The sequence below is a fragment of the Hyphomicrobiales bacterium genome (assembly GCA_039989895.1).
Classification (GTDB): domain Bacteria; phylum Pseudomonadota; class Alphaproteobacteria; order Rhizobiales; family JACESI01; genus JACESI01.
The window spans coordinates 115,343-160,000 of the sequence record JBDXGY010000001.1 but is presented as its reverse complement, the minus strand read 5'-3'; the positions used below and the strand labels follow the sequence as shown (position 1 = coordinate 160,000).

Genomic DNA, 44,658 nt, shown 5'->3' with positions numbered 1-44,658 from the left:
TCATAGAGCATATCTATCTTTCCATAATACGCATCATTAAACGAGTGTAAAATCGCTGTGAAATTGGCCTTAAGTGGATGGCTGCTAGAGCTAAGCATTTGCATTGAATAGTTCTTTCGCTACAATCCGAAGCGTATTGAGTGTGCTCATAATCTATGAGCGAGAAAATAAATTTTCCGGAAGCTTAAACAGATAAGAATAAGTATTTGTTGAGTCACAAGAGCACATCAATTGGGGGGAGGACCATAATGGATGTTGTTGTTCTCACCACAGAGATGGCTGTGGTGCTGGGCTTATTGGGTTTTACGGTTTTTCTATTTGTTTCCGAAATTCTTCGTGTCGATCTTTCTGCAATTTTAGTGATGATTATTCTGGGGCTTATGAGCTTGCTTCCAGGGCTGAGTGGCTTGGCTGATGTTAATCATCTGTTCGATGGATTTGCTTCTAATGCGGTCATTTCGATTATTGCCGTGATGATTATCGGTGCAGGATTAGATAAGACTGGTCTTATGAGTAAAGTGGCTGCCGTTATTCTCAAATATGGCGGTAGCACTGAGAAGCGTATTATACCGATCATCTCAGGGACGGTTGGGCTTATATCGTCGTTTATGCAAAATGTTGGTGCAGCGGCTCTGTTTCTGCCTGTGGTCAGCCGCATTTCTGTTCGTTCAGAAATTCCCCTCAGTCGTTTGCTTATGCCTATGGGCTTTTGTGCGATTCTAGGGGGAACAGTAACAATGGTTGGTTCTTCACCTCTCATTTTGCTGAATGATTTAATTTTAAGTGCAAATGAGAGATTGCCTGAAGCGGATCAAATGGAGACTTTTGGCTTGTTCTCTGTCACGCCAATTGGATTGTGTTTGGTCGTGACAGGAATATTGTATTTCGTCTTTTTTGGCCATTGGGTGCTGCCCAAAAAGAATGGCTCAAAAGATAGTACAAGCGGTCAATCCCTCAAAGCTTACCTAAAGAGAATCTATGGATTGCAAGCCGATATTTTTGAGATAGTGGTGCCAGGGAACCATCCTATTGAAGGTCAGACACTCGATGAACTTATGCAACGTCATCACATCTATATTATTGGAACGTTTTTTGGCGGTCGGAGATGGTTTGCTCCTCTTATACGCACAAAAATTCAAACCCCCTGTCGCCTTGTTGTGCTTGGGCGGGAGGAGCCTATTCGAGCCATGGCGAAGGCTGAAGGCTTTAGGGTTATGCGAAACCTTGAAGTATTTGCAGAAGATTATGCGCTAACAAAATCTGGCGTTGCAGAAATGGTCATTCCTCCAGGCTCATCGGTTATTGGAAAAAATGCCCATGACCTTGTCTTTCGCAAGCGGTATGGAGCTAGCCTGTTGGCAATCCATAGGACAGGTGAGACCATGAGTTATGTGGAGACTGCTGACCATATTCCAACGCCAGTAAGTGAGATTCCTTTTGCCGCTGGTGACACGTTGGTTATTCACAGTACTTGGGGTGCTTTGACCCATCTTACCAATGATCGCGATTTTGTTGTTGTAACATCAGATTTCCCGCGTGAAGAATTACGACCAAAGAAAGTCGGCTGGGCTTTGTTGTTCTTTTGTGTAGCAGTTGGGTTGATACTGTTTTCCAATGTTGTGCTTTCATTATGCCTGCTCGTTGGCGCTGCTGGTATGATTATCACGAAGGTTATTGATCTTGATGAAGCCTATGCTGCAGTGAGCTGGAGTACAGTGTTTTTGCTGGCTAGTCTTATACCGCTCGGGCAAGCGGTGCAGTCGACGGGCGCAGCTTCGTGGATAGCACAGCAAATTCTAACGGTTTTAGATGGATGGCCTATATGGGCATTGCAGGCGGGTGTGGCTATACTTGCGACGATTTTTACATTGGTTATGTCTAATGTGGGGGCAACTGTTTTATTGGTCCCTTTAGCTGTTTCCATTGCACTGGAAGCAGGGGGCGATCCAGCCATTTTTGCAATGACGGTTGCTATCTCTACGTCGAACTCATTTCTTATACCTACCCATCAAGTCAATGCGCTTATCATGGGGCCGGCAGGTTATAAGGTGATTGATTTTGTGCGCACAGGCGGCGTCATGACATTGCTATTTCTTGTGGTGTCGCTTGTCATGATGAATGTGGTTTTTTGAGATAGAAGGTATGTGTTTTTAAATAGGGTCTTTGTCCTATTACTCGTGGCTGTGTGAAAGAACAGGGTCACCTAGATTTATAACCCCTTCTTCCAAGACTTCAGCACATATGCCGCCATGGCCGCGCATCGCATTGTAACCACCAAAGCCAAGCTCTGTTTCCATCCGTGAGCAAGGTGCACATAGACCTGTGCCGCGCAGTGTGGTGTTGCCAATTTTGAATATTTGGTTGCGCAGACCCAGCAGTGAAATACCACTTACAACGATATTCCTACGAAGCCGAGCAGGATTAATAGTGGGTTGTTGACCGCTGCAAAGAGCCGCGATTGCGGGCAGATGTTCGGCTTGAATTAAAGTGATGGTGCGCTTGCCCGGTTTTGTCCTGTGATCACCTTCAAGACCTGTAGAGCGGACGGTTGCTTGATCAAGGGAAATTAATGGCTGTTTTCGCGCAGGACGCACACCGATCCATCTGACTTCTCCAGCATGAGAAAATCTTTGGATCAGGGTTGCGATCGTTTCCAAAATAAAAAACCTTGTTCTTTTATTGTGCCAGAACGACGCCTTCGCGACGAGGGTCTGCGCCGCCTTCAAGTTGTCCGTCTTTGATGCTGATACCGTGCAAACCCGAGTTTAGCGAAATTGCCACCGTATCATACCCAAGAGCTTCCAGTTCCTCTTGATATTCAATAGCCTTGGTATTTGCCTCAAATGCAAAGGTGCCAAAGCGATTGGTAATATGAGGTAAATTGATAGTTTCTTGAATGTTCAGGCCCCAGTCAATCATGCCTATAATCGATTTGGTAACATAAGGGATGGTGCGACTGCCACCAGGGCTGCCAATGGCGACTTGTGGGACTCCATCTTTGAAAACGATGGTAGGGGACATAGAGGAGCGCGGACGTTTTCCAGGGGCTACCGAGTTAGCAATAAGGCGGCCGTCTTTATGTGTTGCAAAAGAAAAATCTGTGAGCTGATTATTGAGTAGAAAGCCCCCAACCATAAGCTTGGACCCAAAAGCATTTTCAACGGATGAAGTCATCGAGACGATATTGCCATGTGTGTCGCGAATGACGAAATGAGTGGTTGAGGGTATTTCTAATGATTGGTCATCAGCATAATTGTAAGCATGATCAAAACTAGGCGTGCCCGCTATAGCTACTTTCAGTTTTTTACCGGCGGCAAGCATGCTAGAGCGAGTTTTTAGATATTCCTTTTTCAAAAGCCCTTTCACGGGAACAGGAACAAAATCTTGATCAGCCACATAGCGGCCTCGATCTGCGAAAGCAAGGCGGGTTGCATCGCCGATAAGTTGCCAATTTTCGATGCTCTCGGGCCCGCCCGTAGTAAGATCGAAGGGCTCTAATGTGCCTAAAATCTGACCTACGGCGATTGCGCCAGATGACGGAGGACCCATGCCACAAACGCTATAATCGCGATAAGGTGAGCAAACAGGTTCTCGTTCTTTTATGCGGTAATTAGCAAGATCACTCAGTGATAGGGTGCCAGGGCGCTCTTTTGTGTTTTGAACAGCATCCACGATTTGCTTTGCAATTGTGCCCTTATAAAAGACATCAGCTCCCTGTGTTTGGAAAGCGCGCAGGGTTTCTGCATAGGCTGGGTTTTTCAATAATGTCCCACGGCTTTTTAGTTCACCATTGTCATGAAAAAAATAAGTGCGTGTAGTGTCATACCATGCCAAGGGTTGCTTGCTTTGCGCCATTAGACCTGCAAGGCGGGGAGAGATTTCGAAGCCGGATTCTGACAAGGCGATGGCATGCTCTAAAAGTTCGGGCCATGGTTTTGAGCCATATTTTTTGTGGGTTTCATATAAGAGCTGAGGCACACCTGGTACGCCGACAGATAGGCCACTTAAAATTGAATTATAAAAGCTGTAAGGCTTGCCGCTTGGGTTTTGAAACAGGCGTGGGTTGACGTCTGCAGGCGCTGTTTCGCGAGCATCAAAAGTCGTTAGCCGTTTTTCTTTGTTATCCCAATAGACCAAAAAACTACCGCCCCCTAGTCCAGACGATTGTGGTTCGGTAAGGCTCAATGTGGTTTGTACGGCGATCATGGCATCGATAGCGTTACCGCCAGAGCGTAAAATTTTGGCGCCTGCTTCGCTTGAATGAGGGTTGGCCGTTGAAATAATCCATGAAGTACCAGTGACAAGATTTTTATTGTTTTCTGGTAGTTGCATATGTTCTTCAGGCTGAATGGCATCGGACGCCTCTTGAGCAAAAAGTGGTGTGTAATATATCGCTAAAAGAATGGTCGCAAAAATACCAAGGCAACGTCTTATTTTTACATGCATTGAATGAAACTGAGCCTATTTATTATTATTGATAATTTTATCTAACATACACTTATCATGATTTCATGCTTGCCAAATCACAGTTTTCAATCCCACACTGACATTTAAGATATTGCGAAGGTGGATTATAATGAGCGATGACCATAAAATAGACCATCATCACGACCATCATCATGGTGAGGGATCAGAACTTTCAAAAACCGCGTTACGGGTGAAAGCGATTGAATCGCTCCTCGTGGAAAAAGGATATGTCGATCCAGCCGCTCTCGATGTCATTATTGATACCTATGAAAATAAAGTAGGCCCACGCAATGGCGCGCTGGTTGTGGCGAAGGCGTGGCATGAGTCTGATTATCTTGAATGGCTAAGGCGTGAGCCAACAAAGGCCATTGCATCGCTTGGGTTCGAAGGCCGGCAAAGTGAGCATATGAAGGTGCTTGAGAACACAGATCAGGTGCACAATATGGTCGTTTGCACGCTGTGCTCTTGTTATCCGTGGAATGTGCTTGGCTTGCCGCCTGTATGGTATAAGTCAGCACCTTACCGTTCGCGCGCTGTGATTGATCCTCGTGGTGTGCTGGCTGATTTTGGTGTGACATTGGGCGATGAAGTGGATGTCAGGGTTTGGGATTCCACTGCCGAACTGCGCTATCTGGTTATTCCCAAGCGCCCGAATGGGACTGAAGGATGGGATATTGAGGCATTGGCAGACCTTGTCACGCGCGATTCAATGATAGGGACGGGGCTTGCGCTTCAACCTGATGAGGTGCGGCCATGAATTCTGCACATGATCTTGGTGGCATGCAGGGATTTGGACCGGTTGTGCCTGAACCTGTGAAGCCTGTTTTCCATGAAGAATGGGAAGGCAAAGTGCTGGCGTTGGTGCTTTCTATGGCGGTCGCTGTGAAATGGAACCTAGATAAATCACGTCATGCCCGCGAGAGCCTGCCACCACCACAATATTTGACATCAAGTTATTATCAAATCTGGTGGGCTGCCCTTGAAAAGCTGATGGTGCGAGAAAAGCTGGCGACGGCAGAAGAGCTTGAGACGGGGAAAATGGTGACACCGCCTTTACCGATTGCGGGTGCTTTGAAAGCCGAAGATGTGCCGCGGGTTTTACGCAATGGCGGTCCTTGTGACCGACCCATAGATGAGCCAGCGGCTTTTAATGTTGGCGATCAGGTGAGCGTGCGTAATTTTCATCCTATGGGCCATACCCGAGCGCCGCGTTATCTACGTGGTCATCAGGGTGAAATTATTGCCGCGCACGGTGGTTTTGTTTTTCCTGATAGCAATGCAGAAGATGCGGGTGAAAATCCAAAATGGCTTTATACAGTACGCTTTTCGGCCCAAGAATTATGGGGTGATGAGGCGCGGGCCGGTGATCGTATTATGGCTGACTTGTGGGAACCTTATCTTGAAAAAAAATGATGCGCAGATAAAGGCTGACAATGAAATTTTGCAGGCCTTGCCTGAATTGCCGCGCGATGAGGCCGGGCCTGTCTTTGCCGAGCCGTGGCAGGCGCAAATTTTTGCTGTGACATGTGTGCTTCATGAAAAAGGATTATTTACCGCTCATGAGTGGGGGCAAGCATTGGGCGGCGTTATTAAGGAGCTTGATGATGAGGAGGAATATTATCAATGTTGGCTCACGACCTTAGAGCGGATAACGAGCGCGAAAGGGCTCGTGGATGCGGGTAACTTGAGAGATCGTTATAATGCTTGGGACCGTGCTGCGCGCGCAACACCCCATGGCGAACCAATTGAACTTGGATGCGAGGAATAAAACAGATGAGTGGCAATTCATTTTTTCAAGGATTGTTATCCAGCGTGTTTGAACGTGGGGTTGGTCTAACCCGCTCGACGGATAAACGTTCAATGAAAGAACTGATACATGCTCTTGTTTCAGGGCGCGGTGAAGTATCAGGTACAAAAATAGCTCATGCTCTTTTCAATAAATATGAAGCGATGAGTTATGAGGAACGGGAAGAGTTTTTTGTTTATCTCAATGAGCATCTGGATGTGAATACCGAAGCTATTATTGAGGCCGCGAACCGATTTAGTGAGGATGGTAGTGCAGATAATCTGCGTGTTTTGCAAAAGGTGTCAGAACCCGGACGATTAGAGCTGTTGCGCCGTTTGAACGGTGTTCCAGGCGGTACGGGCCGACTTGTACGAATGCGCGAGGATTTTTTGAAGATTGCAAAGACGATGACGAGACTCACCCGAACGGATGTGGACTTTCAGCACCTTTTTGCTTCATGGTTCAATCGTGGATTTTTGGTGCTGCGCCCAATCGACTGGACAACGCCTGCCCATATTTTGGAAAAAGTGATTACCTATGAGTCGGTGCATGAAATTCAAAGTTGGGAAGATTTACGCCGACGGCTTTTGCCTGAGGATAGGCGATGTTTTGCCTTTTTTCATCCTGCAATGCCCGATGAGCCATTGATCTTCGTTGTTGTGGCACTGACAAAATCTATTCCCTCTTCGATACAAGATGTGCTGGCAGAAAACCGAGAAGAATTGCGTGAAGATGAAGCTGATACTGCTGTGTTTTACTCGATTTCAAACTGTCAGGCGGGATTGCAGGGGGTCTCTTTTGGTAATTTTTTGATCAAACAGGTGGTAGGTGATCTGGCCCATGATTTGCCAAATCTGAAAACCTTTGTGACATTATCGCCAGTTCCCAGCTTCATGAACTGGTTGGAGAAGACCGCTCTCAGTGAGCCAGATCGACCGGCAGAAGAGGCTTTAGGCGCCATCAAGTCGCTTACGGAACCCGAAGATCTATCGAGGATTGAAAGTCTTAAAACAAATATCGTTGAACTGGCTGCGCGGTATTTTCTACTCGAAAAGCGCGAAGATGGTCAGCCTATTGATCCTGTCGCTCGTTTTCATTTGGGTAATGGCGCAAGCCTGCGCCAGATTAACTGGATGGGCGATGTTTCGGAAAAAGGCTTAAAACAATCTGCCGGTCTCATGGTGAATTATCTCTATGATTTGAGTGATGTGGAAAACAACCATGAAGCCTATGCTCAAGACCGTGTGGTGAAGGCAGAGAAGAGCATTCAGGTGCAGGCCGAAAAAGCGTCAAAGAATATTTCTATTGAGCAAGTTTAGTTTTTCACCTCAGCGCTGATGCCTGCTCGTATAGTGGCAGCGAGATCAAGAGCAAGACATTCGTGACCAAGCGGGCTCATGTGAAAACGGTCTTTCGCCATGAGGCTAGTCATAAGGTTTTGATCAAGACTTAAGGCGTGTTTCATGCGCTGGTATCTTTTGACCACAGGCAGATCCTGTGCTTTTCCAATGCGTGCGATGAGATCGACGGTATCAGCATAGTTTTGATTGCTTAATATGCGAGGAAAGAATTGCGGGTCGATTAGGATCAGAGGCAGTTTGTGTTCTTGGGCGATGGCGATGCCTTTTCGTATGGTTGCGGTCAGCTCTTCTAGTGGCACTTTGCCCAGCGCATCATTCGTGCCCACCTGCCACACTATAAGATCGGGTGATGTGGCTTTGATGGCTGGGGATATGCGTTTTAAGGCCGCTTTTGCTCTCTCGCCACCTACGCCTTTAGCAATGACATCAACCTTGGGGTCGCTCCTTTTTCCATTTAGATAAAAAGCAGTACGGGCAGGATAAGCCTTTGATATATCGCCAGCTCCCACGCCGGAGGTCGATGATGAACCTATCATCAAGATTGTTATTTTTTGTTTTTTCACAGGCAAGGTGAAAGATGGTTGTGGGTCAACAATGCCACATTCCAATTTTTTTAAAGCGGAACTATCCGATGCAGCGGCAGAAAAAGTAAAAAGCATCATCGATATACAAGCGACAAAGCTTTGAATCCAAAAATTCATTGATTATCTTATCCAGCCAATTTGTAACACACACCATAATAAGCTTATTTTATCTCGTGTCACGATCAGGCTTTTGTGAAGACTACACTTAAATTATTTGCTGGCATGTTGATGATGTGAGGGCCTGTGAAACCTGCCTCTTGGGCATGGGTGGCGATGTCGTCGAGATGGCGGATGCCGCTTGAAGGGTTGCCAGCGCGCAAACTTTCGTCAAAAGCGAGATTGCTTGGGGCAGTTTCAATATCACTTCGAAAAAAGGGACCATAAAAAAACAAGGGCGCCCCACTTGTCAAAATGTGTGATGCTAACTTGATCAGGGCAAGCGTGGCAGTCCACGGTGCAATATGGATGACATTCATGGAAATCAGTGCATCCGCTTTCGAAACGGGCCATTGCTCTTCAAGCAGATCAAGTTTGAGGGGCGTTTCTATGTTTGTTAGCTTAGCTTGCTTGATCCATTTTTCGATTTGAGAAAGTTGTTCTTCTGATCGTTCTGTTGGTTGAAAGTTGAGATAGGGTAGATGGTTTGCCAGATAAATCACATGGGCGCCTGACCCTGAGCCAACCTCCAGCACTGTGCCAGATTTTGGTAAAATATGAGCAAGTGTCTCACTGATGAGTGCGCGATTTCGCAAGGCTGCGGGCGGCACAGGGTGTAAATCATAAACGGGCATATCAATGCGTGATGGGGGTGTCATATGTATCAGGCTCACCTAGGATGATAATTGGTTGCAATCAGTCTTTTTGCCAAAAACGAACAATGCAGGATTGCTTTTAAAAACTCAAATCTTCTAATGTGCTTAGAAGCTTGATCAATCGAGGCTAGGGTGGCTGAACTTTTATGAGCAAGATCGAATTTCACAATATACCAGCTGCCCCAAAAGGAGTAGCTCCTTTCTCCCATGCGACTGAGGCGGGTGGATTTATCTTTGTAACCGGCCAAATGCCAACTTGGCCAGGTGAACCAGCCCGACCTTTGCCTGAGGGCATTGAGGCGCAAACGCGTCGGGTGATGGATAATCTGATTATTGTACTTGAAGGGATGGGCCTTACATTGGCGAGTGTTGCTCAGGTGCGAGTTTATATTACTGAATTCAAGCGTGATTATGCCGCGATGAATGAGGTTTATCAATCGTATTTTCCAGCCGATCGCTTGCCCGCGCGTACCTGTGTCGGGGTTACCGGTCTGGCTGTCGATGCCTTGGTAGAAATTGATATGATAGCGGTGCGGCCATGATGTTTACAAAACCGTTTACTCAACAAGAAGCAATCCCTGAAGCGGGCATTGCGCGTGCGGTTGAAATTTTGCGAGAAGGGCGGTTACATCGTTATAATACAGCCGCTGGAGAGACATCTGAAACGTCCCTTTTGGAAGAGGAATATGCAGCTTATCAGGGCGCTAAATATTGTCTGGCTCTGGCCTCAGGCGGACAGTCGATGCAGATTGCTTTGCGGGCGGTGGGGCTGAAACCGGGTGATAAAATTCTGGCCAATGCCTATACACTCGCACCCGTGCCGGGCGCCATTCATGTGGCGGGAGGCGTGCCAGTATTTGTTGAAATTAATGATGACTGGCACATCGACATAGACGATTTGTGGGCAAAGGCTGCGAGCTCTGGCGCGAAGTTTTTAATGCTTTCCCACATGCGCGGCCATATTGCGGATATGGCTTCGATTGTTGCTATTTGCGAAGAATTTAACATTGCGATGATCGAAGACTGCGCCCACACAATGGGCGCGCGATGGCAGGGTGTGCGCTCTGGCAATTTCGGTAAGGTCGCCTGTTTTTCAAATCAGACTTATAAGCATATGAATTCGGGAGAGGGCGGGTTTTTAACGACCGATGATGCAGAAGTGGCGGCCCGCGCCACAATTTTGTCAGGCTCCTATATGCTTTACGAGCGGCACGGGGCGACACCTGATGCGAGTGTTTTTGATAACATGCGTCTTGATACGCCGAATTGCTCTGCGAGGCTTGATAATTTGCGTGCGGCTATTTTGCGGGCGCAATTGCCAAATCTTGATGCGAATATTACCCGCTGGAACGCGCGCTATCATACGCTAGAGGCGGGATTGAGCGACATAGATGGCCTTCGTGTGGTTGCCCGTAAGGAGCATGAAGAATTTGTTGGTTCGTCTTTTCAGTTTCAAGCGCTTGGCATTCAGCCGTTGCTCATTCCTGAATTTATCACTGGTTGCGCAAAGCGTGGGGTGGAGTTGAAATGGTTTGGTGCCGATGAGCCAGCAGCCTTTACCAGCCGCTACGACAGCTGGCAGTATTTCGATGATCTGCCGGAACTGACAAAAACCAAGAAGACGCTCTCACGCACATGCGATATGCGGGTGCCCCTTACTTTCGATGAGGCGGATTGCGTTTTAATAGCGAAGATCATTGCGGATGAGGCGGCAAAGTTTATTGCGACCTGACATCTTCAAGGTCAGTTTTTTGAAAACCGTAAAAGCACCGCGCCAAGAAGCGTCAGCATTGTTGCTATAACCTTCACAAGATCGAGCCGCTCTTTCAAAAAGAAGACGCCGAACAACAACGCAAATATAATGCTTGTTTCTCTAAGGGCAGTTACTAGGGCGATGGGTGCTTGTGTGAAGGCCCAAATCACGATGCTAAACGCGATATAAGAAGCCGTGCCACCGATGATGAATGTGTTTCGGCCCTCGCTCAGAACTTTGGGTAAAAGAGAGGGGCGTTTGATGGCGAAGAAAATGGCGAAAATAACCGCATTGCCAAAGCCGAGCCAGCCATAAAAACCAAGCGCTGTTTCCGCCAGCCGTGCACCCAAACCGTCGATTAATGAATAACCAGCAATGAAACAACCCGTGATAAAAGCGAGCAGGGCGGCGCGTGTGTTGCGAATGCCGTCTTTTTGGCGCACGAGGGCGAGGCTCAAAATTCCGGCAGCGATAATGCAAATGGCCAAAAGTTCCAAAGAGGTGAGGTGAACGCCCAGAAAAACAACAGAAACCCCCGCGACCAGCAAAGGCGCGCTGCCCCGTGCAATGGGATAGACTTGTGTCAGATCGCCGATTTTATAAGAAGCGAGAAGAAACAACTGGTAGCCGAAGTGGAAAAACAGGCCTGCAAAGATATAAGGCCATGAGGCGGGGGCAGGCAGCGGCATGATGATCATAAAGACCAGCGCTATGGGCGCGTGACCAAGGATAACAGCTGCAAGATTCAGCTCTTTATCTACGCCACTCTTCACAAGAGCATTCCACGATGCATGAAGAACTGCGGCAAAAATGACTGCAATGAAAACGGTAATTGTCATCCCGCTAATTTGCCACAGCTTCTCGTGGCAAGCTATCTCTATGATAGCAGATCAGGGATAATTATGTGATTTAGCGTCTGCGGGAAAACCGGTCAGTCAAATCTGCTGAATGGTGACGTCCTGCAACATCTGTTGAGGTCGGTCTTTTATTGGCAAAAATATCGTCTGCTGAAGAGCGGGCGGCGGCTACGCGGCTGATATGACTAAACATCTTAATGCTCCTTTGATTTTGTGCACTGCGATAAATCTTACATAGTGTATCGCCCTTCTGATCAGTAGTGCCGTTATTGCATAGCGGCCATGCAATAACGGAATAGTCGCTTAATGAGATGTTAATGACGTGGATTAGGTTGGGATTGCGCTCATATAACGTGATGGGGCTGGACGCTAAGGCTTCGCTTTGTTTATAAGCGATGGACGAGTTCCTAACCGATGATATTCAAAGAGGCGACATGGCAGGCCATAGTAAATTTAAAAACATCATGTACCGCAAGGGCGCGCAGGATGCGAAACGCTCGAAGATGTTTTCTAAACTTTCCAAGGAAATCACCGTTGCTGCTAAAATGGGCGGCACGGATGTGGATGGAAATTCGCGGCTGCGGCTGGCTGTACAAAACGCCAAGGGCCAATCCATGCCTAAAGACGTTATCGAGCGGGCGATTAAAAAAGCCGACGGCAGTGATGCGGAGAACTATGAAGAGATTCGCTATGAGGGCTTTGGTCCCGGCGGTGTTGCCGTTGTCGTTGAATGTCTGACTGATAATAAAAATCGCTCCGCTTCCACGGTGCGTTCAACTTTTACAAAACACGGCGGCGCACTGGGTGAAACCGGATCTGTGGGCTTCATGTTCGATCATGTGGGCGAAATTGCCTATAAGAATGATGCGGGAGACGCGGACGCGGTGATGGACGCGGCCATTGAAGCGGGCGCGGAAGACTGCGAGAGCGACGAAGACGGTCATATCATCTTATGTGTGTTTGAAGATTTGAGTGAAGTGTCAAAAGCACTCGCGGAAACCCTTGGTGAGGCAGAAAGCGTGAAGCCGATCTGGAAGCCACAAAACAATGTGCCTGTGGATGCTGAGAAAGCAGGAACGCTGTTGAAGCTTATCTCAACGCTAGAAGACGACGAAGACGTGCAGAATGTCTATGCGAACTTTGAGATTGATGATGAGGTGATGGCAAGTCTTGAAGGTTGAGGGATTGATTGGTGGGTGATTTACTCGTCGAATAACCTGAAAGATGTTTCTGGCGTTAGAAAAATCATCCTCGGCTCGGAAGGCAAGGATTCAATCGAGATATTGATAGAATTATCGTTTCTCTTATCAGTCGGATAGCGGCCTTCAATCTGTTCCAAATATCCTAATAATGAGCGTTTATCATGCCAATGCATTGGTAAAATAATGCGCACACCTAAGCGTTTTATCAGCCGCTCCATATTATCTAAACTTAATGTTTGAATGCCGTTGACAGGCATCATCATGACATCAAGCCGGCCTATTTCCGCAAGTTGTTCCTCTGTGGGGTATTCATGTAATTGTCCTAAATGCCCAATGCATAATCCATCAGTTTCAAATATAAAAATAGAGTTTTCGTCAGGCCGATAGCCGGTTCCTTGTGAAGTGAAATCAGTGGTAATATTTCGAACAATAGTGTCGTTAATTCTAACGTAGTGCCGGACAGCTTCACCATCAATGCGCCATCCTCGCAAAACGTGTTCTATTTCTTCATCGGGCTCAAACGTAAAATGACCATCATGAACTGTATTCATCGTGGCAATATCAGGCAATTGTTTGGATCCATGAAAGCCTGTATAATCTGTGGCAATATTCAAGCCTGAGGAATTTTCAATTCTGAAAGATGAATGGGCTAAATAGGTAATCTCTACACCCTGTCTTGCTTGGGCAAAGTGTAGTGCGCCTTCGTAGTTTGCTGGTAGAATTCCGTTGTTAAACTTTGCGACTGGACGGCAAAAGCTACCTTGTGAAATTTGTGAATAGCTCGATGAAGCCCATGACATGCCTATGGTTGCAAATAACGCTAGTATCGCAGAAAGCCGCATTTTGCCTCTATTCTTTTCGTTGTGCTATCAGCTTGCAATAGCAGATATTGAATGATTGTTTTCAGCATATAATAAAAATAAGAGCCATCCAAGGATCGTAGGTATCTGTGACTTAAGCGGGAAGGCTTATAATTAAGCGGGAATAAATTGGTTCATTTTATTGTTCGCAACTGTAGCTAAAGTCTGCTTCTCCTATTTCCCCCAACACAATTTACTGTCGGCGCTTAAAGTGGCCAGACAAGCAGAAGTGTTGGCACTGCTACGATAATCACGATAATTTCGAGGGCTAATCCCATGCGCCAGTAATCACCAAAATGGTAGTTGCCGGGTCCCATAATAATGGTGTTATTTTTATGGCCGATAGGTGTGAGAAAGGCACATGATGCGGCAACGGCAACGCCCATGAGAAATGGGTCGGGATTGACGCCAATTGATTGAGCAACACTGACGGCTATAGGGGCGGCTATCAATGCTGTTGCAACGTTGTTTAAGAAATCTGACAATGTCATTGTCACAACCATTAAAACAGTCAAAATCATCCAATGTGGCATACCAGCTGTCTGGGTGACGATGAGATCGGCGATCAGTTTCGTGCCGCCGGAATTCTCAAGCGCGGCACTCAGTGGGATGAGGGAGGCAAGGAGAACAATGACCTTCCATTCAATCAGCTCATAAAAATCATTACCTCCAATCAAGCCCATAGCCACATAGGCGACAACGCACACACCTAATGATATTGCGAGAGATATGACGCCAAATGCAGCCAAGGCTATAGCGAGAGCGAAAGCTGTAATAGCCAATTGAGCTTTTCGTCGTTGGATAACCTCAGTGCGTCGAGACGCGAGTGGCAACACGCCTAACCATTGGCAAACGCTATCTATTCGGTCATCGGGTCCAAGGAGGAGCAAAAGATCACCGGGTTTAATTGGCAAATTCCGTACACGATCTCGAAAGCGAATGCCTTGCCTCGAAACGCCAAGAAGGGTTACCCCGTGACGATACAAAAGTTGCAATCCCATGGATGTTCGGCCATCAATGCGGGCATTATCGGGGACAATGGCTTCTATAAGGCTCAAAGATTGACCGCGTAATCCACCATGTTTTTCCGATCCGGCAAAATCCAGTTCTGCAGCACCCATAAAATTTTCAATGGATTTTGGATCGCCTTCGAGCACAAGGAAATCACCCTTACGCGTTATTTGCCTGCGCGAAAATCCGCCAAGCCGTTTTCCATTGCGCACGAGACCAAGAATTGTAATGTCATTGTCATTGGCTAACGGATAAAGCTCACGCACTTGTATATTAGTAGATTTTGACCCTTCTTTGACCCGGGCTTCGGCGACATAAAGACCCGCATCGTCCTCAAGCAAGGATGTGTCCTCTCGCGTGGGAAGTAACCGCCAGCCAATTAAGGCGACATAAGCGATCCCGACAATGGAAATAACAAGCCCAACGGGAGTGAAGTCAAACATATGAAATGGCTCACCCAGTGCATCTTGCCGGTATTGAGCGATCACGATGTTGGGCGGCGTACCAATGAGAGTTATCATCCCCCCTAGGATCGTACCGAAGGAAAGGGGCATCAATGACAGCGATACAGCTCGTTTGGCTTTCTTCGCGGCATCTATATCCAGCGTCATTAACAGTGCCAGTGCAGCAACATTATTGATAATCGCTGAAAGTATTGCTCCTACAAATGCCATGATGGAAATGTGTAAGGAAAGCTTTCTGTCTGGCTGCACCACAAAGCGCGCAATAAGTTCAACGGCGCCTGAATTAGTGAGCCCACGCGATACAATTAATACCAGCGCGATGATGACGACTGCAGGATGGCCGAAGCCTTCGAAAGCTTCTTTTGGAGAAACAAATCCGGCAAGCACTGCGATAAGCAATGCAGTAAATGCGACCAGATCATAGCGAAAGCGTCCCCAAACGAGAAAGCCGAAAAGAATACCAAATAGTGAGAATAATAGTATTTGGTCGATGGTCATGGGAATTGCCTCTTGCTATCAACATGGAATATTGGGCTAAAGAGCGTCAAGCTTTTGAAGGTTAATCCAATTGCGACGACAGTGAAAGGCTGCTTCCCCCCACAAAAACGAATTAATCCACCTTTCACACTCTCCTCATTTTCCTCAACATGATTTACTGTTTGTGCCATGACAGAGATGATTCGCATTATTGGAATTGATCCAGGCCTCCGGAACACGGGCTGGGGGGTGGTTGATATTAAGGGGAATGGCCTTTCTTTTGTGGCATCGGGCACTATTAAAGCTGCAACTGATGCCACCCTTTCAAATAGGCTGCTTGAAATTTTCAATGGGCTCAGCGCCGTCATTGGCGAGTGGACGCCTGATGAGGCGGCGGTGGAAGAAACATTTGTCAATAAAGATGCCCGAGCGACCCTCAAACTTGGACAGGCGAGGGGCATTGCTATGGTCGTGCCGGCCAAGGCTGGTTTGAGCGTTGCCGAATATGCCCCCAATCAGGTGAAAAAATCCGTCATTGGCGTTGGTCATGGCGATAAGAAACAAATCAAACTGATGGTGAAAGTGCTGATGCCCAAAGCAGTCTTTGATAGCGATGATGCCGCTGATGCGCTGGCGATTGCGATTTGTCATGCCCATAATCGCCAAACACTTGCCCAACAAATGCGAATGGCGGTCGTTCAATGATTGGTAAACTCAAAGGCGTGGTTGACAGTTATGGTGAGGATTATTTGATCCTTGATGTGCAAGGTGTGGGCTATCAGGTGTATTGCTCTTCTAAAACCATGGGCACCCTGCCACGCCCTGGCGAGGCCGCAACACTTTCTATCGAGACCCATGTGCGTGAGACGGAAATCAGGCTTTTCGGCTTTTCATCTGATTTAGAGCGCGAATGGTTTAACCTGTTGCAAAGCGTGCAAGGGGTGGGTGCGAAGGTGGCGCTGGCGATTTTGGGCACATTGGGCCCTGGTGATTTAGCCTCTGCAATCGCGCTTCAAGATAAGGCGATGGTCGCGCGCAGTCCCGGCGTTGGGCCAAAAGTGGCGCAGCGCATTGTGCTTGAATTGAAAACTAAAGCACCGGCTTTGTCGGGGGATACGTCCGGCACAATCGGCCTTCAACAAGAACTGGGCGAGGGCGTTGCTTCATCTAATGTTGCCGATGCGGTTTCCGCTTTGACCAATTTGGGCTATGGCGCGCCGCAAGCCTCCGCCGCCATTGCCGCTGCGGTGAAAAATGCAGGCGAAGAGGCCGATACGCAGACGTTGATTAGAGTAGGCTTGAAGGAACTGGCTCGGTGAGATCACTCGGCCAACATTTTAAAACATTCATTGCCATGCTTGCGGTGTTTTGCGTCATCGCGCCGCTTATCGCGGGCGCATATTATCTAGTGTTTTATCCGCTTTATGTTTTGTCGGGGCGCGCTGAGGTGACAATCGATCAATTGCTTTATTTCCCGACCATTAGCGTTTTGTTCTTTGTGCTTCTCCCGGGTCTTTTGTTGACGCCTTTTGTGTTGGGCGTGATACCGGCGTTCATTACCTGTGTATTGAGCTTTTTGGTTTATATCATGCGCGGCTATGTCAATTGGTGGCTGGTTTGTCTGTTTGCTTTTGTGGCTTGTGCCGCGCCGCTTAGCTTTGACGGTCTGCAGTCCAGCACCAACCTGATTACGAAACCGATTTTTGTATTGTCCGGTTTTATGTCTGCCCTGACAATATGTTGGTGGCGTAGAGCTTTCGGATTTAATAAGATCATTAGATGAGTGATTCTGAGCGCATCATAACCCCTGAACTTCGTGAGGACGACGACACCTCAATTCGCCCTTTGGCGATTGATGAGTTTACCGGTCAAAAAGAAGCGCGTGAAAACCTAAAAGTTTTTATTGGCGCCGCGAAATCACGTGGTGAAGCCTTGGATCATGTGTTGTTTGTCGGTCCGCCCGGTCTTGGAAAGACGACACTGGCGCAGATTGTGGCGCGGGAGCTTGGTGTTAATTTTCGCTCTACCTCTGGCCCTGTGATTGCCAAATCTGGTGATCTGGCAGCTTTGCTCACAAACTTGGAAGAAAATGACGTCCTCTTCATTGATGAGATCCATAGGCTTAATCCTGCGGTTGAAGAAATTTTGTATCCCGCGATGGAAGATTTTCAGCTTGATCTGATTATCGGGGAGGGACCGGCAGCGCGTTCCGTCAAAATTGATCTGGCTAAATTTACGCTTGTCGCCGCCACCACACGCCTTGGCCTTCTCACCACCCCATTGCGTGATCGGTTTGGCATTCCAATCCGGCTTAATTTTTATACCGTGGAAGAATTGGAAAGCATCGTTGTTCGTGGGGCGCGCATTATGGGCATCGGCATGACAGCAGATGGCGCGAGGGAAGTTGCGCGGCGCTCACGTGGGACACCGCGTATCGCAGGGCGCTTGTTGCGTCGGGTGCGTGACTTTGCGATCTTTGATGGGGAAACAGAAATCACACGCGAGATTGCTGATAAGGCGCTGCGCCGTCTTGATGTGGATGATCGCGGGCTTGATGCGCTGGATAAGCGCTATCTTAATCAAATCGCGATGAACTTTGGCGGTGGCCCTGTTGGGATTGAGACCATTGCTGCCGCTCTTTCAGAACCACGCGATGCGGTGGAAGAGATTGTGGAGCCTTATCTTATTCAACAAGGCTTTGTGCAACGAACCCCGCGCGGGCGGTTACTCACCCCGCTCGCGTTTACACATATGGGCCTTGCTGTGCCAGAAGGTGGAGCCGTGCATCAAATGGGATTGTTCCAAGAGGACGATGGTGTTGAATAGTTTGCACGTTGTCTTGTCTAAATATTTTGAAACTAAGCGCTGAACGTTAGCACTTTAAAAAGACAAGCGCCGATGCCCTTGAAACCCAGATTAGCAGTTTCTAAAACGAAGATTATCGCGAGACAATTGAGCAACTGAATCACACCCCATTAATCTCATATCTCGCTCGATTTCCGCACGCATGAGATGCAATGCACGCTCAACACCCGGTTGGCCAGCTGCCGCCAGCGGATATAGATAGAACCGCCCGCCACCAACAGCCTTTGCACCCAGTGACAAGGCTTTTAACACATGGGTCCCGCGCTGAATGCCGCTATCCATAATAACGTCAATCTTGTCGCCGACTGCATTGACGATTTCTTCTAGCTGGTCAAATGGTGTGCGCGATCCATCAAGCTGCCTGCCACCATGGTTGGATAAGACAATGCCTGTACAGCCAATTTCAACTGCTCTTTTAGCATCAGCAACGCTCATAATACCTTTGAGGCAAAACTGACCGTCCCATTCTTTGACCATCTCAGCCACATCATCCCATGTCATGGATGGATCGAGCATTTCTGAAAAATAACGACCGATTGAAAGCGCGCCGCCGCTCATATCGACGCGGTTATCCAATTGTGGCAGAGAAAATTTTTCGTGAGTGACATAATTTATGCCCCACATTGGCTTGATCGCAAACTGCAGCATGCCACCAAGCGTTAATTTAAAGGGAATTGAAAAGCCCGTGCGCAAGTCGCGCTCTCGGTTGCCGCCGGTGATGGAGTCGACAGTCAACATCATCACTTCGACGCCAGCCTCTTTTGCACTTTGCATCATGGCTTTGTTTAGGCCGCGATCTTTGTGAAAGTAAAATTGATAGCATTGAGGATTGCTGTGTTTCTTGCGAACGTCAGCAAGACTAACTGTGCCGAGGGATGAAACACCAAACATGGTTCCAAATTTTTCGGCAGCGGCCGCAACCGCATGTTCCCCTTTGTGATGGAACAAGCGTTGTAGTGCTGTGGGAGAACAATAGAGAGGCATGTCTAATTTTTGCCCCATGACTGTCACGGACATATCGATGTCTTTTACGCCTGCCAGAACATTGGGCACGAGATCGCATGTATCAAAAGACAGAGTATTTTGCTGATAGGTTTTTTCATCATCTGCCCCGCCATCAATATAGTTGAAAATCGGGCTAGGTAGGCGGCGTTGTGCAAGTCGTCTGAAGTCTTGAAAATTATGGCAATCTTTAAGCCGCATGATGATTCCGATATGATCGATAAAATGATAATAATATTACTGACTGGTTAGCTATTTTCTGCCTTACTAGTCAATAGTCATAGCTATGGTAATTAAATGGCCGGACTAGAGAGGGGACTTCGTTCTTTGATAGGCTGTTAGTGCAAGATCACGCGCTTTTTTGTGATCCACGATTGGGTGCGGATAAGTGTCATCTAAGACAATGCCTGCTTCCTTTAAAATAGCTGTCGACGCTTCCCATGGTTCATTGAGATATTTGTTGGGTAGCTTTTCCAGTTCGGGAACAAAGCGCCTGATGTAGTCACCGTTTGGGTCGAATTTTGCGCCTTGAAGCATCGGATTGAAAATACGAAAATAGGGGGCGGCATCAGCACCGCAGCCAGCAATCCATTGCCAGCTCGCTGTGTTCGCCCCAATATCAGCATCAAGCAATGTGTCCCAAAACCATGCCATGCCATCACGCCAATCAATCAAAAGGTGCTTGACCAAAAAGCTGCCAACAATCATGCGCACACGGTTATGCATCCAGCCTGTTTGCCATAGTTCACGCATACCCGCATCGACAATGGGATAGCCGGTTTGGCCCCTCTGCCAAGCTTGTAGTTTGGTGCTGTCTTGGCGCCATGGAAAAGCGCTAAACTTGGGGTTTATTTCTTTGGTCAGCATGTCTGGATTATGAAACAGCAGCACATATGAAAATTCGCGCCATGCGATTTCTGACAAAAACACATCCGCCTGATCTAAGGGAATGTCACCAGCATCAACAGCGAATTTGATGGCGTGCCAAATTTGAACAGGGCTGATTTCACCGTGATGCAAATGGGGAGATAGGCCTGATGTGCCCAGTTTGTCTGGACGGTTTCTTGCATCACGGTAATGAGCGGCCGCGTCAGTGATAAAGCGCGCTAATCTTTGCTGTGCCCCTGCTTCTCCGGGTTGCCATTGTGATGAAAAATCCTCAGCCCAATTGGGTGATGTTGGTAGAAGGTCCAGCTCCTCTAATTCGAGTGATTGCAAGGAATGCTTTGCGCATGTCATTGAGTCAGCTGATTTGATTGCTTCTCGAACCGTGCCACGCGCTTTCATGGCCTTCCAAAGCGGGGTGAACACACGATAGGACTGTCCAGACCCTGTTTTGAAATGCCAAGGCTCATGCAGCAAGCGCCCATTCATGCTGGTGACACTGATGTCTTTGGCTTCTAGCGTGGCTTTAATTCGCTTATCTATTTCTATTTGAGAGGGACTATATCGGCGCGTCCAATAGACGTGGGTTGCCCCGGTTTTTTCAACAATGTCAGGAATGAGATATTCTTGAGAGCCAGCGAGCAACGTCAGCCTACTGCCAAGTGCTTCAATATCGCTTTTCAGTGAGTTGAGTGAATGGTGAAGCCACCATTTTCTGGCCCCGCCAGCAGCCCATGGTGCTTCGCTTTTTTCATCATAAATAAAAAGGCAAATGAGAGGTTGGCCGTTTTCAATGGCGGCATGAAGGGCGGGATTATCTTTGAGGCGCAAATCTTCGCGAAACCAAAAAAGGCATGGAGCGCTATTGTCAGAAGGGGTCATTTCCTCGTCCGCTCAATCCACTCGCTACACCGCGCCTCAGGATTTTCATTGAACGTGATATCGGTCACCACTGATGCGATGTCTGCGCCGGCATTTATCACGCCATCAAGCCGGTCAAGATTAAGCCCGCCGATGGCGCACAGGGGAGTGGTGCCGATGCGCTTTTTCCAACGCGTGATTTTTTCTAAGCCTTGCGGGTTCCATTTCATGGCTTTCAAAATGGTTGGGTATATCGGGCCAAGCGCAACATAGTCAGGGTCATATGTGAGGGCGCGTTCTAGCTCATCGTCGTCATGGGTGGAAATGCCAACCTTGATGCCTGCTTTTCGAATAGCTTTCATGTCAGCCTCATCGAGATCTTCTTGCCCAAGATGGATATAATTGCATTTTTCATCAATCGCGATTTGCCAGAAATCATTGACGATAAGCTGGCAGTTAAACTCGTCGCATAAATCGCGGGCGCGGATGATCTCAAGGCGCTGTGTCACTTCATCGGGCACCGCGCCATGGCGATCTTTCATGCGCAGTTGCACGAGTTTGACGCCCAAAGGCAAAAGCCGTGTCAGCCAATCGGCATTATCCACGATGGGGTAGAAGGGGTCGAGTTTCATTTATAAAAAAGCCTTGCCTAGAACGGGGGTAGAAGGAGCCGCCATATCGCGCGGTTCCATGGGGTCTGCTTCATAGGCCATGCGACCAGCATCAATCGCCAGCGCGAAGGCTTTGGCCATTAAAACAGGATCGCCTGCTTTGGCAACAGCGGTGTTGAGAAGGATGGCATCATAGCCAAGCTCCATGGCTTCTGCTGCGTGTGATGGTTTGCCAAGCCCTGCGTCAATGACCAGTGGGGTATCGGGAAAATGGGCGCGCATAGCACTAAGCGCAAAGCGATTGTTGATGCCGCGCCCCGAGCCAATGGGCGCACCCCATGGCATAAGCACTTCACACCCCGCCTCAAGCAGGCGTTCTGCTACGACCAGATCATCCGTTGTATAGGGGAAAACCTGAAAGCCTTGACTGTTGAGTTCACGGGCGGCTTCCACAAGGCCAAAGACATCGGGCTGCAAGGTGTCCGCTTCGCCAATGACTTCGAGTTTAATCCACGGTGTGCCGAAGACTTCACGCGCCATGAGGGCGGTGGTGATCGCCTCTTTTGCGGTGTGGCACCCAGCCGTGTTGGGTAATACTTTTGCGCCCAGCTCTTTGATGATGCCCCAAAAATCTTGGCCCTCTTTTTGGGCGCCAGATTCACGGCGCAGGGAGACGGTGATAATTTGTGATCCGCTCTCACGGATGGCATCACACATAATCGCAGGCGAGGGATAAAGCGATGTACCAAGCATAAAGCGTGATGAGACAGATGTGTCGTAGAAGGTAACCATCATCCACCCTTCATTGGGGCTAAAATTTCGATGCGGTCATTATCATTCACCTTTGTATCTGCGCGAAATGAGGCTGGCACAAAGTCACCATTGACGGCGGTCGCAATGGTCGCGTTTTCATAGCCTAGTTCATTCAGCAAAGCGGTAAGGGTTACCGCTCTTGCTTCAAGCGGTTGCCCGTTGACGATAAGCTTCATTGCCTATGTCTCCCAAGTTGAAATAGCATTCTGGTGTGGTTCCTTCTAAGAGGACTTCCCGCATCATGCGGGCCATCGCTGGCGCTAGTAGGAAGCCATGGCGATAAAGACCGTTGATATAATAGGTGCCGTTTTGCAAGATGATGCGGGGTAGATTGTCAGGGAAGGCAGGGCGCACGTCCGTGCCGATTTCGACAATCTCTGCTTCGCCAAATACAGGATGAAGGGCGTAGGCTGAAGAGAGCAGCTCGATCATGGAACGCGCTGTGATGCGGCCTCGCTCGCCGCTTTCTATCATGGTTGCGCCAACCATGAAGTGACCATCAGCGCGGGGCACAATGTAAAGCGGAATGCGGGGATGCAGCATTCTGACGGGACGTGCAAGACTGATTTCATCTGAGCGAATGATCAGCATTTCACCCTTCACACCGCGCAAGTCTTTTAGAGCGTCGCGAGCACTGAGGCCACGGGTATCTATGGTGATGTCGGTCTTTTCAGCATCAAAGCCATCGGCCTTAAAATGCAGATGCGCACCTTTTTCCTGAACATAATCACTGAGCGAGGTCATGGCATCGCGTGGGTTTAAATGCGCTTCACTTGGAAAATAGAGCGCTTTGTTGAAGCGGCCTTCAAGGTGAGGCTCAAGCTCGGCAATGCGCGCGCCATCAATCCATTCATAGTTTTCTGTGCGGCGGGCAAAGCGGGTGAGGTCTGCCATATCGCGCGGTTGAGCTACAATGAGCGAGCCTTTATGGACCACATCGCCAACCCGTTCTTGCCACCATCCTGCTGCCTCACAGCCGAGACGGGCGACGGGTTCTTCGGCGCTCTCACGCTCGCACCATGGTGCCAACATGCCGCCAGCATACCAAGAGCAAGAGCTGGCGCCGATGTGATCGCCTTTGTCGTAGACGCTGACCGCGCAACCGTATTCCACAAGCTCAGCGGCAAGGGTTAGTCCTGCGACGCCCGCACCAATGATTTTGATCGATTTTGTTTGTGCGCCCATCTAAAGCGTTCCATTAAATTATGATGGGCGAAAAGGCGCGGTGCAGATGCAAGCATCCAATGAGCACATCGTCCCTTCGCCAGCATCATCTGGATCAGGTATTAAGGATCGCGGTGGAATGTAACCGCCTCTCAGAACCCTTAACCCGGGACTCTCCTCGATTGCTCTGAACCTATCTATTCATGTGACAATGTCAAGAATAGATGGCGCCAATATTAGTGCGCACTCCTAAGGTTAGCTATGTAATAGGGCAGTGCCGCACATGATAAAAACTGAGATTATATGTTTATTCTAGTAGTTATAAATCGGTCGTTTTTAGTTTTTATCATTAATCGTTTGAATAAATTCAAAAGTTGAATAATATAGATATTGTAGTGATGTGGCATTGTTCAAATTTTACTATAAGTGCCCAAATTTACTGCTGATATATAATATAAAGAAATGCAATTTTTGGGAGGAAATACAATGTCTTTACGAAATTTACTTTTTACTGCCGCTATAGTTTCTTTTGTGGCCTTATCCCCTGCTAAGGCGGATAACTTAGAGACTTTGAGCAAGTTTAAAACCACGGGTGTTACAGACTTTGAATTCATTGAACAGGGCGGAGCCAATGCTGCCGCTATTCGTGAAACATTAAAGCAAATTAAGATGCCGGCGGGCTTTAAAATCGACCTTTATGCTGTTGTGCCAGATGCAAGGAATATGGCTGTTGGACCACAAGGCGTTGTTACTTTTGTTGGCACACGCAAAACCAAAATCTGGTCTGTTACTGATCGCAATAAAGACCGTATTGCTGATGAAGTGAAAGATTTTGCCCCGTCGATTGATTTCGTCATTCCAAATGGCCCATGTTTCTCTAAAGACGGGTTCCTTTATATTGCTGAACAAAATCGCGTGTTGGTTTTCCCTGCTGCTGAGTATTTTTATGAAGGTCCAGATGTTGCTGCGTTCAACGTGGTGAAAAAGGGCGATCTTATACCTGCAGATGAAGAAAGCTATAATCACACCACGCGTGTGTGCGATGTGGGGCCGGACGGGAAGCTTTATATCTCGCTTGGTCAGCCCTTCAATGTAGCGCCACAAGAGAAAATGGATCTCTATAGAAAAACGGGCATTGGTGGCATCATTCGTATCAATACGGATGGAACCGGCAAAGAGGTTTACACCTATGGCGTGCGTAATTCTGTAGGACAAGACTTCAACCCAGCCAATGGCGAGTTGTGGTTTACGGATAATCAGGTCGACGGCATGGGAGACGACATTCCGCCAGGTGAGCTGAACCGTCAAACAGAAGCTGGTCAGCATTTTGGTCACCCGTGGTATGGTGGCGGCACCGTGCGAACTAATGAATATAAAGACGAAATACCGCCTGAGGGCATTGTGCATCCACAAGTTGAAACTACAGCGCATGCTGCTGATTTGGGCATGATGTTCTACACAGGGAAAATGTTCCCATCGAAATATAAAGGGGGCATTTTCTCTGCACAGCATGGTTCATGGAACCGCACAGATCCGATGGGTGCCCGCGTTATGTTCACTCCTGTGAACGAAGATGGCACTGCTGGTGAAATGGTTCCCTTTGCAGAAGGTTGGAAAGACGAAAACGACGAATATCTCGGTCGCCCCGTTGATGTTGCGCAATTGAAAGACGGCTCCATTTTGGTGTCGGATGACCTTGCAGGTGCCGTTTACCGCATCTCATATGAGAAATAGGCTGGATCATGAAAAAAGGTATCTTTAGCTTTTTTCTGGTATTCTTTGGCGGCGTGATTTTTGGTCACGCCGCTGACTTGAAGGCTGGAAAGAAAACCGCTTTAAAGTGCAATGTATGCCATGGGAAAAATGGATTAGCCGTGAATCCCGAAGCACCTAATTTGGCCGGCGAAAGCGATTTTTATATTGAAAAGCAGCTTATTGCTTTTCGCAGTGGTGCACGTAAACACCATCAGATGAGCATTATCGCTAAAGGCCTCAAGGATGAAGATATTGAAAACCTGGCTGCTTGGTATGCCGCTATGAAAGTAAGTGTTGAACTGCCTGATATTAAGTGAATACTCTATCGTATCATGGTTGAGCACTTGATAGAAGATAGGCTTTAAAGCTATATCGATTTTATGATGCAGCCTGACACACCTTCTAACCTTGCTGGAAAATTGACGACGCGCGGTCATGAGCTAGCTGTGCGGGTTTATTTTGAGGACACTGATTTTACCGGTGTTGTTTATCATGCGCGTTATTTGCATTTTTTTGAGCGAGGTCGCTCTGATTTTTTACGGCTCAAAGAAATCAATCATGTGAAGCTTGAAGAGGGGCTTTTTGGTGAGCCGCTGTATTTCATCGTGAAGAGTATCTCGCTTGATTTTACCGCACCTAGTCATATTGACGATATATTGACTGTTGAAACTGTGGTCGCGGATTGCAAAGGGGCTCGGTTGATGATGCAGCAAAAAATGCTACGTAATCAGCTTGTTATCGCCAAAGCTGATGTGATTGTTGTGCTTATTAACAAAGATGGAAAACCAAGACGCTTACCTGATGGGCTTATTCAAGCACTTGTGAACTAGAATACCTCTCCATTTTAGTGGTAATTGCCATAATAGTTACTGTTTATTAACTACAAAAATGGCTTTCTGGTTTTGTGTGATTTGAAGAGGCTCTTTTTGGGGGCTGTTTTGGGTTGCGCCGTTGTTCTGCCCAATTTGCGCGCAACAGAGACGGTGTGAGAAACAAAGGCTACTGGCCGATGCTTAAATACACCCGATAGTGATGAATTAAGTTTACACGGTCATGAGGAAATACAAATATGGCGACCCCAGCTGATATAACCGAGATTGCACTGGCTGCACCCAGCGACATTTCTCTTGTTGGACTTTTTCTAGAAGCGCATATTGTTGTTAAAGTGGTCATGCTTGGCCTGCTTCTCGCTTCTGTATGGAGCTGGGCCATTATGGTTGATAAAGCAATCTTATATAACCGAACCAAGAAGCAATTGGATCGTTTTGAAAGCGTTTTTTGGTCGGGCCAATCGCTTGAAGAGCTTTATAAATCTCTTTCGGCGCGCACGACCCATGGCATGGCGGCTTTGTTTGTTGCTGCGATGAAAGAATGGAAGCGTAGTCATGAAGCAAGTGCAAGTTCCTTTGTTGGTTTGCAAATGCGCCTAGATAAAGTGCTTGATGTGACAATCGCGCGGGAAGCTGAGCGACTTGAAAACCGTCTTTTATTTTTAGCAACCGTTGGTTCAGCCGCTCCGTTTGTCGGTCTTTTTGGTACTGTTTGGGGTATCATGCAGGCATTTCAGGCGATTGCAGCGTCAAAAAATACAAGCCTTGCCGTTGTTGCGCCGGGTATTGCTGAAGCGCTGCTTGCAACAGCAATTGGCCTCGCTGCCGCGATCCCTGCTGTTATTGCGTATAATAAACTTTCCTCATCTGCCGGTAAATTAACAGCGCGGCTGGAAGGTTTCGCCGATGAGTTTTCATCCATTTTGTCGCGTCAAATAGACGAGCAACACGCAGCGTAAAATATCTACTTTAAGGAAGCCTTGTTATGGGAATGTCAGTTGGATCATGGGGTGGGGGAGGTCGTCGCGGTCGTCGCGGACGACGTCATTCACAGCCTATCAGTGAAATTAATGTGACGCCCTTTGTGGATGTGATGCTTGTGTTGTTGATCATCTTCATGGTCGCGGCGCCGCTTTTAACATCAGGCGTGCCTGTTGACTTGCCTAAAACGGCAGCAAAAGCGTTGAATGTGGATACAAAGCCCATCACCATTTCAGTGAACGGGCAAGGGCAATTGTTTTTACAGGAAGATGAAATTTCTGAGGCCGACCTTATTGTTAAACTAACGGCTCTGGCTGACGCAGGTTCTGGTTTCGATGAGCGCATTTTGGTGCGCGGCGATCGTGCGTCCAACTATGGCGCTGTGTTGAAAGTGATGGGGACGATTAGTTCTGCTGGATATAAAAAAATTGGTCTTGTTTCGATTAATGAGAGCGCCGGATAGCTATGCGTAGCGTCGGTCCTTTCGTTTCACTTGGTGGTCATGCGATTATTCTCTTTTGGGGATTGGTCGCTTTTGCGCCTGAACCATTGGAATCCGATTTTGTTGAAGCTTTGCCTGTTGAATTTGTCACTATCGCTGAAGTAACCGATTTGACAAAAGGCGTGCGTGATGCGCCCGAAGTCATAGATAGTGAAGAGATAGTCGAGACACCTGAAGTTGCAAGTGAAGAGATATCTGAAGCGCCTGGTCCTGTTGAGACACCTGTTGAAACGCCTGATCCAATACCGGTGCCTGAGGTCGCAGAAAAACCGGTTGAAGCAAAGCCAGAAGAACCAGAACCAACACCACCTGAACCTATTGAAGAAGTGAAGCCAGAGCCAACACCACCTGAGCCGCCAAAACCTATTGAAGAAGTTAAGCCAGCACCTGTGCCAGAACCCTTGCCGGAGCCAGCACCTGAGAGGCCAAAGCCGCCAGAAATTACTGAGATAGCTCCGCCGAAAGACCCGCTTTCTGATATCATTGAAGATGCACCAGAGCCTGAACCAATCAAAGAGGTAACGGCCACACCGGAACCAGTTAAAGAGGCGACTGCCAAACCTGCAGCACCATCTGCGCCTGCGCCACGCTTGAATCCGAGACCAAAAGTGAAAACGGCAGCTAAAAAGCCTGACTTACTTGATAAGAAAAAACCTGCAAGCAATGCTGGTGGAAAGCCTAAGAAGACTGCATCTAAAGGTACATCAACCGGCAGAACGGGCGCAAAATTGACGCAGACCGAGCTTGATGGATTGCGGGATGCTATACAACGCTGTTGGTCATTGCCACCGGGCTATTCCGCGGGGCGTGATTTTCAGGCCAAGGTCAAAGCACGGCTTTCACCAGATGGCCGTCTTAAAGGGCGTGTCAATGTTGTTAGTGTTTCCGGTTTTGATGGCAGTGGCGGTGCCTTTTTAGTTAAGAATGCTGTTAAGGTAGCAATTGAAAAATGCCAGCCTTATAAGCTACCAGCAAATAAATATTCGGAATGGGAAAATCTTGAAGTCACATTTTATCCATAAATTGGGTTAGTGTGATATCTGTCTCACCAACAAAGAAAATAAATCGGAAGATCCATGGTTCATATATATTCTTTGATATCTCGTATTGTCGCTCTAACTGCGATGGTTTGTTTGATGTTCATGTTAAGTTTGCCTGCCCGCGCGCAAGTGTCAATTGAGGTTCGCGGAGCCAATATTGAGCCGTTGCCTATTGCTATTCCTACCATGCTGCCGGGTGCTGGTGACACAAATTATGCTGCCCGCATTTCTGACGTTATCGCGGCCGATCTTGAGCGTTCTGGATTTTTCAAAGCACTTGATCGTGCCACCTTTGTTGAAAATATCACGAACCCAAATGTTGCGCCAAAATTTGATGATTGGAAAGCGATTGATGCCAAAGCGCTTGTGACGGGGTCCGTTTCGGTTGCTAATGGTCAAGTTACTGCACAGTTCCGTTTGTGGGATGTCTTTGGCTCAGAGCAAATAGAAGGCCAGCAGTTTTCAACGACAGAACAAAACTGGCGTCGTGTGGCCCATATTATTGCCGATGCGATTTATGAAAAGCTGACGGGTGAAAAGGGTTACTTTGATACGCGCATCGTGTTTGTTGATGAAACAGGCACCAAACAACAGCGCCGCAAACGTCTTGCTATTATGGACCAAGATGGTGCGAATGTTCGTTTTTTGACCAATGGTAATGACTTGGTACTGACCCCACGCTTTAGCCCGACCAGCCAAGAAGTCACTTATATGTCTTTCGTGCCAGGTAGCCAGCCCAAAGTTTATCTATTGAATATTGAAACCGGACAACGTGAGGTTGTTGGTAATTTCCCCGGCATGACGTTCAGTCCGCGTTTCTCGCCTGATGGCCAGCGTATTATAATGAGCCTTCAACAGGACGGTAACGCCAATATCTTTTCAATGGACCTACGCTCTGGCGCGACATCGCGAATGACCAATGCAACGGCGATTGATACATCACCTTCTTATTCACCTGATGGCCGTTTCATTGTTTTTGAATCGGATCGAGGTGGCAGGCAGCAGCTCTACAAGATGTCAGCTGATGGCTCAGGCCAAGCGCGGATCTCTTTTGGCGATGGTTCTTATTCAACCCCTGTGTGGTCACCGAATGGAGATTGGATTGCCTTCACCAAGCGTTCTGGCGGTAAATTCCTGATTGGTGTGATGAAGCCTGATGGTTCTGGAGAGCGTATTTTGACCGAAGGGTTCCATAATGAAGGCCCTACATGGGCGCCTAATGGGCGTGTATTGATGTTCTTCCGGGAGACACAAGGTACGAGCGGCGGACCAAAATTATGGTCTGTTGATGTGACTGGCTATAATGAGCAAAAAATCCCAACACCGGGTTTTGGTTCAGACCCAGCATGGTCCCCACGCATCAATTAAGAGGTCTTTTCTTCTCTTGGGGTTGTAAAATTGTCACTTTCTAGGGAATCTAACCCCATAATAGGGCTTGTTAGAAAATTACCACTTTTTAGTCACAATTAGACGAGAAGACGCACCAAGGTCTGGTGCGCGAAAAGTTTATTGTTTTTTAACCAAGTCTCTGAACGCCGCCTTAACTCGAAATGTCATATAAATTTTAACTATGTGAGATATGGGCCCAATGATTATGTGGGTAATGTGGAGTTCTTTTAATGTTTACTAAAATTCGTCAATCACGCACTTTTGGGATCGCGGTCGTTATTACTGCCGCAGTTGCACTTGGTGCTTGTGCAAAAAAACCTACTCAGTCGGGTGCAGGTATTGGTCTGGGGACCGGTGCTAATGCTTCAGTTGCTAAGCCAGGTTCACCGCAAGACTTTGTTGTTAATGTTGGTGACCGTGTTCTGTTTACTGTCAACAGCAGCTCGGTGAATTCAGAGGGCAAGGCGATTCTTGATCGTCAGGCTCAATGGTTAAGTCAATATCCAAACTATAACTTTACTGTTGAAGGTCATGCCGATGAGCGTGGTACACGCGAGTATAACTTGGCTCTTGGTGCACGCCGTGCAGCAGCGACCAAACGTTATCTGATTTCAAAAGGTATCGCGTCAAATCGGATTAAGTCATTGTCGTTCGGTAAAGAGCGTCCTGTCGCGGTTTGTAATGATATTTCTTGCTGGTCACAAAACAGACGGACAGTCACTGTTCTTAACGGTGGAAACTCATAAAAGGCGAAATTTTAAGATCGTATCTTGAAATTGTTGCTGAGAAATATTGAAAAGGCGTCGCTTTTAGCGGCGCCTTTTTGTTTGTGACAAAAATTTGTTGATTGTTGTGTCAAAGTTTAGCCGAACTTCTGTTGTTTTATGATAAGCAGTATTGAGTGATATCACATCGCAAGAGAGTTACATGACCCGTTCAACAGCTTTGGCGTTCAGCGCCGCTCTAATTTTATCATCATTGAGCTTTGCCACGCATTCAGCTCACGCCAAGGAGCACCTTGAGCCATCACGTGTTGGTTCGGTGTTAGATCATTTCTTCTGGCGAGATAATGGACGAGCACGGGATTATCCAGATTTAGAACCTCCACGTGATTTAACGCAGTCTAATCGTGCGCCTGATAATGGAGTGATTATTGTAGCTCAATCAAAAAAACAGCTCGGGCAAGGTATTGCAAATAATAGCAATGGCGTTGCGACTAATAGTATTCGCGTGGACGAGCTTCAGGAACAGGTGCGCCAGTTGACTGGGCAAATTGAACAACTTATTTTTGAAACACGGCGTCTTCAAGAGCAAATTAACATCATGCAGGAAGACAATGAAGGGCGTTTTCAGGAATTAGAAAACGGCGGAAAGCGTTCTAATTTGGATGCCCCAAGTTCCACAGGTGAGCGTGAGACGACATTGGGATCGATTATTGAAAGCACTGAAGGTGGGAGCGACGCTGATCTAGTTGCTGTTGTTGAGGCTGATACAGTTCAACAACCGCTTGATATTGGGTCAACTATTCGCTCGAATACAGAAACTAATAATCTGGGTGGTAATGCTCCAGATGGTTTACCAGAAAGTCGCGATCCTTTGTTGCAACAAAATGGTGTTGCTTCTATTGGCACATTGAGTGTCAGTCCACAGAATGATCCAGATGCACTTTATAATCTTGGTTATACGCAAATTATTAATGGCGACTATGCTGCTGCAGAAGAAAATATGCGCCAGTTCACGCAACTCTATCCAAATCATTCGCTTGCCCCCAGTGCGCGCTACTGGCTTGGAGAGACATTTTTTGTACGTGGTCAGTTTAGTAATGCCGTTGCAGAATTTTCAACGAGCTACAAAGCTTTTCCTGATAGCAATAAAGCGCCTGACAGTCTTTTGAAACTTGGATTGTCGCTAGCAAGGCTTCAAGAACTGGATGCGGCCTGTGCGACTTTGGATGAAATGTTCACCCGTTTTCCTGATGTTTCTCGCTCACTTCAAATAGCCGCGCAAGACGAACAAGTTCGGTCTAACTGTTCCTGATTCTGTTCCGGTGGGTACAGCTCATTCTCTAGCGCCAAATCGTTTATTTCAAGAGCTTGATAATTTCGAGCATATCGCTGTTGCGGTTTCTGGTGGGAGCGATTCACTCGCTTTATTACATCTCTTGCATCACTGGGCGCTTTCTCACGGCAAAAGACTTACGGCCATAACTGTTGATCATCAATTGCGTGAGGCTTCACGCGATGAAGCGGCTTATGTGGGGCGACTTTGCAAGGGCATGGGTGTTGAACATCATGTATTGCAATGGTTTGGCGATAAGCCAGAAACAGGTTTGCCGAGCGCTGCGCGCACTGCGCGATACGCATTAATGGCTGCGCATTGTTCTCGTTCCCATATTCAAGTCTTAGCCTTAGGTCACACGCGCGACGATCAAGCCGAGACCCTCTTGATGCGTCTCACACGTACAGATGAGCAAAATCGTGGGCTATCGGGCATGGCAACAATAACATTGGTTACCCCAAACCCCGCATGTCATGTCATCGCATGTCGACCATTGCTTGATATTGGTCGCACTGAATTACGGGCCTATTTATCCCGCCACAATGTTGAGTGGGTGGATGATCCAAGCAATGAAGACCAACAATATGAGCGTGTACGTGTACGTGCTCACTTGGCGGATGAGCCGGGTCTTGCCCAGAAGTTAATTGATTACGCCGCCATTCATGCCCGCTATCGCAGCCAAATGGCATTGGATGCAGCGCGTTTTATTGAGCTGCATTGTTATGTGAGTTCTTTTGATTGCGTATATCTTCAGCGCTCCAAGCTTGATGAACAACCCTTGCCTTTGGCCGTTTTTATCTTGCAGGTATTACTGTCGGTTGTTGGTGGTCGCGATTATCTGCCACCGGCCATGAAAGTTTTAGACGTACTGCAAAGGCTTGATTCATCAACACTTGCACGAGTTCAAATAACCACACATCAATCACAGCTGATTCTCAATCGTGAAGTGCGCAATCTGCCACCAGTCTTACGGCTTGAAAACGGACCAATGTTGTGGGACCAACGGTTTTGGCTAACGCCGAATGATGATCTAGGTCACGATATCGAGGTGTCGAGCGGGTTTGATTTAAAAGGTGATATTGCTGACTATATTGACGCGGACGATAACTATCTCTTTTCGAAGATAACCAAGTTTGATAAGCGCGCTCTTGTGTCCATGCCTTTTGGATGTATTTATGATGGAAATGATAAGATTTCGGATTTTATTATCAAATCAGAAGTGATGCGAAAAGAGCTTTCATTATCGAGAGCTCTTGGGGCTTTTGACCGTTATTGTACGCAATTTGATTTCCCAATTAAGCGTGCGTTGGAGCGGCTGTTTACCGTGAAGATGCTAAAAGGGTGACAAGAAGGCATTTTCAGGGGATATAGAACTTTAATATTCTAATGTGTGTACCTATGTATAGGTTTAAGAGAGCATCATTAGAATGGTGCGGTAATTTAAAAAGGGTTGTTTATGAACTCGAATTTCAAAAATTTTGCGTTATGGGTTGTTATTATGCTGTTGGTGGTGGCGCTATTCCAGCTCTTCCAAAGTCCAACCCAAACGGTTGCAACAAGTACTATTCCTTATTCCGAATTTATGAGTGAAGTCGATAATGGTCGCGTCAACAAGGTTTCTATTGAAGCAGGCCAGGTAACAGGCACATTTGGTGATGGTAGTCGATTTAAAACATTTTCTCCGCCTGATGACCCCAGCTTGATTGAGCGTTTAGAAGCTAAAGGTGTTGTGATCAATGTGGAGCCAGAAGCACAAGGCTCACCTATTTTCAGTGCTCTTATTTCATGGTTCCCGATGCTTCTTTTGATTGGCGTTTGGATATTTTTCATGCGCCAAATGCAAGGTGGCGGTGGCAAAGCAATGGGCTTTGGCAAATCAAAAGCTAAACTTTTGACTGAATCATCAGGCCGCGTGATGTTTGAAGATGTGGCCGGTGTTGATGAGGCGAAAGAGGATCTTGAAGAGATTGTTGAATTTTTGCGCGATGCACAGAAGTTTCAACGTCTCGGTGGTCGCATCCCGCGCGGTGTTCTTCTTGTCGGCCCTCCAGGTACTGGTAAAACGCTGATTGCGCGTGCTGTGGCTGGTGAAGCTAATGTACCGTTTTTCACGATCTCCGGTTCTGACTTTGTTGAGATGTTTGTTGGTGTTGGTGCATCGCGTGTTAGAGACATGTTTGAACAGGCGAAGAAAAACTCACCGTGTATTATTTTCATCGATGAGATTGATGCGGTTGGCCGTCATCGTGGCGCCGGTGTTGGCGGTGGTAATGATGAACGCGAGCAGACCCTCAATCAACTTTTGGTCGAGATGGATGGTTTCGAGGCGAATGAAGGTGTGATTATTATTGCGGCCACAAACCGTCCTGATGTTCTTGATCCTGCTCTTTTGCGTCCAGGTCGTTTTGACCGTCAAATCACGGTTCCAAATCCGGATATTACGGGGCGCGAAAAAATCCTCAAAGTTCATATCCGCAAAGTGCCTTTGGCGCCGGATGTTGATTTGAAAGTGCTTGCGCGTGGTACGCCGGGCTTCTCAGGTGCTGATTTGATGAACCTTGTGAATGAAGCAGCGTTGCTTGCGGCTCGCCGGTCCAAACGTATTGTCACAATGGCTGAATTTGAAGACGCTAAAGACAAAGTCATGATGGGTGCGGAACGACGCACTCTAGTGATGGGTGAAGAAGAGAAAAAACTCACCGCTTACCATGAGGCTGGTCATGCTTTGGTCGCGCTTCATATGGAAGCATCTGACCCTATCCATAAAGCGACAATTATTCCGCGTGGTCGTGCGCTTGGTATGGTGATGCGCTTGCCAGAAAAAGATCAAGTCTCACTGACGCGCGCAAAATGTTACGCTGATTTAGCTGTAGCCATGGGTGGACGTATGGCGGAAGAGCTGATTTTCGGTCATGAGAAAGTGACATCAGGTGCATCTGGTGACATCAAAATGGCGACCCAATTGGCCACCGCGATGGTGACCCAGTGGGGCATGTCTGATGAGCTGGGCATGATTGATTATGGGCCTAATGAACAACAGGCTATGTATGGTGCCAGTAATACGACTATTTCCGGAACAACTAAAAAAACCATTGAACAGGAAATAAAGCGCTATGTGGATGACGGTTATGATACAGCCAAGCGTATTTTGACCGATCACAATGATGAACTTGAAATTATTGCCAATGGCTTGTTGGAGTATGAAACCTTAAGTGGGCAGGAGATCAAAGATCTCATCAAGGGCATTCCTCCCAAAAGGGATGATAGCGATGATACATCCTCGACCCGTGGCTCGGCTATTCCTAAAACGGGCAAAAAAGCATCTGGTGATGAACCTGATACGGGTGGTATGGAGCCACAACCACAAGGATAATTTTTCGCCTAATTTTAAACATACAAAAGGCTCTTGATCGTAATCAAGGGCCTTTTGTGTTCACGAAAAATGTCAAAGGTGATGCTTTAATTGTATTTGCAGGAATTTCGCAAATATTTAAGGACAATCAGGTATAGAAGGTTTTCTTTGCTTGATTAAATATGGAACAGGGTTTGACTATGGTGCGCAAATATTTTGGAACTGACGGTATTCGCGGCCAAGCAAATGCCTGGCCGATTACTCCAGACATAGCCATGAAGGTTGGTATGGCGGCTGGGTTAATCTTTAAGAATGGTGACCATCGTCATAGGGTGGTCATTGGTAAAGATACGCGCCTTTCAGGATATATGATCGAAACAGCCCTTGTGGCAGGTTTTACATCTGTCGGTGTCGATGTTTTGCAGTTGGGACCTATTCCCACGCCAGGTGTTGCGATGCTAACGCGCTCTATGCGCGGGGATATTGGTGTGATGATTTCTGCGTCACACAATGTGTTTTCTGATAATGGCATCAAGCTTTTTGGACCAGATGGCTATAAACTGTCAGATGATTTGGAACAACGTATTGAGAAAATGATTGATAGTGACCTCACGAGTCAACTTGCTAATAGTAGCGATCTTGGTCGCGCGCGCAGGGTTGAGGGAACTGTTGAGCGTTATGTGGAATATGCCAAACGCACTTTACCGCGTGGCATCAGTTTTGAAGGTTTGCGTGTTGCGATCGATTGTTCAAATGGTGCGGCATACAAGGCGGCACCGGAAGTATTATGGGAACTGGGCGCTGAGGTAATCTCGCTTGGTGTTGAACCAAATGGCATGAATATCAATAAGGAATGCGGTTCAACCAATACGGATCTTTTGCGCCGCAAGGTGCGCGAAGTGCGCGCAGATATTGGCATCGCGCTCGATGGTGATGCGGACCGGGTTATTATTGTCGATGAAAAAAGCAATGTGGTCGATGGCGACCAGTTGATGGCGGTTATCGGTCAATCATGGAAGAAGAGCGAGCGTCTTTCTAAAGATGGTATTGTTGCCACGGTCATGTCAAACCTTGGTCTTGAGCGCTTCTTAAACGACCAGAAAATTGCTCTTGCGCGTACAAAGGTTGGCGACCGTTATGTTGTCGAGCACATGCGTCAAAATGGTTTTAATGTAGGTGGTGAACAATCGGGGCATATCGTTTTATCTGATTATTCAACCACAGGCGATGGCCTTGTGGCCGCCCTTCAGGTGTTATCGGTTGTCGTGAATGAAGATAAGCCAGTGAGCGAAGTATGTCACCGCTTTGAGCGTGTCCCGCAAATTCTCAAAAATGCACGTTACACCGGCGGTGAGCCGCTTGAGGATGACAAGGTGAAGCAAGCCATTGATGATGGGCGTTTGAAACTTGGCAATGCTGGCCGCGTGGTTATCCGCAAATCAGGAACAGAGCCGCTTATCCGGGTTATGGCCGAAGGCGATGACAACACAACGGTAGAAGGCGTGGTCGATGATATTATCGATGCTGTTGCGAAATCTGCGGCCTAAGCCTTATCATTGGCTATTTAATAATTAAATTTCTGTTTTGTTTTGTCTCTTTGGTCTTTGGCTATGCTTTATGCCGCCTATTTTAATATAAAATTAATATTTCCCGAAAAAATATTAACGATTACTTGTTGTGTTTTATGATTTACACGTTTTTTTTGTTAAGCATTATGATTAATCTACGTGGTTAATAACACTTTAAGTATTTTGGCTCATTATCCTCTGCAACGCTGGGTTTAATCTTGGCTACCATTTGTGGCAAACAGTAAGAAGAGGATTTCTCAATGAGCCGTTTTTTAAAAGTCGGCATTGTCGCTTTGAGCGCGACAGCTTTGTCGTCAGTTATCGCTATAGCGGCAGATCTGGACCCGCCAGCGCCCGTCATCGAGCACAAACCGGTTGTTGCAGCAGCAGGTGGTGGTTTTTATCTGCGTGGTGATATCGGATATTCTATCTGGTCTGAGCCTGATACTGTCTTTCAAAATGATGTAGCTGGTTTCAGTTCTGGATTTGATAATGAAAATGCTGAGAATGCTCTCGTCTTTGGCGGTGGTATTGGTTATAAATTCCGTAAATACCTACGGTTTGACCTAACAGCGGATCACAGAACGAATAAAGACCTTGACGGAACAATTGAGTGTGGTGCTTGTCTAGCATTCCCAACAATTGGTGACCGTACATTAGGCCTAGACCAAACACTTGACCTGTCTACATTCTTTGCAAATGCTTATATTGATGCAGGCAGCTTTAATGGCTTTACGCCTTATGTTGGCGGTGGTGTTGGTTTCGCTTATCTTAATTATGGTACGTTCATTAGCTCAAATAACCCAACAGCTGGTAACACGCCTGGTGCAGACCCTCTTGAACTTGCTGCTGCTAACCCATCAACTGAAGCAAATCAGCTTTTCGAAGGTGAAGATGACCTTCGTTTTGCTTGGAACCTACAAGCTGGTTTGTCGTATGAGTTGAATGACAACCTCGCGCTTGATGGCTCTTATCGCTATACGCGCATCAATGGTGGTGATGTTGCTCAGACTGCTGTTGGTCCAATCGTATCAGATGATCTAGATGGCCACGAGTTGCGAATTGGTCTTCGCTATACATTCGGTGGTGCTAAACCTTCTTATCAAGCGCCTTCGCCTATCTTTAAATAAAAGATAGATACGGTTTATAGATTTTAAAAGCGGTGGGTTTTCCCGCCGCTTTTTGTTTGCACTAAAGCTTATTTTGCTGCGTTGCAAAATAAATTGGTCATTACCGCTTTTTAGCAATTGACACCTTCATCCCAAAAATATATCTCCGCAGGTGGGACACCCTTCCCCAACGAAGGGCAAACTATCTGTGAGGATAGACTATGACAGATACAATGAAACCGGCTGCGCGGCCGGAAAATCCGCGTTTTTCTTCTGGCCCTTGTGCTAAAAGACCTAATTGGTCACTTGATGCCCTCCAAGATGCGGCACTTGGCCGTTCTCATCGGGCAAAAATTGGCAAATCAAAACTCAAACAAGCCATTGACGAGACGCGCGCTCTTTTAGGCGTGCCGGATGACTATCGAATTGGCATTGTGCCAGCTTCAGATACTGGTGCTTTCGAAATGGCCATGTGGACTATGCTCGGCGCACGCGGTGTGACCATGTTATCATGGGAAAGCTTTGGCGCGGGCTGGGTCAGCGATGTGACCAAGCAATTGAAGCTTGAGAATGTAACCTCGCTTCATGCTGATTATGGCCACTTGCCGGATCTTGGCGCGGTTAATTTTGACGATGATGTTTGCTTTACATGGAATGGCACAACCTCTGGTGCACGGGTTCCTAATGGCGACTGGATTGCAAGCGACCGCGCAGGCCTCACGCTTTGTGATGCGACATCAGCGGTTTTTGCGCAGGATATGGCGTGGGATAAACTCGATGTTGTCACTTACTCTTGGCAAAAAGTGCTGGGCGGTGAAGGCGGCCACGGTGTTATCATTCTGTCACCACGCGCTGTTGAACGCCTTGAAAGCTATACGCCGTCATGGCCTTTACCTAAGATTTTCCGCCTCACTAAAGGTGGCAAATTGATCGAAGGTATCTTTACCGGCGCAACCATCAATACGCCTTCTATGTTGTGTGTTGAAGATTATCTTGATGCCCTGAACTGGGCGCGATCTGTTGGCGGCTATTCAGGACTTTGTGCCCGTGCGGACGCTAACTTTGCTGTACTGAATGATTGGGTTGAAACAACCGATTGGGTTGATTTTTTGGCTGATGATCCAGCCACTCGCTCCAACACGTCAGTGTGTCTGGTGATTTCAGATTCTGAAATTGCTGCGCTTGATACTGATGAACAGGCAGCTTTTGCGAAAAAGATAACAGCACTTCTCGATCAAGAAGGCGTTGCTTATGATATCGGGGCTTATCGCGATGCACCAGCCGGACTTCGTATCTGGGCAGGTGGAACAGTTGAAGCCGATGACCTTAAAGCACTGACCGGATGGCTCGATTGGGCATTTGCCACTCTTAAAGCTTCAGCAAAGTCTGCTTAATTTACCTTTCAAACTCTCATGGCCTGATAAAGGCTAATCCGGCATTGGTCGGTTAAAAGACAAAAGGAACTCCTCCTATGGCACCTCGTGTACTCATTTCAGATAAACTTTCTCCAACAGCCGTTCAGATTTTTAAAGACCACGGCGTTGAAGTTGATTTCCAGCCAGACCTTGGCAAAGACAAAGACAAACTTCTTGAAGTCATCGGTCAATATGATGGTCTGGCTATTCGCTCTGCGACAAAGGTAACGGAAAAAATTATTGCGGCTGCTGATAATCTTAAAGTTATCGGACGTGCAGGTATTGGCGTTGATAACGTTGATATACCTAGCGCATCAGCGAAAGGCATCATTGTTATGAACACGCCTTTTGGTAACTCAATCACCACAGCTGAACATGCAATTGCGATGATGTTTGCTGTTGCTCGGCAAATACCGGCAGCGGATATGTCGACACAAAAAGGCAAATGGGAAAAGTCCAAATTTATGGGCGTTGAAGTAACATCCAAAGTGCTCGGCATTATTGGCGCGGGTAACATCGGTTCTATTGTTGCTGATCGCGCTCTTGGTTTGAAAATGAAAGTGGTTGCCTTTGACCCATTTTTAACCCCTGAACGTGCGTCTGATATGGGCATTGAAAAGGTGGAATTGGACGAGCTTTTTGCGCGTGCTGATTTCATCACGATGCACACGCCACTCACAGATAAAACCCGCAATATTATTGATGCCGCAGCCATTGCAAAAATGAAAGACGGTGTTCGTATTATCAATTGTGCCCGTGGTGGTTTGATTGTTGAGGCTGATCTGGCTGAAGCGTTGAAAGCTGGCAAAGTGGCGGGAGCTGCGATTGATGTTTTTGAAGTAGAGCCTGCGAATGAAAACGTTTTGTTTGATTTACCAAATGTGGTTTGCACACCTCACCTAGGTGCGGCGACTTCTGAAGCACAAGAAAATGTGGCCTTGCAGGTTGCTGAGCAAATGTCAGAATATTTGATGAAAGGTGCTGTGAGCAATGCGCTGAATATGCCTTCAATCACTGCTGAAGAAGCACCGAAGCTGACGCCTTTTGTTAAGCTTGCAGAAAATCTTGGTCTGTTCGCCGGTCAAGCCACGGAAACGGGTATTAAGTCAGTTCGTATCGAGTATGAAGGTGATGTTGCTGAAATGAATACCAAGGCTTTGACGGCTGCGGCTCTTTCAGGATTGATGCAACCTTTATTACAGACGGTGAATATGGTTTCTGCGCCAGTCGTTGCTCGTGATCGTGGTATTAAAATCGAGGAAGTGGCTCGCGCACAAGAGGGTGCTTATGAGAATTATATCCGTTTGACGATAACAACGGAGAAACAAGAACGCTCAGTGGCTGGCACTGTTTTCTCAGATGGTAAGTTGCGGATTATTCAGATTAAAGGCATCAATATGGACGGTGGATTCTCATCCAACATGCTCTATATCACCAATTATGATAAGCCTGGCTTCATCGGTCGCCTTGGAACAATGCTTGGCAAATATGACGTGAATGTTGCTACTTTTAATCTTGGCCGCAAAGAGCAAGACAATGAAGCAATCGCACTTCTTGCTGTTGATGGTGATATTTCGGAAGATTTATTGCGAGATATTGGTACGCTTGAAGGTGTTATTCAGGTGAAATCGCTTCAATTTTAATCCATGAATTGTAAGGGCCGCCTTTTGGTGGCCCTTAAAGTCTTTGCTTGAATGAGACTGAATTGCCATATTTTTGATTAGTTTTTTGAAAATAATTGATATAATTCTTATATGATATGATATCAGTGTCGATGGGTTCTCTATCGATAGACGGCAAGACCAAAGGATTTGTGAATGGCGCAAGGCAATCTTCCGACAATTTCATCAGGTGATGGCGGTCTGTCTTCATACCTTTCTGAGGTTCGCAAATACCCCATGCTTGAACCTCAAGAAGAGTTCATGTTGGCGAAAGCATATCAGGAACACGGTGATAGAGCTGCGGTCGAGAAAATGGTTACAAGCCATTTGCGACTGGTTGCTAAAGTGGCGATGGGATATCGGGGTTACGGATTGCCGATTGGCGAGGTTGTTTCAGAGGGTAATGTCGGGCTGATGCAGGCCGTGAAAAAATTTGACCCCGACAAAGGATTTCGCCTAGCCACCTATGCGATGTGGTGGATTAAAGCCTCTATTCAGGAATATGTCCTTCGTTCTTGGTCGCTTGTGAAAATAGGTACAACCGCCAGCCAGAAACGGTTATTTTTCAACTTACGTAAAGTTAAAGGGCAAATTCAAGCCGTTGAAGATGGCGATTTGCGCCCTGAACAGGTGACTACAATTGCCACCCGCCTCGGTGTCTCTGAAAGCGACGTGCTTTCAATGAACCAACGCATGTCAGGTGATAAGTCACTTAATGCGCCTATTCGTACAGAGGATGGAGCAGGGGAGTTTCAAGACTGGTTGGTCGATGAAGGCGATACGCCTGATGTGATCTATGAGCAGCAAGAAGAGCTTGATCATCGCCGTGCGCTTTTGAAAGAAGCAATTGATGTGCTTGATGAGCGTGAAACGCGCATTTTTCAGGCTCGGCGTATAGAAGAGCCATCTTTAACGTTAGAGCAGCTTTCCGAAGAGTTTGGCGTCAGTCGTGAAAGAATACGCCAAATTGAGGTGCGCGCGTTTGAGAAAGTTCAACGCGCTGTAAAACGCCTCTCTCGTGAATCGCTGCAATCAAATATTGAAGCGATTGAAGCGCCTAATCATTGATCGATTAGGCGACTTATTTCTCCCAAGAGATGAATGCTTGTTCTAAAGCTTTCGTGCCAGCTGCGCTTTTTTCCAAAGTTAATATTGCCCGTTTCCCGCTGGCAAAAGTTACTGGGATATCGAACCACTTAAGTTTCTTTATCGCGTCGACATTGCTGGCGAGGTCGGCCGCACGAGCTGACATGGCTATCCAGAAAACATTGTCAGATACTTTGACGACCGCGCCGATTAATTGCTGGCCATTATCTTGTTCATTTTCTTTCATCAAAACACCGGCAACATTATTAATGCTGTCATTAGCAAAAAGCTGTCCGGTTTTAAATTCGATCTCGATCAAATGGCTGGCGGGTAGTGCTTCATCAAGATTGCGCATGATCTCAAAACGCACATTTAAATCGCGGTTTTGAACGCGCGCGTTACCGCGCACTGAAGGCAGGCTCGTTGAGCCAATAACTTCACTGCCCTCTGGGATGAGTTCCCATGTTACATTACCTGTTGATACATCGGGGCGCCCTGAATCTTTCCGCTCTTCATAAAATATAGCGCTGGCTGTAAAAATATTTGTGACAGGCGTTGTTGTTGCCTGTGTTGTGTCAGCGGGCGCTTGTGACGCATCAGTATTATTTGGCGGCGTTACAATAGGCTCTTCCTTCGGTGTTTCAACGTTTGGCACGACCGGTGTAACTGTTTCCGCCTCAGAAGTAGAGGAGGGTAGGGATGGTGTGTTTGAAGGCACGCTCGCAGGCTCTTCAGTTGGCAGGGTGATCCTATTTCCAGGCGTTATTTCTGGTGCGCTGATTTGCTCAGTTTCTTTAGGAGCGACCTCTAATGGTGTGTCTAAAATACGGTCTTCAGCTTTTTGTGGAAGGTCAGATGCATTTTCATTTGTTGCGGTTGGTGTCGTTACGGTTTCTTCTTTTTGCGTTAGTGAACTAAAGAAGTCGGTGGTCGATTTTTGTACTTTTTCAAAGAGCGGTGCAATTGTTGGTTCTAGTGCATCACGCTTGGCCCAGCCAAAAGCACCTATGCCAAAGATAATGAGTAATGTTAAAATCCAAAACAGACCTTTGCTGCTTGGGTTTTTCTCAGCGGCTGCAACGAGAGCGGCCTCATCACTATTGGCCTCACTGATATTTGGTGTCTCTGATGAATCAAATTCCTCAGGCATCTCGGATGTTTGTGTATCGGCGAGTGCTTCTATCTCATCGAGGGGTGTTTGATCGTCGGGGGTATCTAATGTTGTGCTTGGTTCATTGATATCCGGAAAATTTGATACATCCACATCAGGCAGAGTGTCTTCTGCTATTGTTTGCTTCAATTCGTCCAATGGGTTTAAGTTTTCGGCATCAATGCCTTTAAGGGTTTGCTCGGCTTCTTCAATGATGTCGAGACCCTTTAGTTCTAGTGTCGTATCTGGAACTTCTGGAACTTCTGGAACTTCTGGTATATCTGGAATACTTGCTTTAGTGAGCTGTTCAACGTCAGGCATAGCTTCTTCAAGAGATGGTGCATCGCCTGTTTGATTAGATAAATTTTCAGCTAGGGCAATTAAAGGATCAAGATCAGGATCCGTTATTGCCGTTGGCATTTCGGCATTTTCTGGTGTTGTCTCGGTGACTGGTTCAGGTGTTGGCTCAACTATGGGTTCAGGTGTTGGCTCAACTATGGGTTCGGGTGTTGGCTCAACTATGGGTTCGGGTATTGGTTCAGCTACGGGTTCGGGTATTGGTTCAGCTACGGGTTCAGGCGTTGGTTCAGCTACGGCTTCAGGTGTTGGTTCAGCCACAGGTTCAGGCTGTTCCATTGTTGGCACATCGGCTTCAATATTATTGACAGCATCTGAAACGGCACTTTCGAGATCAGATATTCCATTAAATCCGTTTTCCGTATCCCTTACAGCTTCTTCAAGTTGGAGGCGCTGTTTTGAGATTTCGGCAGGTGAAAGCGGAGGCTCGAGAGACGAGAGTTGACGCATGAGTGCGCCTCTGGCCTTGTCATAAATTGTGCGACGGGCATCTTCGGTGTTTTCAGTTAAGCCTGAAATCGCGCGATCTAATATTGAACGATAGTCTGCCATGATAGTTCCATATTTTCT

General features: G+C 47.2%; 43 protein-coding genes and 1 riboswitch. Of the genes, 28 read left to right on the top strand and 15 right to left on the bottom strand.

Going from position 1 to position 44,658, the window contains the following annotated elements; genetic code table 11:
• Nucleotides 1–248 precede the first annotated feature (248 nt).
• Nucleotides 249–2,132, top strand: a complete 1,884-nt coding sequence (locus ABJ081_00745; protein ID MEP6355194.1) for an SLC13 family permease — start codon at nt 249–251, stop codon at nt 2,130–2,132.
• Between the two features lie 39 nt (nt 2,133–2,171).
• Here ABJ081_00745 and ABJ081_00740 read toward each other — a convergent pair whose 3' ends face one another.
• Nucleotides 2,172–2,657 carry an MOSC domain-containing protein gene (locus ABJ081_00740; GenBank protein ID MEP6355193.1) on the bottom strand — a complete coding sequence of 162 codons (486 nt, stop codon included), beginning with the start codon at nt 2,655–2,657 and terminating at the stop codon, nt 2,172–2,174.
• A gap of 19 nt (nt 2,658–2,676) precedes the next feature.
• The gene (gene ggt / locus ABJ081_00735; GenBank protein ID MEP6355192.1) at nt 2,677–4,446 is read right to left on the bottom strand and encodes a gamma-glutamyltransferase; all 1,770 of its coding nucleotides are present in this window, start codon (nt 4,444–4,446) and stop codon (nt 2,677–2,679) included.
• Between the two features lie 130 nt (nt 4,447–4,576).
• Between ggt and nthA the strand changes: the two genes are divergently transcribed.
• The 4 genes from nthA to ABJ081_00715 are packed head-to-tail and all read left to right on the top strand — an operon-like array spanning nt 4,577 to nt 7,572.
• Nucleotides 4,577–5,224, top strand: coding sequence for a nitrile hydratase subunit alpha (gene nthA, locus ABJ081_00730; GenBank protein ID MEP6355191.1), 648 nt, complete (start codon nt 4,577–4,579; stop codon nt 5,222–5,224).
• Nucleotides 5,221–5,880 (top strand): nitrile hydratase subunit beta, encoded by a 660-nt coding sequence (gene nthB, locus ABJ081_00725; protein MEP6355190.1) that lies wholly within the window; start codon nt 5,221–5,223, stop codon nt 5,878–5,880. Before nthA ends, nthB begins: the two co-directional genes overlap by 4 nt.
• Nucleotides 5,867–6,235 carry a nitrile hydratase accessory protein gene (locus tag ABJ081_00720; protein ID MEP6355189.1) on the top strand — a complete coding sequence of 123 codons (369 nt, stop codon included), beginning with the start codon at nt 5,867–5,869 and terminating at the stop codon, nt 6,233–6,235. The genes nthB and ABJ081_00720 overlap by 14 nt, the downstream gene beginning before the upstream one ends.
• Nucleotides 6,236–6,240: 5 nt before the next feature.
• Nucleotides 6,241–7,572, top strand: a complete 1,332-nt coding sequence (locus ABJ081_00715; GenBank protein MEP6355188.1) for a malonyl-CoA decarboxylase — start codon at nt 6,241–6,243, stop codon at nt 7,570–7,572.
• Here the strand turns inward: ABJ081_00715 and ABJ081_00710 are convergent.
• Nucleotides 7,569–8,315, bottom strand: a complete 747-nt coding sequence (locus ABJ081_00710) for an SGNH/GDSL hydrolase family protein (protein ID MEP6355187.1) — start codon at nt 8,313–8,315, stop codon at nt 7,569–7,571. The genes ABJ081_00715 and ABJ081_00710 overlap by 4 nt on opposite strands.
• A gap of 65 nt (nt 8,316–8,380) precedes the next feature.
• A complete protein-coding gene (locus ABJ081_00705) occupies nt 8,381–9,013 on the bottom strand; it encodes a DUF938 domain-containing protein (protein ID MEP6355186.1) in 633 nt (210 codons plus the stop codon).
• A 152-nt stretch (nt 9,014–9,165) separates the two neighbouring features.
• On the opposite strand from ABJ081_00705, the gene ABJ081_00700 reads away from it, so the two are divergent.
• A complete protein-coding gene (locus ABJ081_00700; GenBank protein MEP6355185.1) occupies nt 9,166–9,552 on the top strand; it encodes a RidA family protein in 387 nt (128 codons plus the stop codon).
• The gene (locus tag ABJ081_00695; GenBank protein ID MEP6355184.1) at nt 9,549–10,742 is read left to right on the top strand and encodes an aminotransferase class I/II-fold pyridoxal phosphate-dependent enzyme; all 1,194 of its coding nucleotides are present in this window, start codon (nt 9,549–9,551) and stop codon (nt 10,740–10,742) included. Before ABJ081_00700 ends, ABJ081_00695 begins: the two co-directional genes overlap by 4 nt.
• 11 nt (nt 10,743–10,753) lie before the next feature.
• Here the strand turns inward: ABJ081_00695 and ABJ081_00690 are convergent, their stop codons facing one another.
• Together ABJ081_00690 and ABJ081_00685 are read right to left on the bottom strand one after the other, a co-directional pair.
• On the bottom strand, nt 10,754–11,602 hold the full coding sequence (locus tag ABJ081_00690; protein MEP6355183.1) for a DMT family transporter: 849 nt from the start codon (nt 11,600–11,602) through the stop codon (nt 10,754–10,756).
• A 70-nt stretch (nt 11,603–11,672) separates the two neighbouring features.
• Nucleotides 11,673–11,813, bottom strand: a complete 141-nt coding sequence (locus tag ABJ081_00685) for a hypothetical protein (GenBank protein ID MEP6355182.1) — start codon at nt 11,811–11,813, stop codon at nt 11,673–11,675.
• A gap of 241 nt (nt 11,814–12,054) precedes the next feature.
• Here ABJ081_00685 and ABJ081_00680 point away from each other — a divergent pair, with 241 nt between their 5' ends.
• On the top strand, nt 12,055–12,801 hold the full coding sequence (locus tag ABJ081_00680) for a YebC/PmpR family DNA-binding transcriptional regulator (protein MEP6355181.1): 747 nt from the start codon (nt 12,055–12,057) through the stop codon (nt 12,799–12,801).
• A 20-nt stretch (nt 12,802–12,821) separates the two neighbouring features.
• On the opposite strand, the gene ABJ081_00675 is transcribed toward ABJ081_00680, so the two are convergent.
• Nucleotides 12,822–13,664, bottom strand: coding sequence for an MBL fold metallo-hydrolase (locus ABJ081_00675; protein ID MEP6355180.1), 843 nt, complete (start codon nt 13,662–13,664; stop codon nt 12,822–12,824).
• Between the two features lie 224 nt (nt 13,665–13,888).
• Nucleotides 13,889–15,655: an SLC13 family permease gene (locus ABJ081_00670; protein MEP6355179.1), complete on the bottom strand. Its 1,767-nt coding sequence runs from the start codon at nt 15,653–15,655 to the stop codon at nt 13,889–13,891.
• 168 nt (nt 15,656–15,823) lie between these two features.
• Here ABJ081_00670 and ruvC point away from each other — a divergent pair, with 168 nt between their 5' ends.
• The 4 genes from ruvC to ruvB are packed head-to-tail and all read left to right on the top strand — an operon-like array spanning nt 15,824 to nt 18,460.
• Nucleotides 15,824–16,339 carry a crossover junction endodeoxyribonuclease RuvC gene (ruvC, locus tag ABJ081_00665; GenBank protein ID MEP6355178.1) on the top strand — a complete coding sequence of 172 codons (516 nt, stop codon included), beginning with the start codon at nt 15,824–15,826 and terminating at the stop codon, nt 16,337–16,339.
• Nucleotides 16,336–16,953, top strand: coding sequence for a Holliday junction branch migration protein RuvA (gene ruvA, locus ABJ081_00660; protein ID MEP6355177.1), 618 nt, complete (start codon nt 16,336–16,338; stop codon nt 16,951–16,953). The genes ruvC and ruvA overlap by 4 nt, the downstream gene beginning before the upstream one ends.
• The gene (locus ABJ081_00655; GenBank protein ID MEP6355176.1) at nt 16,950–17,417 is read left to right on the top strand and encodes a hypothetical protein; all 468 of its coding nucleotides are present in this window, start codon (nt 16,950–16,952) and stop codon (nt 17,415–17,417) included. Before ruvA ends, ABJ081_00655 begins: the two co-directional genes overlap by 4 nt.
• Entirely contained in the window at nt 17,414–18,460 is a 1,047-nt protein-coding gene (ruvB, locus tag ABJ081_00650) for a Holliday junction branch migration DNA helicase RuvB (protein ID MEP6355175.1), read from the top strand. Before ABJ081_00655 ends, ruvB begins: the two co-directional genes overlap by 4 nt.
• A 90-nt stretch (nt 18,461–18,550) precedes the next feature.
• Here ruvB and ABJ081_00645 read toward each other — a convergent pair whose 3' ends face one another.
• The 6 genes from ABJ081_00645 to ABJ081_00620 all read right to left on the bottom strand — a co-directional run bounded on the left by ABJ081_00645 (nt 18,551) and on the right by ABJ081_00620 (nt 23,856).
• On the bottom strand, nt 18,551–19,702 hold the full coding sequence (locus tag ABJ081_00645) for an alpha-hydroxy acid oxidase (GenBank protein ID MEP6355174.1): 1,152 nt from the start codon (nt 19,700–19,702) through the stop codon (nt 18,551–18,553).
• 105 nt (nt 19,703–19,807) lie between these two features.
• The gene (locus tag ABJ081_00640) at nt 19,808–21,268 is read right to left on the bottom strand and encodes a deoxyribodipyrimidine photo-lyase (GenBank protein ID MEP6355173.1); all 1,461 of its coding nucleotides are present in this window, start codon (nt 21,266–21,268) and stop codon (nt 19,808–19,810) included.
• Nucleotides 21,265–21,879 (bottom strand): thiamine phosphate synthase, encoded by a 615-nt coding sequence (locus ABJ081_00635; GenBank protein ID MEP6355172.1) that lies wholly within the window; start codon nt 21,877–21,879, stop codon nt 21,265–21,267. The genes ABJ081_00640 and ABJ081_00635 overlap by 4 nt, the downstream gene beginning before the upstream one ends.
• Nucleotides 21,880–22,650, bottom strand: a complete 771-nt coding sequence (locus ABJ081_00630) for a thiazole synthase (GenBank protein MEP6355171.1) — start codon at nt 22,648–22,650, stop codon at nt 21,880–21,882.
• Entirely contained in the window at nt 22,650–22,847 is a 198-nt protein-coding gene (thiS, locus tag ABJ081_00625) for a sulfur carrier protein ThiS (protein MEP6355170.1), read from the bottom strand. The genes ABJ081_00630 and thiS overlap by 1 nt, the downstream gene beginning before the upstream one ends.
• On the bottom strand, nt 22,816–23,856 hold the full coding sequence (locus ABJ081_00620; protein MEP6355169.1) for an FAD-dependent oxidoreductase: 1,041 nt from the start codon (nt 23,854–23,856) through the stop codon (nt 22,816–22,818). The genes thiS and ABJ081_00620 overlap by 32 nt, the downstream gene beginning before the upstream one ends.
• A gap of 54 nt (nt 23,857–23,910) precedes the next feature.
• A riboswitch (TPP riboswitch) is annotated at nt 23,911–24,024 on the bottom strand.
• 297 nt (nt 24,025–24,321) lie between these two features.
• Here ABJ081_00620 and ABJ081_00615 point away from each other — a divergent pair.
• The 16 genes from ABJ081_00615 (at nt 24,322) to rpoH (ending at nt 42,563) form a co-directional block, all read left to right on the top strand.
• Complete coding sequence (locus ABJ081_00615; protein MEP6355168.1) at nt 24,322–25,569, top strand: PQQ-dependent sugar dehydrogenase; 1,248 nt, start codon at nt 24,322–24,324, stop codon at nt 25,567–25,569.
• A gap of 8 nt (nt 25,570–25,577) precedes the next feature.
• Entirely contained in the window at nt 25,578–25,907 is a 330-nt protein-coding gene (locus tag ABJ081_00610; GenBank protein MEP6355167.1) for a cytochrome c, read from the top strand.
• 63 nt (nt 25,908–25,970) lie between these two features.
• On the top strand, nt 25,971–26,420 hold the full coding sequence (locus ABJ081_00605; GenBank protein MEP6355166.1) for a YbgC/FadM family acyl-CoA thioesterase: 450 nt from the start codon (nt 25,971–25,973) through the stop codon (nt 26,418–26,420).
• Nucleotides 26,421–26,659: 239 nt separating this feature from the next.
• Nucleotides 26,660–27,379, top strand: coding sequence for a protein TolQ (gene tolQ, locus ABJ081_00600; protein MEP6355165.1), 720 nt, complete (start codon nt 26,660–26,662; stop codon nt 27,377–27,379).
• 26 nt (nt 27,380–27,405) lie between these two features.
• Entirely contained in the window at nt 27,406–27,864 is a 459-nt protein-coding gene (gene tolR, locus ABJ081_00595; protein ID MEP6355164.1) for a protein TolR, read from the top strand.
• Nucleotides 27,865–27,866: 2 nt separating this feature from the next.
• Complete coding sequence (locus ABJ081_00590; GenBank protein MEP6355163.1) at nt 27,867–28,925, top strand: hypothetical protein; 1,059 nt, start codon at nt 27,867–27,869, stop codon at nt 28,923–28,925.
• Between the two features lie 102 nt (nt 28,926–29,027).
• Nucleotides 29,028–30,311: a Tol-Pal system beta propeller repeat protein TolB gene (gene tolB / locus ABJ081_00585; GenBank protein MEP6355162.1), complete on the top strand. Its 1,284-nt coding sequence runs from the start codon at nt 29,028–29,030 to the stop codon at nt 30,309–30,311.
• 251 nt (nt 30,312–30,562) lie between these two features.
• Nucleotides 30,563–31,078, top strand: coding sequence for a peptidoglycan-associated lipoprotein Pal (gene pal / locus ABJ081_00580; GenBank protein ID MEP6355161.1), 516 nt, complete (start codon nt 30,563–30,565; stop codon nt 31,076–31,078).
• 181 nt (nt 31,079–31,259) lie between these two features.
• Entirely contained in the window at nt 31,260–32,369 is a 1,110-nt protein-coding gene (ybgF, locus tag ABJ081_00575) for a tol-pal system protein YbgF (GenBank protein ID MEP6355160.1), read from the top strand.
• A gap of 10 nt (nt 32,370–32,379) precedes the next feature.
• Nucleotides 32,380–33,735, top strand: a complete 1,356-nt coding sequence (tilS, locus tag ABJ081_00570; GenBank protein MEP6355159.1) for a tRNA lysidine(34) synthetase TilS — start codon at nt 32,380–32,382, stop codon at nt 33,733–33,735.
• A gap of 111 nt (nt 33,736–33,846) precedes the next feature.
• Nucleotides 33,847–35,763 (top strand): ATP-dependent zinc metalloprotease FtsH, encoded by a 1,917-nt coding sequence (ftsH, locus tag ABJ081_00565; GenBank protein MEP6355158.1) that lies wholly within the window; start codon nt 33,847–33,849, stop codon nt 35,761–35,763.
• Between the two features lie 179 nt (nt 35,764–35,942).
• Complete coding sequence (gene glmM, locus ABJ081_00560) at nt 35,943–37,289, top strand: phosphoglucosamine mutase (protein ID MEP6355157.1); 1,347 nt, start codon at nt 35,943–35,945, stop codon at nt 37,287–37,289.
• 281 nt (nt 37,290–37,570) lie between these two features.
• Nucleotides 37,571–38,440 (top strand): outer membrane beta-barrel protein, encoded by an 870-nt coding sequence (locus ABJ081_00555; GenBank protein MEP6355156.1) that lies wholly within the window; start codon nt 37,571–37,573, stop codon nt 38,438–38,440.
• 200 nt (nt 38,441–38,640) lie between these two features.
• Nucleotides 38,641–39,813 (top strand): phosphoserine transaminase, encoded by a 1,173-nt coding sequence (locus tag ABJ081_00550; GenBank protein ID MEP6355155.1) that lies wholly within the window; start codon nt 38,641–38,643, stop codon nt 39,811–39,813.
• A gap of 77 nt (nt 39,814–39,890) precedes the next feature.
• Nucleotides 39,891–41,477, top strand: coding sequence for a phosphoglycerate dehydrogenase (gene serA, locus ABJ081_00545; protein ID MEP6355154.1), 1,587 nt, complete (start codon nt 39,891–39,893; stop codon nt 41,475–41,477).
• 174 nt (nt 41,478–41,651) lie between these two features.
• Complete coding sequence (rpoH, locus tag ABJ081_00540) at nt 41,652–42,563, top strand: RNA polymerase sigma factor RpoH (GenBank protein MEP6355153.1); 912 nt, start codon at nt 41,652–41,654, stop codon at nt 42,561–42,563.
• Nucleotides 42,564–42,576: 13 nt separating this feature from the next.
• Here the strand turns inward: rpoH and ABJ081_00535 are convergent, their stop codons facing one another.
• A complete protein-coding gene (locus ABJ081_00535; protein MEP6355152.1) occupies nt 42,577–44,640 on the bottom strand; it encodes a hypothetical protein in 2,064 nt (687 codons plus the stop codon).
• Nucleotides 44,641–44,658 lie beyond the last annotated feature (18 nt).

Coding starts and splice junctions, on each gene's coding strand:
- ABJ081_00615 (MEP6355168.1), top strand. CDS start 24,322: ATGTCTTTACGAAATTTACTTTTTACTGCCGCTATAGTTTCTTTTGTG.
- ABJ081_00690 (MEP6355183.1), bottom strand. CDS start 11,602: ATGACAATTACCGTTTTCATTGCAGTCATTTTTGCCGCAGTTCTTCAT.
- ABJ081_00705 (MEP6355186.1), bottom strand. CDS start 9,013: ATGACACCCCCATCACGCATTGATATGCCCGTTTATGATTTACACCCT.
- ABJ081_00745 (MEP6355194.1), top strand. CDS start 249: ATGGATGTTGTTGTTCTCACCACAGAGATGGCTGTGGTGCTGGGCTTA.
- ABJ081_00685 (MEP6355182.1), bottom strand. CDS start 11,813: ATGTTTAGTCATATCAGCCGCGTAGCCGCCGCCCGCTCTTCAGCAGAC.
- ABJ081_00550 (MEP6355155.1), top strand. CDS start 38,641: ATGACAGATACAATGAAACCGGCTGCGCGGCCGGAAAATCCGCGTTTT.
- ABJ081_00695 (MEP6355184.1), top strand. CDS start 9,549: ATGATGTTTACAAAACCGTTTACTCAACAAGAAGCAATCCCTGAAGCG.
- ggt (MEP6355192.1), bottom strand. CDS start 4,446: ATGCATGTAAAAATAAGACGTTGCCTTGGTATTTTTGCGACCATTCTT.
- ABJ081_00715 (MEP6355188.1), top strand. CDS start 6,241: ATGAGTGGCAATTCATTTTTTCAAGGATTGTTATCCAGCGTGTTTGAA.
- ABJ081_00675 (MEP6355180.1), bottom strand. CDS start 13,664: ATGCGGCTTTCTGCGATACTAGCGTTATTTGCAACCATAGGCATGTCA.
- ABJ081_00630 (MEP6355171.1), bottom strand. CDS start 22,650: ATGGTTACCTTCTACGACACATCTGTCTCATCACGCTTTATGCTTGGT.
- ybgF (MEP6355160.1), top strand. CDS start 31,260: ATGACCCGTTCAACAGCTTTGGCGTTCAGCGCCGCTCTAATTTTATCA.
- ABJ081_00710 (MEP6355187.1), bottom strand. CDS start 8,315: ATGAATTTTTGGATTCAAAGCTTTGTCGCTTGTATATCGATGATGCTT.
- rpoH (MEP6355153.1), top strand. CDS start 41,652: ATGGCGCAAGGCAATCTTCCGACAATTTCATCAGGTGATGGCGGTCTG.
- ABJ081_00645 (MEP6355174.1), bottom strand. CDS start 19,702: ATGCGGCTTAAAGATTGCCATAATTTTCAAGACTTCAGACGACTTGCA.
- ftsH (MEP6355158.1), top strand. CDS start 33,847: ATGAACTCGAATTTCAAAAATTTTGCGTTATGGGTTGTTATTATGCTG.
- ABJ081_00555 (MEP6355156.1), top strand. CDS start 37,571: ATGAGCCGTTTTTTAAAAGTCGGCATTGTCGCTTTGAGCGCGACAGCT.
- ABJ081_00670 (MEP6355179.1), bottom strand. CDS start 15,655: ATGACCATCGACCAAATACTATTATTCTCACTATTTGGTATTCTTTTC.
- ruvB (MEP6355175.1), top strand. CDS start 17,414: ATGAGTGATTCTGAGCGCATCATAACCCCTGAACTTCGTGAGGACGAC.
- ABJ081_00635 (MEP6355172.1), bottom strand. CDS start 21,879: ATGAAACTCGACCCCTTCTACCCCATCGTGGATAATGCCGATTGGCTG.
- tolQ (MEP6355165.1), top strand. CDS start 26,660: ATGGCGACCCCAGCTGATATAACCGAGATTGCACTGGCTGCACCCAGC.
- tolR (MEP6355164.1), top strand. CDS start 27,406: ATGGGAATGTCAGTTGGATCATGGGGTGGGGGAGGTCGTCGCGGTCGT.
- ruvA (MEP6355177.1), top strand. CDS start 16,336: ATGATTGGTAAACTCAAAGGCGTGGTTGACAGTTATGGTGAGGATTAT.
- pal (MEP6355161.1), top strand. CDS start 30,563: ATGTTTACTAAAATTCGTCAATCACGCACTTTTGGGATCGCGGTCGTT.
- ABJ081_00535 (MEP6355152.1), bottom strand. CDS start 44,640: ATGGCAGACTATCGTTCAATATTAGATCGCGCGATTTCAGGCTTAACT.
- nthA (MEP6355191.1), top strand. CDS start 4,577: ATGAGCGATGACCATAAAATAGACCATCATCACGACCATCATCATGGT.
- ABJ081_00605 (MEP6355166.1), top strand. CDS start 25,971: ATGATGCAGCCTGACACACCTTCTAACCTTGCTGGAAAATTGACGACG.
- glmM (MEP6355157.1), top strand. CDS start 35,943: ATGGTGCGCAAATATTTTGGAACTGACGGTATTCGCGGCCAAGCAAAT.
- ruvC (MEP6355178.1), top strand. CDS start 15,824: ATGACAGAGATGATTCGCATTATTGGAATTGATCCAGGCCTCCGGAAC.
- ABJ081_00610 (MEP6355167.1), top strand. CDS start 25,578: ATGAAAAAAGGTATCTTTAGCTTTTTTCTGGTATTCTTTGGCGGCGTG.
- thiS (MEP6355170.1), bottom strand. CDS start 22,847: ATGAAGCTTATCGTCAACGGGCAACCGCTTGAAGCAAGAGCGGTAACC.
- ABJ081_00590 (MEP6355163.1), top strand. CDS start 27,867: ATGCGTAGCGTCGGTCCTTTCGTTTCACTTGGTGGTCATGCGATTATT.
- tolB (MEP6355162.1), top strand. CDS start 29,028: ATGGTTTGTTTGATGTTCATGTTAAGTTTGCCTGCCCGCGCGCAAGTG.
- ABJ081_00620 (MEP6355169.1), bottom strand. CDS start 23,856: ATGGGCGCACAAACAAAATCGATCAAAATCATTGGTGCGGGCGTCGCA.
- ABJ081_00680 (MEP6355181.1), top strand. CDS start 12,055: ATGGCAGGCCATAGTAAATTTAAAAACATCATGTACCGCAAGGGCGCG.
- serA (MEP6355154.1), top strand. CDS start 39,891: ATGGCACCTCGTGTACTCATTTCAGATAAACTTTCTCCAACAGCCGTT.
- nthB (MEP6355190.1), top strand. CDS start 5,221: ATGAATTCTGCACATGATCTTGGTGGCATGCAGGGATTTGGACCGGTT.
- ABJ081_00640 (MEP6355173.1), bottom strand. CDS start 21,268: ATGACCCCTTCTGACAATAGCGCTCCATGCCTTTTTTGGTTTCGCGAA.